Below are 56,830 nucleotides of genomic sequence, written 5' to 3'. Positions count from 1 at the left end.
TCTTTCACCTGTTGCACATACGAAGGAGGCCACTGCCGGTGGGGTGTACGACGCATCCCATGCGGCAATGGCCTCCTCGTCAGATCTGCTGTCGTCCGGCACGCGAGCGTGCGTGACGGCGTGTCCGAACGACTGCTGACGACCCTATAGGGGTCGCGCGTCCGTCGCGGTACGGACTCAGATGCCGACCTTGATGCGCGTGAAGCGCTTCAGGGTGACACCGGCCTCGTCGAGAACCTTCTGGACGGACTTCTTGTTGTCCAGCGCGTAGGGCTGGCCCAGCAGCGTGGCGTCCTTGAAGAAGCCGTTGAGGCGACCCTCGACGATCTTCGGCAGGGCGGCCTCGGGCTTGCCCTCCGCGCGGGTGGTCTCCTCGGCGACGCGGCGCTCGGTCTCGACGACCTCGGCCGGCACGTCCTCCTTGGAGAGGTACTTCGGCGCGAAGGCGGCGATGTGCTGGGCGACGCCCTTGGCGACCGCGGCGCTCTCGTCGGTCTGCTTGTCGAGCTCGACGAGAACACCGATCTGCGGGGGCAGGTCGGGCATCGTGCGGTGCATGTACGCCGTCACGTAGCCGTCGGTGAACTGGGCGAAGCGGTCCAGGACGATCTTCTCGCCCAGGTTGGCGTTGGCCTCGTCGACGTACGCCTGAACGGTCTTGCCGGCCTCGATCTCGGAGGCGAGGAGCGCCTCGATGTCGGCCGGGGAGGACTTGGTGACGTGCTCGGCGATGGCGGTGGCCACGGCCTGGAACTTCTCGCCCTTGGCGACGAAGTCCGTCTCGCACTTCAGCTCGACGAGGACGCCGGAGGAGTTGTCGTCGGCGATGATCGAGACCACGGCGCCGTTCTCGGCGGAGCGGCCCTCGCGCTTGGCGACGCCCTTCTGGCCCTTGATACGGAGCGCCTCGACGGCCTTCTCGACGTTGCCCTCGGCCTCGTCCAGCGCCTTCTTGCAGTCCATCATGCCGGCGCCGGTGAGCTCCCGGAGCTTCTTGACGTCGGCGGCGGTGTAGTTCGCCATGAGTCTGTGAGTCTTCCTCGAAGTCTGGAGAATCGGAGATCTGCGGGGTCTTCGGTGCTCAGTGAGCGGGAGGACCGTGACGCGCCGCGCACCTAAGGGTGGACGGCGGGAGCGGACTTCATGTCACCCGCTCCCGCCGTCATCAGCCCGGACGGGCAGGTCAGGCCTGGTCGGCCTCGGCGGCCGGAGCGGCGTCGGCCGCGGGGGCCTCCTCGGCCGGCTTCTCGGCCTCGGCGGCGGCCGGAGCCTCGGCGGCCGGAGCGTCGGCCGCGGGGGCCTCCGCCTCGGCGGCCTCGGCCGGCTTCTCGGCCTCGGCGGCGGCCGGGGTCTCGTCGGCCTTCTTCTCACCCTCGAGCAGGTCGCGCTCCCACTCGGCGAGGGGCTCGTTGGCGGCCTTCTCGCCCTTGCCCTCGGTGGCGACACCGGAGCGGGAGATGAGGCCCTCGGCGACCGCGTCGGCGATCACACGGGTGAGCAGGGTGACGGAGCGGATCGCGTCGTCGTTGCCCGGGATCTTGTAGTCGACCTCGTCGGGGTCGCAGTTGGTGTCGAGGATGGCGACGACCGGGATGTTGAGCTTCCGGGCCTCGCCGACCGCGATGTGCTCCTTCTTGGTGTCCACGATCCAGACGGCGCTGGGCACCTTCTGCATCTCGCGGATACCGCCGAGGGTCTTCTCCAGCTTGGCCTTCTCGCGGGAGAGGACCAGCAGCTCCTTCTTGGTGAGGCCGGAGGCGGCCACGTCCTCGAAGTCGATCTGCTCGAGCTCCTTGAGGCGCTGCAGACGCTTGTAGACGGTCGAGAAGTTGGTGAGCATGCCGCCGAGCCAGCGCTGGTTGACGTACGGCATGCCGACGCGGGTGGCCTGCTCCGCGATGGCCTCCTGCGCCTGCTTCTTCGTGCCGACGAACATGACCGTGCCGCCGTGGGCGACGGTCTCCTTGACGAACTCGTAGGCGCGGTCGATGTACGACAGCGACTGGAGCAGGTCGATGATGTAGATGCCGTTGCGCTCCGTGAAGATGAAGCGCTTCATCTTCGGGTTCCAACGACGGGTCTGGTGACCGAAGTGGACGCCGCTTTCCAGCAGCTCCCGCATCGTGACGACGGCCATGGCCGTATCTCCTTGATTTTCTCGGTTGTGCCGCGGAAGCCGGCGGCTCCCGCGCCTGACGCCCACGACGCGCCGTTGCCACGAAGGACCGAGGGGCGCTGACACCGGGAGCGGTCGTGACCGGTCCTGATGTCGGGGCGTGCGAAGTCGACCCGGTGACCCGGGTCGCCACCAGAAGTGTACGGGACCCGCGGGGCACCGGGTGACGCCGTTGTCCACAACCGGGTGACGGTCCACAGGTCCGGGCCGTGATCACGGATTCCGTGGAGGCTTTCCGGCATGCGAGTGAGCCGATGCGTGAGCCAGTCCGTGCGGCGGTCCGTGAACCGGTCCGTGCGCCGCTCTCCGAGGGCGTGGGCGCGTCCGATCGTCCTGCTGGTCCTGACACCGACGGTCCTGTTGCCCCCGCCGCCGTCATCGCTGCCGACGGCCTTGCCGTCATCGCCGCCACTGCAGCTCGCGGCTCTGGCCGGGGACACCGCTCGGGCCGGTGCCGGGGTGCCGGCCGTCGGACGGGTCTGGCCCGTGGGGGTCCGGCCCCGGGTGCTGCGGGGCTGGGAACCACCGGAGACTCCGTACGGGCGCGGGCACCGGGGAGCGGACCTGGCGGCGGTGCCGGGGACACCGGTGCGGGCGGTGGCGGCGGGCCGGGTCTCCTTCGCCGGCCAGGTGGCCGGACGGGGCGTCGTCTCGGTGGAGCTGTCGGACACGGGGACGCCGCCGCTGCGTACCACCTACGAGCCGGTCCACCCGTCGGTGGAGAAGGGGGCCCGGGTGGCACCGGGTGAGGTGGTCGGGGCGGTGGCGGCGACGGACCCGGCGAGGAGCCCGCACTGCACGGCTCCCTGCCTGCACTGGGGCCTGCTCAGAGCGGACGTCTACCTCGATCCGCTCGCCCTGCTCCCGCCCTGGCTCCTGCGCGCCGGCCCGCCGAGACTCCTCCCGGTCCTCGGCCTGCCGGTACCGGAGTGACCGGCAGGCGGGGGAGGACGAAAGAGCAGGGCTGAACGGGAGAGCAGGGCTGAACGGGGCAGGGAGACGGGGTTCCCGCCGGACCGGAAAACGCCGGGGAGGGGCCGGGACCTGCGCGGCCGGACGGCAGCCGGCACACGCCGGAGCACCGCACGTCCGGCGTCGGAGTGTCCGGGCTCCGGGAGGCCGGGGCTCCGGGCCGTCAGGGCTGGATACCGCGCAGGGTCATGGCGACCGCGGCTTCCGTGATCGTCTCCGGGTGTTCGGCGGCGCCGAGTTCGATGCGGCGCACCGCCGCGTCGACCACACCCTGGAGCAGCATCGCGGCGAGCCGGGGCTGGTCGTGGCCCAGTTCGCCCAGGGCCTCGACGATCATCGCGACGAGGCCGCCGTGGGCCGCGCGGATCTTCTCCCGGGCGCCCGCGTCGAGCTCGCTCGCGGAGATCGCCACCACGGCCCGGTGACGCCGGTCCCCGACCAGTTCCAACTGCTTGCGGACGTACGCCTCGGTCTTGGCCTCGGCGCCGTCGGCCGCTGCCATGGCCGTCTCGACCTCGGCCGCCCAGACCGGGAAGTCGACCTCGCACAGTTCCTCGACGACGGCCGCCCGGGACCGGAAGTACTCGTACACGGAGGAGCGCGCCAGGCCCGTGCGCTCGGCGAGGGCGGGGAAGGTGAGTGCCTCCGTACCGCCCTCGGACAGCAGGGAACGTGCCGCGTCCAGCAGGGCGGCGCGTTGCATCGACCGGTGCTCGGCCACGGAGGCCGCTCGAATCCTTGGCACGCCACCACTTTACGGACGCGCCGCGCGAGGTGGGAGCCCCCGGCCGAAACCGCAGGCCGGACGGGCGTACCCCGGCGGCCGGCTCGGCCGGCGGGTCGAGCGGGGGCCCGGCGGCCCGCTCAGCCCCGGAAACCTGCCAGCTTCGCCCTGAGCTGGAGGACGGACTTGGTGTGGATCTGGCTGACCCTGCTCTCGGTGACCCCCAGCACATGGCCGATCTCGGCCAGGGTGAGCCCTTCGTAGTAGTAGAGCGTGACCACGGTCTTCTCCCGCTCCGGAAGTGTGTTGATCGCCCGGGCCAAAAACCTCCGCAGCTCCCGGTCCTCGACCACTTCCACCGGGTTGTCGGCGGCGGTGTCCTCCAGGGTGTCCATCAGGCTGAGCCGGTCGCCGCCGTCGCCCCCGGCATGCAGCAGCTCCTCCAGGGCGACGACGTTGGCGAGCGACAGTTGGCTGAAAACCGCGTGCAGTTCGTCCACGGCGATGCCCATCTCGCCGGCGACCTCGCTCTCCGTCGGCGTACGCCTGAGCCGTGCCTCCAGCGTCGCGTACGCCCGCTCGACATTGCGCGCCTTCTGCCGCACCGAGCGCGGAATCCAGTCCAGGGCCCGCAGTTCGTCGATCATCGCGCCCCTGATGCGGGTGATCGCGTAGGTCTCGAACTTGATCTCCCGGTCGACGTCGAACTTCTCGATCGCGTCGATCAGCCCGAACACCCCGGAGGAGACGAAGTCCGCCTGGTCGACATTGGGCGGCAGCCCCACGCTGACCCGGCCCGCGACATACTTCACCAACGGCGAGTAGTGCAGGATCAACTGCTCCCGCAGCCGCTCGTCGCCCGTCGCCTTGTACGACCGCCACAGCTCGTCGAGCGTCGAGGGGGCGGGCGGCCGCACGCTGCCACCGTCACGGGCGGCTGGGGGGATCGCCGCCCGGTCGGACCCGGAGGTGTGCTGGGGCATTCGTCGCCTTGTGCCGTTCTGCAGTGGACTGGTGCTGCCTGGGTGAGCCGTCTGTCTGATGCCGGGCCGTCTGCCTGTGCTGCCTGCCCGTACCGCCTGCGGTGATCGCCTGCCGGGCTTCCTTCCGTGCTGTCGCTCCGTGCGGGGACGCTTGTGAGCGTAGCGTGACTGCGGGGTCGCGGTGTGCGAAGAAGTGAGGTCGGGGCGGGTGCGGGCGTGTCCCGCACCCCACCTCGCCGGGTGAGCCTCGTCGCTCTACGTGATCACCCGGGTGTCCCAACTGACGTATTTTCCAAGGGGTGTAGCCGTTCCCCCGGACGGCCGAACACCCTCCGTCAGGGAACACCGGAACCGTCGTCGACCGGGATGACCGCCTGGCGTGTCAACTTCCAGCCGTCGCCGTGTCGTTCGACGTACCCGAGTGCACGCAGTTCGTACAGTCTCGCGATCGCGTCGTCCTGGGTGGTCCGTGCGTCGCGCGCGATGCCGTCGGCGGGGGCCGCCCCGCGCACGGGCAGCGCGTCGAGGACCTGGTGGGCTGCGGGTTCCAGCAGGTCCCGGGGCAGCACCGGCCCGCGCCGCTCCGGGGCCAGTTCGCCCATGTCCCCGACCAGTTCGACGATCTCCGCGGCATCGGTGACCAGTACCGCGCCCTGCCGCAGCAGTTCGTGCACCCCGGCCGAGCGCCCGCTGGTGGCCGGCCCCGGTACCCCCATCGTGTGACGTCCCAGGCGCCCTGCCGCTCTGGCGGTCACCAGGGAGCCGCTGCGGTGCGCGGCCTCGACGACTACGGTGCCCCGGGTGAGTGCGGCGATGACCCGGTTGCGGAGGATGAACCTGCTCGGAGTCGGGTGATCACCGGGGGGCAACTCGCCGACGACCAGTCCTTGTTCCGCGATCCTGGTGATCAGCCCGGTGTGTCCGCGCGGGTAGGGCCGGTCGACGCCGCAGGCGAGTACGGCGACGGTGGCGCCGGCCGAGCCGAGCGCGCCGCGGTGTGCGGCGCCGTCGATCCCGTAGGCGCCGCCGGAGACCACGACCCAGCCGTGCTCGGCGAGCTCGGCGGCGAGGGTGGCGGCCATGTGGGCGCCGTACTCGGTGCAGGCGCGGGCGCCGACGACGGCGACCGAGCGCAGTGCCCACATCCGCAGGTCGGCGGGGCCACGCACCCACAGCCCGAGAGGCCGGCCGTCCCCCAGGTCGTCGAGTTGCCGGGGCCATTCGGCCGTCCCGGGGTACACGAACCGCACCCCGGTGTTCCGCGCGACGGCGAGATCCCGGCCCGGGTCGGCCTGCTCGGCCCGCGCCAGCAGTCCTGTCCAGCGGCGGCCGCTCGCCCCCGGCAACGGTCCGGCCCTCGCCCGCAGCCGCGCCGCCACCTCCCGCGCGCCCAGCTCCCGCACCCACCGCCCACCGGTCTCGTCGCCGGGTTCGAGGACCCGGGTGAGAAGGACCCGGGCAAGGAGTTCACCGTCCGCGGGCCCGGCCGCCCCGGCGGACCGGGCTGCCCCGGCTGCCCCGGCGGACTCGGCTTCCCCGGCTGCCCCGGCGGGCTCGGCGGGCTCGGCGGGCTCGGCGGCGCCGCTCATGTCAGCGCCCCGATCTCCATGGGCACCCCGCGCGGGACGCCGGTACGCAGGTGCAGGGCGAGGGCGACGTCCCTGGCGTCGGGCCGGTCGCGGCCGACCAGGTCGGCGACGGTCCACGCGACCCGCAGCACCCGGTCGAGCCCGCGCGCGCTGAGCACACCGCGCTCCAGGCACCGCTCGGCGTCCTCCATCGCACCGGGTGCCGCATGCCAGCGGTGGCGCAGCTCCCGCCCGGGGATGTCGCTGTTGGTGCGCCACGGGGTGCCCGCGAGCCGCCGCGCGGCGCGTTCCCGGGCCGCGCGCACCCGGTCGGCGACCGTGGCGGTGGACTCGCCACGGGCCCCGTCGGCGGTCAGTTCGGCGCGGGTGACGCGCTCGGCCTCGACCCGCAGGTCGACCCGGTCGAGCAGCGGGCCGGACAGCCGGGCCTGGTAGCGGCGGATCGACGAGGGCGGGCACTCGCACAGGCTGTCCTTCGGCGAGAATCGGCCGCAGGGACAGGGATTGGCGGCGAGCACCATGAGGAACCTCGCCGGGAAGCGCACGACGCCCGAGCTGCGTGCGATGACGACGTGCCCGGCCTCCAGGGGCTGGCGCAGGGCGTCCAGGGCATGGCTGCCGAACTCGGGGGTCTCGTCCAGAAAGAGCACGCCCCGATGGGCGAGCGACACGGCTCCGGGACGGGCGATGCCGGGGCCGCCGCCGACGAGCGCCTGCATGGTGGCCGAGTGGTGCGGGGCGCAATAGGGGGCGGTGTCGATCAGGGGCTTGTCCGGGGGCAGCAGGCCGGCCACCGAGTGCACGGCGGTGACCTCCAGGGACGCCTGGCGGTCGAGCGGCGGCAGGAGTGAGGGCAGCCGTTCCGCGAGCATGGTCTTGCCCGCGCCGGGCGGTCCCTCGAGGAACAGGTGGTGGCCGCCGGCCGCCGCCACCTCCACCCCGGTCCGGGCCGGGAGCTGGCCGACGACGTCCGCGAGGTCGTGGCCGGTGTCGTAGTGTGCCGCGCCGGCGCTGTGCATACCGGTGGCCGCGCCGGTGCCGGGTACCCGCAGTCCGGCCAGGAGCGGGTCGGGCCGCCCCCGGCCGCCGGGTTCCTCCTCGGGCACCGGCTCGTCGGTGAGCAGGGCGATCAGCTGGCGCAGGCTGCGGACACCCAGTACGGACACGCCCGGCACCAGCGAGGCCTCGGCGGCGGCGCACTCGGGCACCACGACCTGTTCGTATCCGGCGTCGGCCGCCGCGACGACCGCGGGCAGCGTGCCCCGGACGGGCCGCACCCTGCCGTCCAGACCCAGTTCGCCGATCATCACGAGGTCGGCGAGCACCCGCGGGTCGATCCGCTCGGCGGCGCCCAGGACGGCGCTGGCGACGGCCAGGTCGAAGCCGCTGCCGGCCTTCGGCACCGACGCCGGGCTGAGCCCCACGGTGAGTTTCTTCTGGGGCCATTCCGCCCCGGAGTTGACGACCGCGGCCCTGACCCGGTCGCGGCTCTCCGTCAGGCTCTTGTCCGGCAGCCCCACCAGCGTGAACGCCGACACTCCCGGTTCGAGGTCGGCCTGGACCTCCACGACCACGCCCTCGACGCCGACCAGCGCCACCGAACACGTACGGGCGAACCCCATCTCAGGCCACCCCCCGGACATGCTCGACCCGGGGCGCGCCGCGATCCGGCAGCAGGACGCCGACCAGGTCGATGCGGACGCCGCCGGGCGGCGCTCCCCCGTGTTCCTGGAGCCAGCGTTGCGCCAGGTTCCGCAGCCGGGCCGCCTTGGCGGGGGTGACCGCCTCCATGGGGTGCTGGAAGGACCCGGCCCTGCGGGTCTTGACCTCGCAGACGACGAGGGCGTCGCCGTCCCTGGCCACGATGTCGATCTCGCCGGTCCTGCCGCAGCGCCAGTTGCGCTCCAGGACCGTCATTCCGGCCTGCGCCAGCCGCCGCGCGGCCAGCGCCTCGCCGTACCTGCCGAGCGCGCTGCGTGCCTGCTGTCGTGGGTTCATGTCGGCACCACCTCCGGCGCCCACCGTCACGCAGCCGGCCGCCCAAAGTAGATCTTGGTGGACAACCCGGCGGTTGTGGAGAACTCCGTCACCCGCCCGGGAGCTCCAGGTCACTCTTGTTGAGCTCCTCGATGTTCACGTCCTTGAATGTCAGGACGCGCACCTGCTTCACGAACCTGGCCGGCCGGTACATGTCCCAGACCCAGGCATCCGCCATGGACACCTCGAAGAACACCTCGCCCTGGACCGAGTGCACCTGCATCTCGTAGTCGTTGGTCAGATAGAAGCGACGCTCGGTCTCGATCACGTATTTGAACAGACCGACGACGTCGCGGTACTCCCGGTAGAGCTTCAGCTCCATCTCGGTCTCGTACTTCTCGAGGTCCTCGGCGCTCATGGCATGTTCCCCTTCACCTGTGCGATCCCACCATTGTGCGCCAGTCCCGGGGGCCCCGTCCCCGAACCGGCCCGACCCGCCGGACGGCCCCGGGACCCGCGTCCAGGTCCTGTCCTAGACGGTCTCGGTGTCCAGGGTGACGGGTCCGGCCGGGGGACCCTCGTCGAGCAGGGTGCGCAGCAGCTCGGCGAGTCTCGTCGGGTACACCGTCTCATGGGCCCGAGCCAGTTCCGGGCACGTCCACCAGCGTGCTCCGGTGACGCTGCGCCGCTCGAGCTCGGTCAGCGCCGTGGCCCCGGTGACCGTCCCGGTGGTGCGGGCGAGGTAGTACCACTCGTCCTGGTTCCAGCGGCGGCCCGCGAACGGGAAGGAGCACGTCCGCCGCCACAGCACGGGCCCGAGCTCCACCTCCGTGATGCCGGTCTCCTCCGCGAGCTCCCGCAGCGCCGCCTGTTCACGGCTCTCGTCGCCCTCCACGCCGCCGCCGGGCGTGAACCACCAGTCGTCGGCGGGGTCGTCCGGCTCATGTCCGTGCAGCAGCAGGATGCGGTCCCTCGGGTCGAGGAGGACGACGCGGGCGACCCTGCGCAGCCCGCCCCCGCCCCCGCCCTCGTAGGAGTCGTCGGCGGCATGGGCCGCCTCAGCGGGCACCGCCCGCCTCCGCTCCCGCGTCCGCACGACGGGCCCGGGAGGCGCCGGCCCGCGCGGCGAGCGGGCCGTACGCGGCGCCTCCGAGGATGAGCACGGCACCGCCCATCACCAGGGCGACGACCGTCGGCAGCGGCCCCGGTGAGGAGAGTCCGCCGAGCTCCTCGAAGCCGGTCGGAGCCTGCAGCATGCCGTCCATCGGCCAGACCACCGCGTCGACCCGGGCCTCGACCGCCCCGCGGGAGACGGTGCCGTTCGCGGTGTCGGTGAGATGGGAGGTCGAGTCCAGGGACCCGCTGCGCTCGTCACCGAGCAGGAACAGGCGGCCCTTCGGCACGGTCACCTGCGGGAAGGCATTGAGCCCGGTCACCTCGTCCGCGGAGAGATACGGCTCGTCGATCTCCGTGTCGTTGACCTTCAGCCTGCCGTCCTGCCCGGTGGAGACGGTGTCCCCGCCGACGGCGACCACCCGCTTGACGACCGGTACGTCCGCCCAGCTCTCGTCCCTGAAGACCACGACGTCGCCGCGGCGGACCTCGCCGCCGTCGACGCGCTGGGCCAGCACCCGGTCCCCGGCACCGATCGTCGGCGCCATCGAGGGGGTGGGCACGGCGTACGGCAGGTACACCAGCGCTCCCCAGACGAACCCGCCGAGGAACAGCACCAGACCCAGTACCACGGCCAGTGAGGACAGTCGCCGCCCGGTCCGGCTGCCCGCCGGGCCCGGGCCCGCACCGCCGCCGCGCGAAGCCGTACGTGTCGTGCTCTGCCCAGTCATGGGCGGCACCCTACCCGGCAAGTACCGGACCGGGTCAGCCCCTCCCTCGGGCGACCGCCCCGGCAGCCGCCCGCAGCGCTCAGGCCTTGGGCCCGTTCTCGCGGCGGCGGTCCCACCCGCGCCGCCACAGCACCAGCGGCACCGCGCCCACGAGCGCGACCCCCTGGGGTGCCACCGTCAGCGCCGCGGACGCCGATGCCTGCGTGCCCAGCGCCGGCTGGTCGAAGGTGTCCGGGACCTCGAGCATGTCCCAGCGGCCGACCGGCCAGGCGATGACGACGGCACGGCCGACGACCTCATTCACCGGAACCATGCCGTTGTTCTTGTCGGCCCGGTTGTAGCGCGAGTCCCGGGAATTCTGCCGGTGGTCGCCCATGACCCAGATCTTGCCGTCGGGAACCTCGACCTTGAACTGGCCGCCCTGGTCGTCCTGGCTGCACGGGGTGTTGCCCGGATAGACGTAGTCCGCCTCGTTCAGGGCGACGCCGTTGACCGTCAGCGGGCCGGTGCCCTTGCACTCGACGACGTCACCGCCGACCCCGACGACCCGCTTGATCAGGTCCTTCTCCTCGGCGGACGGCATCAGGCCGATCCAGCTGAGGAACGTCTGCAACGCGTTGGGCTCGGGCATGGGCTCGCCCGCCAGCCAGTTGTCCGGATCGTGGAAGACCACGACCTCGCCGCGCTCGGGCTCGGAGCCGAACCAGGGGGTGAGCTTGTCGACCAGGACACGGTCGCCCTGCTGAAGGGTGTTCTGCATCGAGTCCGACGGAATGGAGAACGCCTGCAGCAGGAACGTCTTGATCAGCAGCGCCAGAACCAGGGCGATACCGACCAGGATGGGCAGCTCCTTCCAGAAGGAGCGTGGCTTCTTCTGTTCGCGGGGCGGCTCGTCCGGCCCCCGGCCGCCGCGCTCCGACCGGTCGTCCGCCACTCTTCCCTCTCCTGCCGCCGGGGAGTCACTCCCGGAGGTCGCGGCGCCGTCCTGGACCGGGGCGTAGGGTTCCGCGGGACGTCCGCGGTGCTCCTCGCCGTCGGCTCCGGACCGTGCGCCAACCGCCACATCCCCCACGCCAGCTCCTCACTCTGTGCCGCCGCCTGCCCCATACGCGGCGCAGGCCCACCACTCCCATAACGAGCGGGAGTTCCGCAGGGCTCGGGAGCTGAATCATTCCGTTCGAATCATCCGGGGCAACCCTATGCGACAGCTGGGCGGCAGCGGTCGACCCGGTCGTCGAGTCCGACACGGAGGCGTAGGTCGTCGGTTCGTCCAGCGTGTTCCAGTGACCGAACGGCCAGGCGATGACCACGGCCCGGCCCACCACCTGTTCCTCGGAGACGGTGCCACCGTAGTCGGTGTCCTGGTGGGCTCGGGAGTCGGCGGAGTTGGACCGGTGGTCGCCCATCACCCACAGGCGCCCCTGGGGCACGGTGACGTCGAACGGCGTGGTGGACGGGGCGTTCCCGGGGAAGAGGTAGTCGTTCTCCTCCAGGGGCACACCGTTGACGGTGACCCGTCCCTGCGTGTCGCAGCACTGGACCTGGTCGCCGCCGACCCCCACGACCCGTTTGATGAGGTCCTTCTCGTTCTCCGAGGGCAGCAGGCCGATGAAGGTGAGCCCGGTCTTGACCTGCTTGATGCCGACCGGGTCCTCCTTCTGGGGGGTGGGCTGCTCGTCCTGCAGCCAGCCGCCGGGGTCCTTGAACACGACGACGTCCCCGCGCTGCGGCTTGGAGCCGAACCACGGGGTCAGCTTGTCCACCAGGACGCGGTCGCCGACCTGGATGGTCTGCTCCATGGAGCCGGACGGGATGACGAAGGCCTGGACGAGGAACGTCTTCAGCACCAGCGCTATCAGGAGGGCGACTCCGATGAGCAGCGGTATCTCCTTGACCGCGCCCTGCCGGCGGCGCCGCTTGACCTTCCGCTGGAGCTTGCGCCGGTCGGCCCGGCTGCGGCCGCTCGCCGCGCTCGCCGCGCGGCGCGCGCCGGTGGGCAGCAGATTGTCCGCGGCGCTCGCCGGGACGCCGCGGGGTCTGCCGCGGTTACCCATGGGCCCCCTCCCCCGGGTACGCTGCGTCCGCCCGTGCCGTCGGCACCGGGGCCGGCACGCGCGTGTAGGCGTCGGGGCGGTGCAGCCGGGTGGCGCGGCCGAAGGGCTGGACGATCCAGTCTGCGCGGCCGATCACCCTGCTCACCGGGATCATGCCGCCGCCGGGCGAACCGAGACGGTCACGGGAGTCGCTGGAGGCTTCGCGGTGATCGCCGAGGACGAACAGACGCTCCTCGGGGACGACGACGTCGAAGGGCACCGTGGAGGCGCTCTCACCGGGGAACAGGAAACCCGACTCGTCGACCGACCGGCCGTTCACCCGGATCCTCCCCTCCTTGTCGCAGCAGACCACGTGGTCCCCGGCCACACCGGCAACGCGCTTGATGTAGTCGGCGTCCCCGAAATACCCGGTGCCGTCGAACACAACCACGTCGCCGCGCTGCGGTCCGGCACCGAAACGGTATGCCAACTTGAGTACGAGAACGCGGTCTCCGGCCCTCAACAAGGGCTCCATCGATCCGCTGGGGATCTGGAACGGCCGGGCCACGAAGGTGCTGAGCGCCAGCAGGAGCAGCAGCACGAGGAACAGGGCCGCGGTGAGCCGTCCCCCGGGAAGCCGTCCCACGAGGTGCCCTGCCAACGAGGAACGCGACCGTCCCTCCGGGCCCGGGGCCCCCGAGGTGTCCTCGGGTCCGGCCGGGTGGGAGGAGCGGTCGCGCTCCGTCGGCTGTGCTTCGGTGTCCATCGGGGCCAGATGTTATCCGGCCCCGCGCCCACCTCGGAAAAGCGCTCAGTTCTCGCGCTTCTCCTTGATCTTCGCCGCCTTGCCGCGCAGCTCACGCAGGTAGTACAGCTTGGCGCGGCGGACATCGCCCTTGGTGACGAGCTCGATCTTCTCGACGATCGGGGTGTGCACCGGGAAGGTGCGCTCGACGCCGACGGAGAAGGAGACCTTGCGGACCGTGAAGGTCTCGCGCACGCCGGCACCCTGTCGGCGGATCACGACGCCCTTGAACTGCTGCACACGGGAGCGGCTGCCCTCGATGACGCGCACGTGGACGTTGACGGTGTCGCCGGGGCGGAAGCCCGGGACGTCGTCGCGCAGCGACGCGGAGTCGACGGAGTCGAGCAGGTGGGACATTTCGTCTGCTTTCTTCGCTGATGCCGCAGGTCATCAACGGCGATAGGAATTCGGATCGGGGTGTGCGGCTCGGAGCGGGCGTCATGTCCCCCTGCGGCAGGGGCGCACGCCGGACGACGCACAACAGGGGCCTATTGTTCCACGCCGCCGGTCCTGCGCCAAAATCGGCCGTACGGCTCCCCGGCCGGGTCCGGCTCCCAGCCCAGGATGGAGAGCATCTCGCGGTCCTTCTTGTCGAAGACCTCGGGCTCGCAGCGCTCGATGAGGTCGGGCCGGTTGGCCGTGGTGCGCCTCAGTGCCTCGTCGCGCCGCCAGCGGGCGATCTTCCCGTGGTGGCCGCTGAGCAGCACGTCGGGGATTCCCCGGCCGCGCCAGACCGGTGGCTTGGTGTGGACGGGGCCTTCCAGGAGGTTGGCCATGGCGCCCGGGGCGAAGGAGTCGTCCCGGTGGGACTCGGCGTTGCCCAGGACGCCGGGCAGCAGCCGGGCCACGGCCTCGGTGACGACGAGGACGGCCGCCTCGCCGCCGGCCAGGACGTAGTCGCCGATCGACACCTCGTACACCGGCATGCGGGTCGCGTACTCGTCGACGACGCGCCGGTCGATCCCCTCGTAGCGGGCCGGTGTGAAGATCAGCCAGGGGCGCTCGGAGAGATGGACGGCGAGTTCCTGGGTGAAGGGGCGGCCGCTGGGGGTGGGGACGATCAGGGCGGGCGCGTGTGCGCCGGTCCCGTAGCCGTCCGCCAGGATCTCGTCGAGCGCCTCGCCCCACGGCTCGGTCTTCATGACCATGCCGGGGCCGCCGCCGTACGGGGTGTCGTCGACGGTGTTGTGCCGGTCACGGGTCCAGGAGCGGAGGTCGTGCACCTGGACGTCCAGCTGTCCACGCGCGCGCGCCTTGCCGACGAGGGAGACGTTCAGCGGTTCGAGGTACTCGGGGAAGATGGTGACGACGTCGAGCCGCATCACGCCTCGTCCCGCGGGGCAGTGGTCTCGTCCCGCGGGAAGTCGCCGTGTCCGTCGGCGACTTCGTCGTGGGCGTCCCGGTCGTCGATGAGACCCGGCGGCGGGTCGATGACCGCGCGCTGCTCCTCGAGGTCGATCTCGGTGACGATCTGCTCCACGAACGGCACGAGCACCTCGCCGCCGTCGGGGCGCTCCACCACGAAGAGGTCCTGCGTCGGCAGGTGGGCGATCTCGGTGATCCGGCCCACCGGCTGCCCGTCCCGGGTGACGACGTCGAGGTCGATCAGCTGGTGGTCGTAGTACTCGTCCTCGTCCTCGGGCTGTTCGTCCGGGTCGACCTCGGCGATGAGGAGGGTGTTGCGCAGCGCCTCGGCGCCGCTGCGGTCACGGACGCCCTCGAAGCGCAGCAGGAGGCGGCCGCTGTGCACCCGGCCGGTCTCGATGGTGAGCGGTCCGACGGATGCGGGATCGGTGGCCAGGACGGCACCCGGCCCGAGCCTCAGCTCCGGCTCGTCGGTGCGGACCTCCACGGTGACCTCGCCCTTGATGCCGTGGGCGCGGCCGATGCGAGCGACTACCAGCTGCACTGTGCTTGTTCTCCTGTCGTACGACGACGGGCCGGGGACGGCCCTGAGGCCCTCCCCGGCCCGAGCCGGTTGCGCTGAGCGTCAGCGGACGTGGTCCACGTCGACGAGGTCGACCCGGACACCGCGGCCGCCGATGGCGCCCACGACGGTGCGCAGGGCGCGTGCGGTGCGGCCGTTGCGGCCGATCACCTTGCCGAGGTCGTCCGGGTGGACCCGGACCTCGAGCACACGCCCGCGGCGCAGGTCGCGCGAGGCGACCTGCACATCGTCAGGATGGTCGACGATGCCCTTCACGAGGTGCTCGAGAGCGTCCTCGAGCATACTCAGGCCTCGGTCGACGCAGACGAAGCGGATTCGGCCGGGGCCTCGTCCTTCTTCTCAGCCTTCTTCTTCTGGGTGATGGCCTCACCCTTGCCCTCGTCCTCGCCGCCGAGCGCCTCGAACGACGGGCGGGCGGACTTCTCGGCCTGCTGCAGCAGCGGAGCCGGGGCGGGCTCGCCCTTGAACTTCTGCCAGTCGCCGGTCTTCTTCAGGATGGCGAGCACGGGCTCGGTCGGCTGGGCGCCGACACCGAGCCAGTACGCCACACGCTCACCGTCGACCTCGATCACCGAGGGGTGATACGTGGGGTGGTACTTGCCGATCTCCTCGATGGCCCGGCCGTCACGGCGGGTACGGGAGTCGGCGACGACGATGCGGTAGTGAGGCGAACGGATCTTGCCCAGACGCTTCAGCTTGATCTTGACTGCCACGGGAGTTGGTTCTCCTGGTTTTTGACGTGGTTGGGCACGGCGAGACGGCCGCGTGGGGTTGCGGTACCCGAGTGCCCGATGGACGCGTCAGCCGGAGGAGAGAGGGTTCCTGTGCGACTGTCGAGTACAGCTAGTCATTGTGCCACACCCCACGGGACGCCCGGGACCGCGAGGATGCGGCAGACCGCACCGGGACACGCCCCGCCGGCACCCGGCGCGACGGAGGCCGTGCCGCCGCACCGGGTGCCTGCGGGGCGGCACGGCTGCCACGGATGCGCGCGCGGACGGCATCCGCGTCTCTGACGTGCGTCCGGCACCCACGAGATGCCGGGTTGCTGTCAGCCCGCGGCCGCGGCCACCCCCTCGGGGATCCGGAACGGCTTGCCGCAGCCGCCGCAGACGATGGGGGCCTGCGCCAGGACCGACGGGACGACGCGCACATTGCGGCCGCAGTCGCAGACGGCCTTGACGCGCACACCACCGCCGGACGAGCCGTGCCGTGCCGCCGGACCGCGGAAGCTGCGGGCGGTGTCGCCCGCGGTCGCGGCGGAGTGCGCCTTCAGGGCTCGCTGGAGGCGCTCGGTCGTCGGACGGTAGCGCCGCTTCGCCTCCGGGGTGAGGGAGACCAGCGAGAAGCCGCTGCTGGGATGCGGCTCGTCGGGGTGGTCCAGACCCAGTTCCTCTGCGATCGCGAGGAATCTGCGGTTGTGGTAGCGGCCGGCGCGGGAAGTGTCGCGTACGCCGCGGGCGGCGGCGACGCCATGGACTGCCTCGTGCAGCAGTCGCTCGAAGGAGAGCTCGTGACCGCACGCGGACGACGACTCCCCGATCAGGGACTCGGGCGCGGCAAGATCGGGCAGCTCGGGGTGGTACCGCTGAATATCGGCCCACGCCTGCGCCAGTTCTGCGGCGAGTACAGGTGGTGTCTGTGTCGTGCTCACGTAATGACAACGAGCCTGGGTGCCCCTGTGTTCCGATTCCGGGGCATCCCAAATAATTTGCCCTTACCCGTCAGTATGCGCTCATGCGTCCCGACGAGGGCGGGTGCGCTGATCTGCGGAGAAGCCTCGCAGCTCACCTCAAGGTGGTGCGTAGGCTGACGTACACGACCCCCCGGCCCGGCGCGTACAAGGCGTCCGCGCGCCGGTGCTCCCGTGGCCCACGGATGCGCAAGGGACGTTTCGGCCGCCCTCGCGAGGGAGCGGTCCCGCACCGGCCCCGGCCCTTCGGGCGAGTGCCACGGTCGCGACGTTACCCCCTCCGCCACCGGCGTCCGCCACCGGCCCACCCCATCGCCGTCACCTGCTCCGGGGCCGTCCGTGATCACCGGTTTGCGGACCTTGGCCGGAACCGTCCGCTCTCCCCCGGATTACCGGAATGTGAATTCTTGCCACTGGCACGAGCGACTCCCAAGCCGCCGCCCCGTTCCACTGGACGCCGGGTCGAGGGCGGAGTTTCCTGGCATGACGGGGGTAGTGCGAGCGCGCCGCACGGGGGGCGAGGCGATCGGGCGGCGCGGGAACTCTCGGCTGATTGGGGCGCTTACCTATGACACCTACGCTCGTGCGGCAGCACCTTCCTCGCACCGGGCACGGCCCTCGCGTGGACCGGCGGGCACGCGCGCGTGACTGGTCCGAGATACAGGAGAGGATGCTCGTACCGCTCTACGAGGCCGTCTACGAACGATTGGACGTGGGGCCCGGGACGCGGTTGCTCGGTCTCGGCTGCGGTTCGGGGCTCGCCCTGCTGATGGCGGCCTCCCGGGGCGCCGCGGTCACCGGCGTCGACACCTCGTCGGACCGGCTGGCCCTGGCGCGCGAGCGGCTGCTGCCCGCCGGGCGGGACACCCGTACGCGCGCGGACGCCCGGATCGTGGACGGGTCCCCCGGGGACACGGCCGGCACGGACACACCGGACGGGGACGACCCCGCGTACACCGTGGTGACCGCCTTCGAACCGATCGGATGCCTGGCGGGCGACGCGGACGGGCTGGGCGAACAGCTCACCGGGGCGATTCCGCTCGCCGGTCACGGAGCGGCCGTGGTGCTCGCCGGCTGGGGCCCGCCGGAGCGCTGCGCCACGGCGTCCGTGCTCCGGGTGGCCACCCGGCTGGCGGAGCCGCTGCGCGGTACGGGCACCTGGCGCCCCGCGCACCGCGACGACCTGGAAGAAGTCGCCCGGCGGGCGGGGCTCAGGCCGGACGGCTCGGGGCGGGTGGCCTGCCCCTTCGGATACGCCGACGTGGACAGCGCCGTACGGGGCCTGCTGTCGACGGGACTGTTCGACCCGGCGATCACGGCGACGGACCAGGTACAGGTGGACAAGGAACTCGCCGAGGCACTGCACCCGTACGAGCGGCGGGACGGGACCGTGTGGATGCCGAACGTCTTCCGGTACCTGATCGCCCGCACACCCTGACCTCACGAGGCCCGCGCACCCGACGCCGACACGGGAGGGGGCGCCCCGGGCAGGGGGCGCCCCCGTGACACAGCTGACCGAACGGATCGAACCGCTCGTCAGCCCATGAACTTCTTGAACTCGTCCGGCAGCTCGAAGTCCTTGCCGCCCTGCTGCGGCAGCCCGAAGGCGCTGCCCCCCTCGGCCGCGGCGGCGCGGCGCTGGGCCTCCTCTTCCTCCTGCTGCTTGCGCTTCATCGGGTTGCCGGAGCGCTGCTTGCCCTTGGCCTGCTTCTGCTTCTTCTTCGTCCGGCCGGGGCCACCGCCCATGCCCGGCATCCCGGGCATCCCCGGCATGCCGCCGCCCTGGGCCATGCGGGACATCATCTTGCGGGCCTCGAAGAAGCGCTCGACGAGGTTCTTCACGGCGCTGACCTCGACGCCGGAGCCCTTGGCGATACGGGCACGGCGGGAGCCGTTGATGATCGACGCGTCCTGGCGCTCGGCCGGGGTCATCGACTTGATGATCGCGGCCGTGCGGTCGACGTCCCGCTCGTCGAGGTTGTTGATCTGGTCCTTGATCTGTCCCATACCGGGCAGCATGCCGAGCAGCTTGGAGATGCTGCCCATCTTCCTGACCTGCTCCATCTGGGCCAGGAAGTCGTCCAGGGTGAAGTCCTGGCCCTTCTTCGACGCCAGCTTGGAGGCCATCTTCTCGGCCTCGTCCTGGCTGAACGTCTTCTCCGCCTGCTCGATCAGGGTGAGCAGGTCACCCATGTCGAGGATGCGGGAGGCCATCCGGTCGGGGTGGAAGGCGTCGAACTCGTCGAGCTTCTCACCGTTCGACGCGAACATGATCGGCTTGCCGGTCACCGAGGCGATCGACAGGGCCGCACCACCGCGGGCGTCGCCGTCGAGCTTGGAGAGCACCACACCGTCGAAGCCGACGCCGTCGCGGAAGGCCTCGGCGGTGTTGACGGCGTCCTGGCCGATCATCGCGTCGACGACGAAGAGGATCTCGTCGGGCGAGACCGCGTCCCTGATGTCCGCGGCCTGCCGCATCAGCTCCTGGTCGATGCCCAGGCGGCCGGCGGTGTCCACGATGACGATGTCGTGGACCTTGGACCTGGCGAACTCGATGGAGTCCTTGGCGACCTCGACCGGGTCGCCCACGCCGTTGCCCGGCTCGGGCGCGTAGACGGCCACGCCGGCGCGCTCGGCGACGACGCTGAGCTGGTTGACGGCGTTGGGGCGCTGGAGGTCACAGGCCACCAGGAGCGGCGAGTGTCCCTGCTCCTTGAGCCAGCGGCCGAGCTTGCCCGCGAGGGTGGTCTTACCGGCACCCTGCAGACCGGCCAGCATGATCACGGTCGGCGGCTGCTTGGCGAACCGCAGGCGACGGGTCTCGCCGCCGAGGATGCCCACCAGCTCGTCGTTGACGATCTTGATGAACTGTTGTGCCGGGTTCAGGGCCTTGGAGACCTCGGCGCCGAGCGCCCGTTCCTTGACGTTCTTGATGAACGCCCGGACGACCGGCAGGGCCACGTCCGCTTCGAGGAGGGCGATACGGATCTCGCGGGCCGTGGCGTCGATGTCCGCCTCGGACAACCTGCCTTTGCCGCGGAGGTTTTTGAAAGTCGCGCTGAGGCGGTCGGAGAGGGTATCGAACACGGTGGCGTCGGTCCTCGGGGTCGGGGGCGGAACTGGGCTGCCCTCCAGGGTATCCGGCCCGGCGAGCAAATCGCCCCCGCCCGCTGCGGTCAGTGGACGGGGGCGGGCCCCCGCGTCGGAGGGGAGCGGTTGGACACTCTCTCCGAATGGTTGTCGGTCGCCGGATCACCCCCGCATCAGCGGGGAGCACATCCGGTAAACGCATGACATGACTGAAAGATCACGCCCGCAAGGTCTCCTCCAGCTTCCCCGCGAGCGCCGCCGCCTCTTCACCCGGCAACGGCGTGCCCTCCGGACCGGTGACGTAAAAGGCGTCGACAGCGTTCGCGCCCAGGGTGCTCACGTGCGCGCTGCGCACCCGCACCTCCGCGTCCTCCAGCGCCCGCCCGATCCGGAACAGCAGCCCCGGCGCGTCCTGCGCCCGGACCTCGATCACCGTGGCCAGGCGGGACGCGGCCGGGGCGACCGCCACCCGGGCCGGGGGCGGGACCACGCCCCGGCGGCGCGGGTAGGCGGCGTCGCGCTCGGCGAGGCGGTCGGCGATGTTCAGGGTGCCGTCCAGGGCGCGGACGAGGTCGGCGCGCAGGCGGGCGGCCTGGGGCAGCGAGCCGTACTCTGCGGCGACCCGCCAGTCGAGCAGCAGGACGGAGCCCTCGACGCCCTCCGGCAGGTCGAGGGTGCGCAGCTCGGCGGTGCGGACGGTCAGGCGGTGCAGGGCCAGCACACCGGCGACCGCCGGAAGCACGCCCGCCTGGTCGGGTACGGCGATCAGCAGCTCCACGCCGAGGGGTTCCGGCCCGCCTGCCTGCTCCGGTCCGGCCGGTGTTTCCGTCTGCGGCCCGGTCGGCGGTGCGGTCTGGGCGCGCAGGGACAGCACCGGGCCGCCGGTGGCGATCGCCTCGAGGGCGAGCCGTTCCTGCTCTGCGGTGGCAGCGGTGGCCTCGGGTTCCTCCAGCGGGTCCCCGGCGAGGACCGCCGAGACGCGTTCGACGAGGTCGGTGACGAGCGAGGCACGCCAGGACGACCAGGCCGCCGGTCCGGTGGCCAGTGCGTCCGCCTCGGTCAGGGCGTGCAGCAGTTCCAGTGTCCCCTGGGTGCCGACCGCGTCGGCGACCGCGCGCACCGTGGCCGGGTCGTCGAGGTCGCGGCGGGTGGCCGTCTCGACGAGCAGCAGGTGGTGGCGTACGAGGGTGGCGAGGACGCCCGCGTCGGCGCGGTCGAAGCCGATCCGCGCGGCCATGTCCCGGACGATGGTCTCGCCGGCCACGGAGTGGTCGCCGGGCCAGCCCTTGCCGATGTCGTGCAGCAGCGCGGCGACCAGGAGCAGGTCGGGGCGGTGCACGCGCCGGGTGAAGGCGGAGGCCCGGACGGCGGTCTCGATGAGGTGCCGGTCGACGGTCCACAGGTGCACGGCGTTGCGCTGCGGGCGGCAGCGGACCCGCTCCCAGTCCGGCAGCAGCCGCGTGATCAGGCCCTCTGCCTCCAGTGCTTCCCAGACGTCGACGGTGGGGCGGCCGGATCCCAGGAGGGTCACCAGCTGTTCGCGTGCCTCGGCGGGCCAGGGTGTGGGCAGCGGGCGCACGGTGGCCGCGAGGCGCCGGACGGCGTGGAGGGAGAGCGGGAGTCCTGCCTGTGCGGCGGCCGCCGCGGCCCGCAGGGGGAGCACGGGGTCGCGTTCGGGACGGGCGGCGCGGGCGAGGACCGCCTCGCCGTCCTGCTCGACCACGCCCTCGGCGAGCGGCGAGCGCTCGGCGCCCGGCTTTCCGCCGCCGAGCGCCCTCCCGTCGCCCGCCACCGCCCTTCTGAGGAAGCCGCTCCGCTCCCTTGCCAGTGTGCGCAGCCGCGGCCGCACGGCCCGGGAGCGCAGCACGCGGCCGACTTCGCGCCAGGTGACGTCGCCGGCGTACGCGATGCCCCGGGCGGCCTCGTACACCTGGCGCAGCAGGGTGTCGGCGTCGAGCAGGCCGAGTTCGGCGGCTACCTGGTCCTGTTCCTGGAGCGCGAGCCGGTCGGTGGCGCGGCCGGTCGTCAGGTGCAGCGCGTCCCGTACGTCGAGGAGCCGGCGGCGGGCGTCGGCGAGGCCTTCGCGCGGGGCGTCGGCGAGCCAGGAGGCGGCGACGGCGCGGAGCACGGTGGCGTCGCGCAGCCCGCCGCGGGCCTCCTTGAGGTCGGGTTCCAGGAGGTACTGCAGCTCGCCGTGGCGTTCGGCGCGTTCGGCGCAGAGTTCCCGGAGTTCGGGAAGGCGTTTGGGTGCCTGGTTGCGCCAGTCGGCCAGGACGGTGGTGCGCAGGGCGGCGGTGAGGCCGAGGTCTCCGGCGATGTGCCGGGCGTCCAGGAGGCCCAGCTGGACCTTGAGGTCCTCGCCGGCGGTGCGGCGGGCCTCGGCCGGGGTGCGTACGGAGTGGTCGAGGGCGATGCCGAGGTCCCAGACGGGGTACCAGAGCCGGTCGGCGAGGGCGGCGACGGCCTTGGGGTCACTGCCGTCGTGCAGCAGGAGCAGGTCGAGGTCGCTGCGCGGGGACAGTTCGCCGCGCCCGTAGCCGCCGACCGCGATCAGGGAGGCACCGCGCAGCTGTTCGGTGCCCGCGGTGAACAGTGCGGTGAGCCAGTCGTCCGTGAGCCGGGCGAGGGCGGCACGGCGCGGCGGCCCGGACCGCGCCTCCTCGGTGAGGAGGCGCAGCCGGGCCGCCGCGTAGCCGCTGGGTCCCGAGTCCTGTGTCTCGTCGTGCGTGTCCGTGCTCGTCACCCGGAGGCTCCTGTTCCGTCGGTCTTCCTCAGAGCGCTTCCGGGCCGCGCTCGCCGGTCCGGACCCGTACGGCCGTGTCGACCGGAATCGACCAGACCTTGCCGTCACCGATCTTGCCGGTGCGGGCCGCCTTGACGACGACGTCGATGAGCTGTTCGGCGTCGTCGTCCTCGACCAGCACCTCGATGCGGATCTTGGGGACCAGGTCGACGGTGTACTCGGCACCGCGGTAGACCTCGGTGTGGCCGCGCTGGCGGCCGTAGCCGCTGGCCTCGGTGACCGTCAGGCCGTGCACCCCGAAGGCCTGCAGGGCCTCCTTGATCTCGTCGAGCCGGTGCGGCTTGACGACGGCGGTGATGAGCTTCATGCGTCCACCTTCTTGCTCTCGGCCTGGGCTGCGGACGGGGTGGCGGTGCTGCGGGCGCCACCACCGGCACCGCTGTAGTCGTATGCGGTCTCGGCGTGCTCGACCTGGTCGATGCCGGCCACCTCGTCGTCCTCGGAGACTCGCATACCGATCGTCTTGTCGAGGAGGAAGGCGAGGATCGCGGAGACGACCAGGGAGTAGGCGAGGACGCCGAAGACACCGGCGCACTGCTTCCAGAACTGGTCGAGGCCGCCGCCGTAGAAGAGGCCCTCGACCTCGGACTGGCCCTTGCCGCTGGCGAAGAAGCCGACGAGGAGGGAGCCGATGATGCCGCCGACGAGGTGGACGCCGACGACGTCCAGGGAGTCGTCGTAGCCGAACTTGTACTTCAGGCCGACGGCCATGGCGCACAGCACACCGGCGATGGCGCCGACGGCGATCGCGCCGAGCGGGGTGACCGCTCCACCGGCCGGGGTGATGGCGACGAGGCCCGCGACCGCGCCGGAGGCGGCGCCGAGCGTGGTGAAGGCACCGTGGCGGATCTTCTCGTAGGCGAGCCAGCCGAGGACGGCGGCGGCGGTGGCGATCTGGGTGTTGACGAACATCAGCGCGCCGACGCCGTCGTCGTTGCCGAGCCAGGAACCGGCGTTGAAGCCGAACCAGCCGAACCACAGCAGACCGGCGCCGAGCATGACCAGCGGCAGGCTGTGCGGGCGCATCGGGTCCTTCTTGAAACCGACCCGCTTGCCGATCACCAGGATGACACCGAGTGCGGCGGCACCCGCGTTGATGTGGACGGCCGTACCGCCGGCGAAGTCGATGACGCCCAGTTCGAAGGCCCAGCCGCCGGAGCCCCAGACCCAGTGCGCGACCGGGAAGTAGACGATGGTGGCCCACAGGGCGACGAACAGCGCCCACGCGGTGAACTTCACGCGGTCCGCGAGCGCGCCGCTGATCAGGGCGGGCGTGAGGACGGCGAACATCAGCTGGAAGACCAGGAAGACGAAGACGGGGATGGTGTAGCCGTCCCACAGTTCGGTCAGGCCGATGTCGCTGAGGCCGACCCAGCCGGAGTTCCAGCCGACGAGGCCCGCGGAGTCGGTGCCGAACGCCATGGAGAAGCCGTACAGCACCCACAGGATGGTGACGATTCCCAGACTGATGAAGCTCATCATCAGCATGTTCAGGGTGCTCTTGACCCGGACCATGCCTCCGTAGAAGAAGGCAAGGCCTGGCGTCATGAGCATCACCAGAGCGGAACAGATGAGCATGAACCCTGTGTTGGCGGCAGAAAGCGTGGGCGCTTCTGCGGCAAGGGTGATGGCTGGTGCCATCGGCGTCTCCTCGTCGTTGGTACGGCCCCGTGCGGGCGAAGCCTGAGCGGGTCGTGAGGGGTGGGCCGGTTCTGCGCCAAGAGATTCGCGCAGCGCCGTTTCGGTGGAAGCCCCTCGCTGTTTCGCCGCCGTGACGAAGGCACCCGGCGTGTTACGCGTCGATGAACTGCCGGATGCGAGCAGCGCCGATCGTTATCGTGACGCAATCTTCGCCACATGGCACCGCAACCATCGATTGAGGAGCCACGACGGCGAGCACCATGTCCGCGGGAGCGGCGCCGACCTGGGCGCAGAAAGGTGCCGGCCGCGGCGGGCCTTCCGGTGACCTGGCACGGGGGGAGCCGAGTCGGGCGGTTCGGGAGGGCCGGCCGCGGCCGGGGCTCTGGGTTTTCCCGGAGAGCTCCGGGATTCCCGGGTGTCAGACCGCTTCGGCGGTCTCCGGCAGTTCGATGGCGAGCCGCTCGGTCAGGTCGACGACTTCGGCCCGGTCGCCGAAGTCGCGGACGGCCGTGTCGACCGTCTTTCGGATACGAGTGTTGACGCGCTCGGAGCGGACCTTCTTGGCCGCCTTGATGGCGTCGGTGGCGAGAACCGCTCCCTGCTCGGGCTCGCGCTGGAGCAGGTGGACGGTGGCCATGCCGATCAGGTTGAGGGCGTACGACCGCTGGTGCCGGTCGGCCTCCGCGGCGAACAGCTCGACGGCCCGTCGCATCAGCGGCTCGGCGAGCGAGGCGTACGTGGGACTGCGGCCCGCCACGTAGGCGAGGTCGCGGAAGGAGTGGGAGTTCTCCCCGTACAGCTCGGCCTCGGAGAAGAAGCGGATCCAGTCGGGGTCCGGCTCGTCCCACTCGTCGGCCTCGGCGAAGGTGTCCTCGGCCATCCTGACCGCGCGCTTGCACCGGCCGGGCTGGCCCATGTTGGCGAAGGCGCGGGCCTCCATCGCGTACAGCATCGACTGGGTGCGGGGGCTCGCGCAGTCACGGCTGCCGTACTGCGCGAGATGGATGAGCTCGAGGGCGTCCTCGGGCCGGCCGAGGTGGATCATCTGACGGCTCAGATTCGACAGGATGTACGAGCCGAGCGGCCGGTCCCCGGCCTCCTTCGCCGCGTGCAGGGCGAGGACGTGGTACTTCTGCGCGGTGGGCTGCAGCCCGACGTCGTACGACATCCAGCCGGCCAGTTCGGCGAGCTCGGCGGCGACCTTGAACAGACGCCGTCTGATCGGACCGGGCTGGGGTTCCTGGAGCAGCTCCGTCACCTCGTGGAGCTGCCCGACGACCGCCTTGCGGCGCAGGCCGCCGCCGCACTGGGCGTCCCACTGCCGGAACATCACGGTGGTGGTCTCCAACAGGTCCAGTTCCGGCTGGGACAGCCGGCCGCGCGCGCGGCCGGCGGAGGCCGGCTCGGGCTCCGGGCGGGACTGCGCCGGGGACGGCGAGGGGACGAGCCAGCGCTGCATGGGCTCGATGAGGGACGGGCCCGCGGAGAGTGCCAGCGAACTCCCGAGGAAACCGCGCCGCGCGAGCATCAGGTCGCTGCGCGAGAACTCGCTGAGCAGGGCCACGGTCTGCGGGCCCGTCCAGGGCAGGTCGACGCCGGTCACGGAGGGTGAGGTCCGGGCGGTGCGCAGGCCCAGGTCCTCGACGGACACGACGAGGCCGAAACGCTCGGAGAACAGCTCGGAGAGGATCCGGGGGATGGGCTCGCGCGGATTCTCGCCGTCCAGCCAGCGGCGCACGCGCGAGGTGTCGGTGGAGATGTGGTGGGCGCCCAGTCGGCGGGCCCTGCGGTTGACCTGGCGGGCGAGCTCGCCCTTGGACCAGCCGCTGCGGACGAACCACGAGGCGAGCAGCTCGTTCGGACGCTTCTGATTGCTCGCAGCGTTCGTCCCGCCACCGCCGTTGCCGCTCACTGGAACGCCCCCATCCCTGAAAACCACTTGCCGCTGAGTGCGCCAAGCCCTATCAGAATGCCGGTCGCCGGGACCGCCGTCCGGCGGTTCCCACCCTTCGAACGGGAGGCCGCGTTGCCTCCGGCATACCCGTCGGCGCATGTGCCCCGAGGGACCGTGCACACAACGTAGCCCCACGATCACTCGCCCAGCCATGGCGAAACCGGAATCGCCACCATTCGCCACCCCATCGAATGAACTCACGGTGACCGACTCGCGCTTCACTTGACACGGGACAGCCACGAGTGGTGCGGCGACGCACTTGGGGGCGCGCGGCACTGTGCGCACCACCCCGAGCGCTTCGAAGCGCCGTGCGAGCAGGGCCGCACCGGGAAGTCGAGAACAGAGGGTCACGCAATGCACCCATTGCGTAACCACCGGTGCGTCGGACCCGTTGGAGGGGGCATGGGCTTCACGATCGGTATCAGCCGGGGCATCCGTGACATCCGGTCCGGCTCGCGCCGCCGGGGCCGCGGGTCCGGGGGCACCGCCGTGGCGGAGTACACCGGGCTGTGGGGCTGGGACGTGGTGCCGGGCGCCCGCGCCGCCGCCGGTGCCTGCTCCTGCGGCCGGGCGGGGTGCCGGGCACCGGGCGCGCATCCGCTGGATTTCGCGCCGGAGATCCCCGCCGGGGCGCCGTTGGACGACGTGTCGGAGATCTGGGCCGAGTACCCGGGCGCCGCGATGATGCTGCCGGTCGGGCGGGCGTTCGACGTGATCGAGGTGGCGGAGCCCGCCGGGCGCCGCGCCCTGGCCCGGCTCGAGCGTATGGGCCTGCCCGTCGGCCCCGTCGCCGCCACCCCGGACCACCGCGCCCAGTTCTTCGTCTCCCCCGGTGCCGCCGCCGCGCTGCCCGAGCTGCTCTACCGCATGGGCTGGGACGACCCGGCCGCCCTCGACCTGCACGGCCTCGGCCCCGGTACGCACATCACGGCGCCGTCGTCCGACCGGGGCGGCCTCGGCCCGGTGCGCTGGCTGCGCTCCCCCGCCCTCGATTCGGCACTCCGGCCGCCGGAGGCCCGTCTGGTACTGGGCACGCTGGCCTACGTGGTGCACCGGTCACAGGCGTAGGCGTACGTGCCTGCACGGCGAAGCGCCCGTTTCCGGATTCCGGAAGCGGGCGCTTCTTCGCGTTTCCACGGCGGTCCGGTCCGGCCGGCCGCCCCGGGGTCTCACTCCCCGATGAGCGCGTCCACGAACGCGTCGGGCTCGAACGGCGCCAGGTCGTCCGGGCCCTCGCCGAGACCGATCAGCTTGACCGGGACGCCCAGTTCGCGCTGGACGGCGATCACGATGCCGCCCTTGGCCGTGCCGTCGAGCTTGGTGAGCACGATGCCGGTGATGTCGACGACCTCGGCGAAGACCCGCGCCTGGACCAGGCCGTTCTGGCCGGTGGTGGCATCGAGCACGAGCAGCACCTCGTCCAGCGGGGCGTGCTTCTCCACGACCCGCTTGACCTTGCCGAGCTCGTCCATGAGGCCGGTCTTGGTGTGCAGCCGGCCGGCGGTGTCGATGAGCACGACGTCCGCGGCCATCTCCTTGCCCTCCTTGACCGCGTCGAACGCGACGGAGGCCGGGTCGCCGGCCTCCGGACCGCGCACGGTGTGGGCGCCGACCCGCTCGCCCCAGGTCGCCAGCTGGTCGGCGGCGGCGGCCCGGAAGGTGTCGGCGGCGCCGAGGACGACGGTGTTGCCGTCGGCGATCAGGACCCGGGCGAGCTTGCCGGTGGTGGTGGTCTTGCCGGTGCCGTTGACCCCGACGACCATCACGATGCCCGGACCGCCGGTCTCCTTCTCGGTGTGCACGGTGCGGTCCATGCTGGGGTCGACCAGGGCGACCAGTTCCTCGCGGAGCAGTCCGCGCAGCTCCGCGGGGGTGCGCGTGCCGAGCACCTTCACGCGCTCGCGCAGCCGCTCGACCAGTTCCAGGGTGGGCTGTACGCCGACGTCGGCGGTGAGCAGCGTGTCCTCGACCTCCTCCCAGGTGTCCTCGTCGAGGTGCTCTCGGGACAGCAGAGTGAGCAGGCCCTTGCCGAGCGCGTTCTGCGAACGGGAGAGACGGGCGCGCAGCCGGACGAGCCGGCCGGCGGTGGGCTCCGGGATCTCGATCGCGGGCGCCTCGGCGGGCGGCTCCTCGACGATGACCGGGACGGAGCCGTCCGGAAGATCAACCTCCTCTACGGTGCGCCGCGGTTCCTCCCGCGGCGTCTCGGCCTCGTCGCCGACGTGCGGCTCGGCCGGTGGGGCGGTGATGTCGGGGGCAGCGGGCGGCGGCGGGGGCAGCTGCTTCTTGCGGCGGCTGCCGACGATGAGCCCGCCGAGCGCGCCGACCACGACCACGGCGATGACTACAGCAAGGATGACGATGTCCATAACAGCCCCAGTATCAGCCATGGGCACCCCGGCCGTGCCGATGGCTGCCCGTGCGACGCGCCCCGTTCCGTCGGGCGCCCGCGGCCCGACGATCTGATGCCCCGCCGGTCACGGTCCGCCCCCACGGCCCGCCCGGTGCACGGTGAAGGGCGACGAGGCCGGGCCCGGCACGGTCGTACGTTTCCTTCCGGACGCGTTGCCGGAGGCGGTGCGGCACACCGCCGCCCCGGACCGGACGGGGTCCGGAGCGGGGCGGCGGGGGGACGAGGAGAGGGGCAGCGGGGACTTGAACCCTTCTCCTCGGTTCGGGGGACGGGCCCGCCCGGAGGGGGACCCGTCGGCATCGGCCCTGCGGCCGTGGTCAGCCCATTTCCTCCAGGGCCTTGCCCTTCGTCTCCTTGACGAACTTGAGGACGAACGGGATGGAGAGCGCGGCGAACACGGTGTAGATCACGTAGGTCACCGACAGGTTCCACTCGGCCAGTGACGGGAAGCTCGCGGTGATGGCCCAGTTGGCGATCCACTGCGCGGCCGCGGCCACGCCCAGGGCGGCGGCGCGGATCCGGTTGGGGAACATCTCACCGAGCATGACCCAGACGACCACACCCCACGACAGGGCGAAGAAGAGGACGAACACGTGGGCGGCGCCCAGCGCGACCCAGCCCTGGGTGGCGGGGAGTTTGCCGTCGACGAGGTCGAAGGAGAACGCCCAGGCCTCCAGGGCGAGGCCGATCACCATGCCGACGGAGCCGATGATCGCGAGCGGCCTGCGGCCGATGCGGTCGACGAAGATCATCGCGATGACGGTGCCGACGATGTTGATGATCGACGTGGTGAAGGAGTAGAGGAACGAGTCCGTCGGGTCGACACCGACCGACTGCCACAGCGTCGAGGAGTAGTAGAACGCGACGTTGATGCCGACGAACTGCTGGAAGACCGAGAGGCCGATACCGACCCAGACGATGGGCCTGAAGAAGAAGCTGCCGCCGAGCAGGTCCTTGAAGCGTGACTTCTCCTCGCTGTGCATCGCCGACTCGATCTCGGTGACGCGCGCGTCCAGGTCGACGCCCTGGCCCTCGACCTCACCGAGGATCTTCCGGGCGCGCTCGTGCTTGCCGACGGAGATCAGGTAGCGCGGGGACTCGGGGATGACGAAGGAGAGCAGTCCGTAGAGGACGGCAGGGACGACCATGACGCCGAGCATGAGCTGCCAGGCCTCCAGGCCCAGCAGTTCGCCGCGCTGGTCGCCGCCGGCGGCGTTCAGGATGCCCCAGTTGACCAGCTGCGACACGGCGATGCCGATGACGATCGCGGCCTGCTGGAAGGAGCCGAGCCGGCCGCGGTAGGCGGGCGGGGCGACCTCGGCGATGTAGGCCGGGCCGATGACGGAGGCCATACCGATGGCTATGCCGCCGACGACCCGCCAGAAGGCGAGGTCGTAGAGGGAGAAGGGGAGGGCGGAGCCGACGGCGCTGATGGTGAACAGGACCGCGGCGATCTGCATGCACCGGATGCGGCCGATGCGGTCGGCCACGCGGCCGGCGGTGGCGGCGCCGATGGCGCAGCCGATCAACGCGATGGCGATGACCTGGGCGAGAGCGGCCGAACCGATGTCGTAGCGGTCGCGGATGGCCTCGACGGCGCCGTTGATCACGGAACTGTCGTAGCCGAAGAGGAAACCGCCCATGGCGGCCGACGCCGCGATGAAGACGACGTGCCCGAGATGATCGGGGTGAGCCGTACCGGGTCCTGACTTCTGTGCCTGCGTTGAGCTGGTCACGTGTAACTCCTCGGGCCACCGGCAGCATCGCCGGGTGGGGGTTCAGCCCTTCGAGGTCCACCTGAAGGTACCTGAAGGTAAATGCGACGCCGATGAGACTATGCCTTCAAGTCCTGAAGTCAATAGAGGGGGTGAGTGGCGAATCAGACACGGATTTCACACAATGCCTGCACACGCGCAACAGGTTTGAGTTCAAAATGTGAAGCCAGCGAGTTCGAGAGTCCGTCAGGATGCCTGGCGGAGACGCTGGCTGATGACCTTGGACACACCGTCGCCCTGCATGGAGACGCCGTAGAGCGCGTCGGCGACCTCCATGGTGCGCTTCTGGTGCGTGATCACGATCAGCTGCGAGGCCTCCTGCAGCTCCTGCATGATCCGGATGAGCCGCTGGAGGTTGGTGTCGTCGAGCGCGGCCTCGACCTCGTCCATGACGTAGAACGGGCTCGGCCGCGCCTTGAAGATCGACACCAGCAGCGCCACGGCGGTCAGTGACCGCTCTCCGCCCGAGAGCAGCGACAGCCGCTTGACCTTCTTGCCCGGCGGACGTGCCTCGACGTCCACGCCCGTGGTGAGCATGTTGTCGGGATCGGTCAGCACCAGCCGCCCCTCTCCGCCGGGGAACAGCCGCGAGAAGACTCCTTCGAACTCCCTGGCCGTGTCCCGGTAGGCCTCGCTGAAGACCTGCTCGACGCGCTCGTCGACCTCCTTGACGACCTGGAGCAGATCCGCGCGGGTCTTCTTCAGGTCCTCCAGCTGCTCGCCGAGGAACTGGTGGCGTTCCTCCAGCGCGGCGAACTCCTCCAGGGCGAGCGGGTTCACCTTGCCGAGCTGCTGGTAGGCCCGCTCGGCGGCCTTCAGCCGCTTCTCCTGCTCAGCGCGGACGAAGGGGCGGGTGGCCCCGTCCTGCGGCTGACGTCCCTCCGCGGTGCCGTCGCCGGCCCCGCCGCCGGAGCCGTCGACGCCACGGGGCTGTCCGTCGTCCGGACCGCCCGGACCGCCCGTGTCCGGGAGCTGTCCACCCGGTCCGCCCTCGGCGGGCGGTGCCGCCGGTACCGGCTGGTGCGGGCCGTACTCGGCCATGAGGTGGGCGGGTTCGACGCCCAGCTCCTCCAGGGCCCTGGTCTCCAGCTGTTCCATCCGCAGCCGCTTCTCGGCGCCGAGCACTTCGCCCCGGTGCACCGAGTCCGTCAGCTTGTCGAGGTCCGCCTTCAGGTCGCGGCCCTCGGTCCGCGCGCGGGCGAGCCCCTGCTCGCTGCGGGCCTTCGCCGCCCCGGCGGCGGTGCGTTCCTCCTCGGCACGCGCGAGGGACACCTCGACGTGCGCGAGCAGGTTCCGGGCACCGGCGGCGACGGACCCGGCGACGGCCGCCTCGTGCCGCAGCCGGGCCCGCCGCTGCTCGGCACGCGCGCGTGCCTCGCGTTCCGTGCGGGCGGCCCGGTCCAGGGAGTCGGCCCGTCCGGCGAGCCCCTTGACCCGCTCCTCGTGCGTGCGCACCTGGAGGCGGGCCTCCATCTCGGTCTGGCGGGCGTTGGCCCCGTCGGCGGCGAGCCGGTCGCGCACGGAGGTGTCGGGCTCCTCGTCGAACGGCGCCTCCTCGGCGACGGCGAGCCGTTCGGCGAGTTCCTCCACGTCGTCGAGCGCCTTGTCGAGTGCCTCCTGCGACCGGGCCGCCGCGGCGGCGGACCGCTCCGCCTCCCCGGCGGCCCCGCGGGCCTGCCCGGCGAGCCGGCCGAGCTGCTGGGCGACGGAGGACTTCTCCCGGTCGGCCGTCCGGCGCCGCTCCCCCAGTTCCTCGACGAGGGCGGCGCACCGTCCGCGTTCCTCGGTCGCCGTGCGCTGTGCCCGGGTCAGCTCCTCGCACCGCACGGCGAGCTCGTCCAGCTCGGCGGCGGCCTCGTCCACGGAGGCCTGCACCTCCAGCAGGCTCGGAGCGCCCGCCGAGCCGCCGTGCGCGAAGTGCGTGCCCAGCAGGTCGCCCTCGGCGGTCACGGCGGTCAGCTCGGGCCGCTCGCACACCAGTTCCTCGGCGTCCTCCAGGGTGCCGACGACGACGATTCCGCGCAGCAGCCTGCGTACGGCGGGCAGCAGTTCGGCGGGCCCGCGCACCAGATCGGCTGCGTACTGCGGCCCGTCGGACACTCCGGTGAGCGGCCCGTGCGGGCCGTCGGGTGCCTCGGTGCGCACCGCGTCCGGGCCAGTGGTGAGGAGGAGGGCGGCGCGGCCCGCGTCCTGTGTGCGCAGCAGGCGGATCGCCTCGGCGGCGGCGGAGGGACTGGTCACGGCGAGGGCGTCGGCGGCGGCCCCGAAGGCGGCGGCGAGGGCGGTCTCGTGGCCCGGGGCGACGGTGAGCAGTTCGGCGGCGGGGCCGAGCAGTCCGGCCGGCCGGTCCTGGGCCGCGAGCAGCGCGCCGGTGCCGTCCTTGCGGCGCAGGCCCAGGGCGAGGGCCTCGTGGCGGGCCCGGGTCGCCGCGCGCTCGCGTTCGGCGGCGGTGGCCGCCTCGCGGGCGGCGGTGAGGGCGGCCTCGGCCTCGGCGAGCCGCTGCCTGGCCGCGTCGTGCTGTCCGGCGAGGTCCGCGTCGCCGGCGTCGAGGCCGTCGACCTCGGCCTGCAGGGTCTCGTACTCCTCCTGGGCGGCGGCGGCCCGTTCCCGGGCCTCGTCCCGGGCGGCCGCCAGCCGCTCGATCTCGGCCTGGGCCGCCGCGGCGCGCGAGCGGGCGGCGCCCACCTTTCCGGTGAGGCGGGCGAGTTCCTCGCGCCGGTCGGCGATGGCGCGGGCGGCGTCCTTCAGTCGCCGTTCCTCCTGGGCGAGGTCGCGTTCCAGCTCGGCGCGGTGGGCGACCGTGTCCTCCAGGGCGCGTTCGGCGGCTTCGAGGGCGGCCTCCAGCTCGGCCTCCTGTTCGCGGACGCGGGCGGCCTCGCGTTCCAGGTCCTCGGGGTCGCGTCCGCGGCGCTCCTCGGGAGGTGCGGAGGTGGCGCTCTTCACACGCGCGTCGGCGAGCGAGATGGTGCCGCGCACCCGCTCGCCGAGCTGGGAGAGCTCGTACCAGGTCTGCTGGGCGTTCTGCAGGCTCGGGGTGAGGCGCCGGACCTCGTCCTCGAGGACCGCCTCGCGTTGGAGGGCCTTGCGCAGTTCCTGCTCGGCGGTGTCCTTGCGCTCCTTGAGGGCGGCCTCGTCGGCGATCTCCGCCGTGAGGGCCTCGCGCAGACGTACCAGGTCGTCGGCGAGGAGGCGCAGGCGGACGTCGCGCAGGTCGGCCTGGATGACGGCGGCCCGCCGGGCGACCGCCGCCTGGCGGCCGAGGGGTTTGAGCTGGCGCCGCAGTTCGTCGGTGAGGTCCTGCACGCGGGCGAGGTTGGCCTGCATCGCGTCCAGCTTGCGCAGCGCCTTCTCCTTGCGCTTGCGGTGCTTGAGGACACCCGCGGCCTCCTCGATGAAGGCGCGGCGGCCCATCGGGTCGGCGTGCAGGACGGAGTCCAGCTGGCCCTGGCCGACGATGACGTGCATCTCACGGCCGATGCCGGAGTCGGAGAGCAGTTCCTGGATGTCGAGGAGGCGGCAGGTGTCTCCGTTGATCTGGTACTCGCTGCCGCCGTTGCGGAACATGATCCGCGTGATGGTGACCTCGGCGTACTCGATGGGCAGGGCCCCGTCGGAGTTGTCGATGGTCAGGGACACCTCGGCCCGGCCGAGCGGAGGGCGGCCGGTGGTGCCGGCGAAGATGACGTCCTCCATCTTGCCGCCGCGCAGCGACTTGGCGCCCTGCTCGCCCATGACCCAGCTGAGCGCGTCCACGACGTTGGACTTGCCCGAGCCGTTCGGTCCGACGACGCACGTGATCCCCGGTTCGAACCGGAGCGTGGTCGCCGAGGCGAACGACTTGAAGCCACGGAGGGTCAGGGCCTTGAGGTGCACGCCGCCGGACTCTACCCGCCCGGGATGTCCCCCTCCGTGAACCGGCGGTTTCACGGGTGAACACGCAGGGCACACCACACGTTAAAGACGGTGAAAGGATGCGCGGAGCAAGGAACTTGGGGATCCGGGCGGCGCGGGGGGGTACGGAGGCAGGCGGAGGCGGGAAAGAAAGAAGGGACGCCGGGGCGTCCCTTGCACTTCTGACAGCGTGGCGGTGGTGACGGGCGAGCCGACCGACCACTGCGTGCCGTGGTGGAGCGGTGCAGTGATCAGGTCAGCGCAGGCTCCGCCTGGTGTGCGTCAACGCTCTCCATGATCCTGTCGTGAGAAGCGGCAGCCGCAAGCTCGTCGTTCTCCGCCTGGATCCGTACGAGTTCGGATTCCAGGTCCTGGACGCGCTGCTGGAGCCGTCGCATCTCGGCGAGGAGTCGCGGGTCGGAGCCGCCGACGTAACCGAGAAGCGCCTTTGCCATGATGAATGGTCCTCCACAATGCGTGACCGACCTGTGCGGTGTGGGTCGTGAGGGATGAGCACCCGCGATGCCTGGCAGACCTGCGGTTGTGCTGCCGTTCAGCCATGCCAAACAGCTAAGGTGCGCGGGGACTTTCAGCGTCTCACCAAAAAGTTTGACGGTCAACACGATCACACGCGGTATCGGCCGATGACCCGGCGCACACGGTCCCCGGGCGGCCTCACGGCGGTTCCGGCGGGCCCTCTCGAAGTGGCGGCCGTCGCTGCCGGGGAGCCTCCCACGGCACCCCGGGCCTTGGCAATCACCAGGACTTTTCCGCGCCGAGGCGCCGGCCGCGGCGGACGGCCGGCATCCCGGAGGCCCTCCGGGCGCGGGGGCTCAGCGGATGGCGAAGCCGTCGTATCCGCCGCGGGGTGTGTCCCAGATCTCGGTGACGCCGTTCACGTGCCCGGGCGTGTCGCCGTCCTGGAGCCAGTCGAGCAGTCCGTCGCAGCGCTCGCGGGAGCCCTCCGCGACCACTTGGACGCGTCCGTCCGCCAGATTGAGAGCAAAGCCACTCAGGCCGCCGATCTCCAGGGCCTTGGCCCGGGTGAACCAGCGGAAACCCACACCTTGGACACGCCCCCGCACCCAGGCGACCAGTCGCACATCCTCGCTCATGACTGCAACCTAACCGGACAATGTCACTCGGGGCACTCCCTCCTCCGGCGGCATGCGGTACCGTCCCGATCGAATGAATCTCATACGAAACTCACTCGATGGTGTGAGTTTTGTGTTGAACGTGAGGACCAGTCGACCGACCGCCAGGACGAGGAAGGCCAGAACATGGGACGCCACCGACGCTCCGCCGCCGGCCGCGCCGCCACGGGCCGCGCCACCACGGGGGTCACTCAGCACGACGACCTGCACGACGGAGGCCACGGCCCGCTGGGTGCTCACGCCGAAAACGCTCCGACCATGGGCATCGCCCCTTATCTGAACCCTGAGGCGTACGCCGAGACGGCCGCGAGGAGCGAGGCCTACCTCTTCGCGACGGAGGACGCCCCCGGGGACGGCTACGCGGGAACCTTCGCACAGGGCGGCTTCCCCGGAGGCGCCCACCGGGAGGACCACCAGGGGTACAGCCACCAGAGGTACAGCCACCAGGACGACCGCTTCTCCGCGGGCCCGGACCGCTCCAGGTCCGCCGACACGGCCGTGTCCGCGAGTGACGGCCTCCGGCGCGGGGGCTTCCCGCAGAGCGGTTCCCCGGACGACGGTTTCACGCCCGGCGAGAGCGACCGGCAGGCGGGGGGACTGCGCCGGAAGAAGAAGGCCGCGACCCCGGTGCGCACCGGCCTGCTCGGGGTGTCCGCCGCGGTGGCCCTCGGTACGGTCGCGGTGGCCACGGGTGCGGTGCCCGGCCTCGAGAACTACAAGCTGGGCGGCGACCGCGCCCCCGGAGACAGCGTGGAGGCCGCGGGCACCCCGACCAACACGCCCGGCGAGCTGGGTGGCACCTCGGGCAGCCTCGAGAGCTCGGGCCGCGATGCGGGCAACCCCGCGAGCCGCGACTCCGACCGCGCCGCCTCCCCCAAGCCCTCGCCGTCGGACTCGTCGGACGAGAAGGCGACGAAGGCTCCGGAGAAGAAGGCGCCTGCGGAAGCGGAAGCGACGGAGGAGAAGGAGAAGCCTTCGGCGACACCGGGCGAGGAGGTGTCCGAGGAGACGACGGCTCCGGAGCGCAAGACCGCTCCGCAGCCGGAGAAGGAGAAGCCCAGCAGCCCGGTGACCGTCTCCGAGGAGGCCGCCGCCGGAGCCCAGGTTCTCCGGTTGGTCAACCAGGAGCGGGCCAAGGTGGGCTGCAGCCCGGTGGCCGCGAACAGCGCGCTGAGCGATCTGGCCACGGCGTTCAGCAAGGACATGGCCGGCCGCGGTTTCTTCGACCACACCGACCCCGACGGCGACACACCGTGGGACCGGGCGTCGGCGGCCGGGATATCCGACCTCGGCGGGGAGAACATCGCCCGCGGCCAGGCCACCGCCGCGGCCGTCATGGAGGCCTGGATGAACAGCCCCGGTCACAAGGCGAACATCCTGAACTGCGACTTCAAGACCCTGGGCGTGGGCGTGCACTTCGGCTCCGGCGGCCCGTGGTGGACCCAGAACTTCGGCTACTGAGATAACCGCAGGTCAGAGACTTAGACCGGGCCCTGGCCCGTCTCCGGGCCGTCTTCCGTGGGGTCATCGCCCTGGAACGCGTTGTCGACGGCGGCCCGGGTCCGGGTCTCACTGGACGGATCAGGTGCGTGTGCGGGCGCAGCGTGAAGCCGGGGTCACGATGGCCCAGGTACTCATTGAGAGCCTTGGTGCTCTCCCCCGCGTCCAGGAGCACCGAAGCGTAGAAGTGCCTCAGCGCGTGCAGTCATCAGGGCGATGCCTCCGGCGGGGATCGGCCGGCACCGGGATGGAGGGGGCGCCGTTCCCGACCGCGGGCACGTAGTGGCGTGCGCGGGTGCTCCCCTCCCGTCCACCGTCGACCCGGGCAGGAGCCGAGCAGGCGTGTGGGTCGACGGCGTACGGAACGGGACCTGGGGCGAGTGATGGGTTGTGGCCTTCGGATTGGGTTCGATCACCTGCGCGCGGAGGAGCGGTCGCCGGACGACTGATCCACCGGGCGGGCGGCTGCGGCTGCCATGAGGGCCAGCATCAGGGCGACCAGGCCGACGATGATGTTGTTGACTATGGTCCTGGTGGTGCTGACGTCACCTGCCACGACCCACGGCGCAAAGATCGTCCACACGCTCAGCGCGCAAGCGCCCCACGCCATGCTGTGCGAACGCTCGTATGCCCGGCCGAAGCCACCGCTCATGAGGAGGGCGTAGGCGATACCGGTGATCAGGTTGTTGACCGCCAGGGTGGAGAAGTCGTTGAATCCCGCGATCCACGGTGAGGCTGCGAGGTAGAGCCCTGTGATCAGGGCCATGGCCTCGACGGCTTGCGCCCTCGGGGTAGTCGCGAAGCGTTCGGCCATCTCGTGTCGATTGCGCATTGCGACGATGTCGGGATGGGTTTCCATGTCCGGCCGGGGTTGAGTTGCCATTGCACTTCCTCCGGATTGTCCTTTATGTGCCCTGTCTGAGGATGAGTACCCCACAGGAATGGGATAACCGTCCTGATTCGCCGAGTCCGAGGGCACCGCTGCAAGAGGTGGCCCGTCGGGCCGGGCGAGCCGCCGGGCCCTGACCTGAGCGCAGCAGCCGCGGCACCGCAACCGCGGTAAGCCCTGGCGCCCGGCAGCGCATCCCACCGGCGCCCTGAGTGCCTCGTTGCGGTGCGGGCGCCGGCGAGATCACTTGCCAGGATCACGTGCAGCGACCGACACCGGCGGCCGACACCGGCAAGCACGACCAGGGACGGTCGGCGCCGGACCTCATCCGGGCCGTCGGAGGGTGCTCGACGACGACCCACGCTGACAACCGTCGACGGTTAAGCCGCGGGTCACGGCGTTGATCGATTACCCGGCCGCAGGTCGAAGACCTGCACCGTCACTTCTTCGGCCAGCAGAGGTTCACGCACCAGAGGACCACAGCAGTACGCGCGCGGCCTTTCCGGCACTGTGGCGCGGTGAGTGCGACCTGCTGGTAAGCGCTGCACCGAAGTACGCTGAAGGCATGACCACCACGCGGCCGCACCCGGAGGACTCGGCGGAGCAGCGGCTCCCCTACGACGTGTTCGCCAGGGGGTGTCCGTCGCGCGGCACGCTGGAGCATGTGACGGGACGCTGGGGCGCGCTGACGCTCGGGGCGCTGTGCGGGGGATCGCTGCGCTTCAACGAGTTGCGCCGCCGTGTCGACGGCGTGAGCGAGAAGATGCTCTCCCAGACGCTGCACGCGCTGGAACGTGACGGCCTGGTGCACCGCGAGGCGCAGCCGACCAATCCGCCCCGGGTGGACTACGAACTCACCCCGCTGGGCCACGAGGTGGCGCGACGCGTGCTGTCCTTCATCCATTTCCTGGAGGGCAGCATGGACGAGGTGCTCCAGGCCCGCGAGCGCTACGACGAGACGCGCGGAGCCCGCTGACATTTCGGGCAGAAGTAGCTGGACCGGTTCATCCAGGGCTGCCGACGCATCGGTGTACCGCAGCGGCGGCAGGGCAGGCCCTCCCGGCCGTAGGCGTCCAGGGAGCGGTCGAAGTAGCCCGATTCGCCGTTGACGTTGACGTACAGGCTGTCGAAGCTGGTGCCGCCCACCGCGAGGGCGGCGTTCATCACGTCCCGGGCATGGTCCAGGAGGAGCTGGGAGCGCGGGCGGGTGAAGGTCTCCGTGGGGCGCTCGTAGTGGATGCGGGCCCGCCACAGGGCCTCGTCCGCGTAGATGTTTCCCACGCCGCTGATCAGGGACTGGTCGAGCAGGGCCCGCTTGATCGTGGTGCGCTTGCGGCGCAGCGCCCGGTGGAAGACCTCGTCGTCGAAGAGCGGGTCGAGCGGGTCGCGGGCGATGTGTGCGATGACGTCGGGCAGCCCGTCGGGGGTGTTGTCGTGCAGCGAGAGGCCGCCGAAGGTGCGCTGGTCGACGAAGCGGAGCTCGGTGTCCAGATCGTCGGCGAACCGGACGCGGACACGCAGGTGCTTCTCGTCAGCGGCGCTGTGCGGCTGGACCAGCAGCTGGCCGCTCATGCCGAGGTGGGCCAGGACCGACTGGTCCGCGTCCTCGAGGGGCAGCCACAGGTACTTGCCGCGGCGGCTGGGGACGCCGACGCGGTGGCCCTTCAGCCGGTGCGCGAAGTCGTCGGCGCCGGCGAGGTGGCGGCGCACCGCACGCGGGTGCAGCACCTCGGTCTCGGCGACGGTCCGGTGGGCGACCCACCGCTCCAGGCCGCGCCGTACGACCTCGACCTCGGGCAGCTCGGGCATGGTTCCTCTCCCCTTCCGAGGACCGGTCTCCACGACCGCGACCCGAGTGCCCGTCCCCTTCCGGGGGGGCACTCGGGTCGCGCTCTGCGTGTGTCGCGAGCACCCCGGCGCTCGCGGGTGCCGCGTGATCCGTGCACGTATACGCGGGTGCGCGGGTGTACGGATCGTCAGGCGGAGGCCGACGACGTGTCGGCGACGGGCTCGGCGTTCATGCTTGTCTCCGCACTCGCCTCGACGGCCGGGCCGGCCACTTCGGCGGAGGCAGCCGCTTCGCCGGAGGCAGCCGCTTCGGCGGAGGCAGCCGCTTCGGCACGCTCGTCCGACGCGGCCCGGATGGACCGCCAGGCGGACTCGGCGGCCTGCTGCTCCGCCTCCTTCTTGCTGCGGCCGGTGCCGGTGCCGTACGAGACGCCTCCGACGCGGGCGGCAGCAGTGAAGGTCTTCTCGTGGTCGGGGCCGGTCTCCGTGACCAGGTACTCGGGCACGCCGAGCCCTTCGGTCGCGGTGAGCTCCTGGAGACTGGTCTTCCAGTCCAGGCCGGCACCGAGGTTGGAGGACTTCTCGATCAGCGGGTCGAACAGGCGGTGCACCAGCTCCGCCGCCGAGTCGAGTCCCTGGTCGAGATAGACCGCGCCGATCACCGCTTCGAGGGTGTCGGCGAGGATGGACGCCTTGTCCCGGCCACCTGTGCCCTCTTCACCGCGGCCGAGCCGGATGAAGGAACCGAGGTCGAGCCCGCGGCCCACCTCCGCCAGCGCACGCGAGTTGACCACCGCGGCCCGCAGCTTGGCCAGCTGGCCTTCGGGCAGGTCGGGGTGGGTGCGGTACAGCGTGTCCGTGACGACGAGGCCGAGCACGGAGTCCCCGAGGAACTCCAGCCGCTCGTTCGTCGGCAGACCGCCGTTCTCGTACGCGTAGGAACGGTGGGTCAGCGCGCGCACCAGAAGGGCGGACTCGAGCCGGTAGCCGAGCCGCCCTTCCAGAAGCGTGTGGGACGAGGCCTGGTTGTTGTCCGCCGATCCGCTCCCGCTCACACGGGGCGACTGCTTCTTGGGCGTGGACACAGTGCCTCTCACCAGCCGCTCAGACCTCGAGGACCTGGCGCTTGTTGTAGGTGCCGCAAGACGGGCACGCGATGTGCTGCTGCTTGGGCTCGTGGCAGCGCTCGCACGCAACCAGGGTGGGGACCGCAGCCTTCCACTGCGACCGGCGGTGGCGCGTGTTGCTGCGCGACATCTTCCGCTTCGGAACAGCCACGGCTACTTCTCCTGCTTCTCGTCGACGCCCGGTTCGGCGCCGCTCATCTCGTCCTTCTCGCCATCTTCGAGTGAACCGGCGAGTCCCTGCAGTGCCGCCCAACGGATGTCGACGGCGTCGTGGTGGTGGTCCGGGTCGTCCGCGAGCCGGGCTCCGCATTCGGAGCACAGACCGGGGCAGTCGTCCTGGCACACCGGCTGCATCGGCAGTGCGAGCACCACCGCATCGCGCAGCACGGACTCGAGGTCGAACATGCCGTCCTCGAGGCGAAGCCTGTCCTCGTCGTCCTCGGCGTCGTCGCCCGGTTCCGCTTTCACGCGGCCCCGGTCGTCGGCGTCAGGGTACGAGAACATCTCCTGGTATTCCGCGACGAGCTCCTGCTCGAGCGGCTCCAGACACCTTACGCACTCCCCCTCGGCCGTCGCACGGGCGGTGCCGGTGACGAGCACACCTTCCATGACCGACTCGAGCCGGAGTTCGAGCTCCACCGGGGCGCCTTCCGGCACTCCGATGACTCCCTTGATCCCGAGGTCCCTGGGCGCCTCGATCGAGCGGGTCAGGCGCTGCAGCGCGCCCGGCCTCCGTCCCAGCTCGTGTGTGTCGAACACGAGGGGATTGCGGTGGTCGAGACGGGCGTTCAGAACCATTCCTGCTTTCGATCTTCGAGCTCGGGGATACGCTGCCCCCTTGTGTCCCGGGCAGCGTGGATCGTGGACGTCTGCGAAGTCAGCGCAGCGCACACACGACCGATGAGCCAGGATACTGGACCTTCGGCTCTCGTCCCAATCCGGGCCGGTGACAGCCGTGGGGCCGGAAGCCGGGCGGCGCCGGCCGGGCCGTGGCCGGGCGGTCAGCCGTGGCCGCGGCCCTGTTCGTAGGCGCGCAGCTGCTCGGCGCTGATCATGCTGGTGTCGAAGAGGCTGGTCTCGTCGAGGGCGGCCGGGTTCTGCTGCTGCGGGGCGTAGCCCTGCCGGTCCTGGCCGGGGTCGTAGGCCGGCTGCTGCGGCGTCTCGTAGCCCTGGTAGTCGGCGTACGGGTCGGCCTGCTGCGGGTAGCCGTACGGGTCCTGCCCGCCGCCGTACTGCTGCTGGTAGCCGCCGTACGGATCGGGCTGCTGGTTCTGCTGCTCGTAGCCGTACGGCTGTTGCTGCTGGGCATAGTCCTGCTGCGCGACCTGCGGGGCGTGCGGGGGCTGGTCGGGCACGGTCGGCCGGGGCCGGGCGGGCCGCTGGGCCGGGGCGTCCGACATGGCCGCGAGGTCGGCGAGGTAGTCGGCGTCGCTGGAGTGCTGGACCGTCGTCATGTCCTCCGCGAGGGCGCCGAGGTCGTCGCTGGCGAGCCGGCCGTGCAGGGTCTGGCGGCCCCGGCCGACCGCCTCCAGGGTCTTGGCGAGGACCGCCTCGAAGGCGCCGAGCTTGACGTCGACGTATGCGTCGGCACTGCGGCGCAGGGTCTCCGGGTCGTGGCTGCGCTCGGGTGCGTCCTCGTCCTCGAAGCCCTGCTCGTCGAGCCCGGGGCCGGTACCGAGCAGCTTCTCGCGGCCGCGGCCGACGGAGCCGAGGGTCTTGGTGAGGACGACCTCGAAGTTGGCGAGCTTGGAGTCGACGTAGTCGTCGGCCTCGGCGCGGACCTCTTCGGCCTCCTTGCGGGCCTCGGTGAGAATCCGGTCGGCCTCGGACTGGGAGCGGCGGGCGACCTCGGTGCCGGAGATCAGGGAGCCGCGCTCGGCGTGCGCGCCCTCGATGATCCGTTCGGCCTCCTGGCGGGCCTGCTCGACCATCTGCTCACGACCGCCGATGAGTTCCTGGGCCTGGGCGAGGGAGTCGGGCAGCGCCGCGCGCACCTCTTCGAGCATCGAGAGCAGTTCGGCGCGATTGACCACGCACGAGGCCGACATGGGCATCGACCGGGCTCCGGAGACCAGGTCGACGATCTCGTCCAGCTTCTTCTGCACGTCCACCGTGTGCTCGCCACTCTCTACAGCTGTGTTGGAGACGGACGCAACGACTGTACGGCCCTGGGGCGGATGGGGAACACCGCCCGGCGAATTGCCCGGAGGCCGGCCCGCCCCCGGGCCTCGGGCCTGCCCGGCACCGTCGCGCGCTCGGATTCCGCGCGGGCGGCACGCGGGCGGCTCTCAGTCCTTGCGGAGGCGTTCGGAGAGGACGGAGAGGACCTCCGGGGGCACCAGGTGGGAGACGTCGCCGCCCCAGGCGGCGACCTCCTTGACCAGGGAGGACGACAGGAAGCTGTAGGTGGGGTTGGTGGGGATGAAGAGGGTCTCCACGCCCGAGAGGCCGTTGTTCATCTGGGCCATCTGCAGCTCGTAGTCGAAGTCGCTGACCGCGCGCAGGCCCTTGACGATCGCGGGGATGTCGCGCTGCTTGCAGAAGTCGACGAGCAGGCCGTGGAAGGCCTCGACCCGGACGTTCCCGTACTCGGCGGTGACCCGTCCGATCAGGTCGATCCGCTCCTCGACCTCGAAGAGGCCCTTCTTGGACTGGTTGATCATCACCGCGACGTAGACCTCGTCGTAGAGGCTCGAGGCTCGGGCGATGATGTCGAGATGTCCGTTGGTGATCGGGTCGAACGACCCGGGACAGACGGCGCGGCGCACTGGTGATCCCTCGCTCTCCGGTCCGGTCATCGTGCGTCTTCGCACGGAGCGGCGGCGCGACCGTACCAAAACGTTCCCTCGCCGTATCGACGGGACCGGAGCGCTTCGAAGCCGGGCGGCCACGCGAACTCCCCTCCTCTGGTGCTGCGCTCCACGGTGACGAGGGCTTCGTCGGCGAGCCAGCCCCCGGTGCGGAGTGTGAGCAGGATCTCGCGGAGATCGTCGTCGGAGACGGCGTACGGGGGGTCGAGGAAGACGATGCCGTACGGTTCGGCCGGCGCGGACGTGCGGATGATCTGTTCCGCTTTGCCCGGCCTGACCTCGGCGCCGGGCAGCCCGAGTGCCCTGACGTTGTCCCGGACGGTGCGGACGGCCCGGGCGTCGGCCTCGACGAGGAGGGTGTGCCCCGCTCCCCGGGACAGGGCCTCCAGGCCGACGGCGCCGGAACCGGCGTACAGGTCGAGGACGCGCTCGCCGTGCAGCGAACCTCCGAGGAGGGCCTGCCAGGTGGAGAACAGGCCTTCGCGCGCCCGGTCGGAGGTGGGGCGGGTGCCGTTGCCCGGCGGTACGCCCAGGCGGCGTCCGCCGGCCCGGCCGGCGATCACGCGGGTCATGTCCTCGTCCTTGTCCTTGGTCGTCCTTGGTTCCTGCCGGTGTGCCCGCCGGTGGTGTGCCGGCCGGTGCCCGGAGGCCGGCCGTCCCAGTCTGTCAGCCCTTCTCCAGGTACTGCTCCCTCTCCTCGTCCAGCAGAGCCGCGAGCGCGGTGCGCAGTCCCGGCAGACGCTCCAGTTCGGGGTCGGCGGCGACGACCGCGGTGGCCTCCTCGCGGGCCTCGGCGATGATCTCCTCGTCGTCGATGACGGCGAGCATGCGCAGGCTGGAACGGGTGCCGGACTGGGCCTGGCCCAGGACGTCGCCCTCACGGCGCTGTTCGAGGTCGAGGCGGGACAGCTCGAAGCCGTCGAGGGTGCCGGCGACCGCGCCGAGCCGCTGCCGGGCGGGGCTGGCCTCGGGCATCTCGGTGACGAGCAGGCACAGGCCGGGGGCCGAGCCGCGGCCGACCCGGCCGCGCAGCTGGTGGAGCTGGGAGACACCGAAGCGGTCCGCGTCCGTGATCACCATGACGGTGGCGTTGGGAACGTTGACACCGACCTCGATGACGGTGGTGGCGACCAGGACGTCGGTCTCGCCGGCGGCGAAGCGGCGCATGACGGCGTCCTTGTCGTCGGGCTGCATCCTGCCGTGCAGGACCTCCACGCCCAGGCCGCTCAGCGGGCCCTTCGCCAGGTGGTCGGCGACGTCGAGGACGGCGAGCGGCGGACGCTTCTCCGCGTCGTCCTCGGGCGGCGCGGGCTTCTTCTTCCCGGCCTTCTTCGGGTCGTCCTCCTCGTCCCCGATGCGCGGGCAGACCACGTACGCCTGGTGGCCGTTGCCGACCTCCTCGCGGACCCGTTCCCAGGCGCGGGCCAGGAAGTGGGGTTTGTCGGCGGCCGGGACGACATGGCTGGCGATGGGTGAGCGGCCGGCCGGGAGCTGGTCGAGGACGGAGGTCTCCAGGTCGCCGAAGACCGTCATCGCGACGGTGCGCGGAATGGGCGTGGCGGTCATGACGAGCAGGTGCGGGGGCTGTTTGCCCTTGCCGCGCAGGGCGTCGCGCTGTTCGACGCCGAACCGGTGCTGCTCGTCGACGACGACCAGGCCCAGGTCGTGGAACTGGACCTTGTCCTCGATCAGCGCGTGCGTGCCGATGACCAGGCCGGCCTCGCCGGTGACCAGGTCGAGCAGGGCCTGACGGCGGGCGGCCGCGCCCATGGAGCCGGTGAGCAGCACCACCTTGGTGGCGTTCTCCGCCCCGCCCAGCATGCCGCCCTCGGCGAGCTCTCCCATCATCTCGGTGACCGAGCGGTGGTGCTGCTGGGCGAGCACCTCGGTGGGCGCCAGCATGGCCGCCTGCCCCCCGGCGTCGACGACGGCGAGCATGGCGCGCAGGGCGACCAGGGTCTTTCCACTGCCGACCTCGCCCTGGAGCAGCCGGTGCATCGGGTGTTCGGTGCCGAGGTCGTCGAAGATCTCCTCGGAGACCTTCCGCTGGCCGTCGGTGAGCGTGAAGGGAAGCCGGTCGTCGAAGGCGGCGAGCAGGCCGTCGGGCCGCGGTCGGCGGGCGACGGCGGGGAGCAGGCCGTCGGCGTGGCGGCGTCGGGCGAGGGCGACCTGGAGGACGAAGGCCTCGTCCCATTTGAGGCGGGCGCGGGCGTCCTCGATGTCGGCCCTGGTGTGCGGGCGGTGGATCTTCAGCAGGGCCTCGGGGAGCGGGACCAGGCCGCGTCCCTCGCGCAGCGGTCCGGGGAGGGGGTCCACGGCGTCCTGGGCACGGGGCAGGACGGTCTGGAGCGCCTTGCCGATCTTCCAGGACTCCAGTTTGGCGGTGGCGGGGTAGATCGGGATGAGTGAGCCGGCCCAGGTCTCGACGCTCTCCTCCGGGTCGCCCCGCAGCAGCTCGTACGCGGGATGGGCGAGTTGGAGGCGGCGGTTGAAGACGGAGACCTTGCCGGCGAACATCGCGCGGGTGCCCGGCAGGAGTTCCTTGTGCGGCTTGTGGACACCGTGGCCGAAGAAGACCAGTTGGAGCCTGCCGCTGCCGTCCGTGATGGTGACCTCGAGGCGCTGGCCCTTGCCGCGCGGGGCCTTGGCGGAGGCGAAGGTGTGCAGGCGCGCGTCGGCGACCTGGGCGACCACGGTGACGTGCTCGTCCATGGGGAGGTCGGCGAGGTGGGTGAGCTGGCCGCGCTCCTCGTAGCGACGGGGATAGTGGTGGAGGAGGTCACCGACCGTGTGCAGGCCGAGGTGCTCGGCCATCACCTTCGCGGTGGGCGGACCGAGCACCGACTTCAGCGGCTGTTGCAGTGGTTCTCGCGACGGTTCTTGCAGCGGTTCTTGCAGTGCGGGCACGGGATCCATTGCACACCACCGCACTGACAAAGCGGGAACACCGGTGCCGCGACGCCTTCCAGCAGATCGGGAATTTCCTGGTCAGCGGAGTCTTCCGGGCTCTAGGATGACGCGCCAACGCCCCGGCCATCCCCGCGGTCACCGCCTCACCGGGACCGCCCGACCCCGCGCCGTCAAGAGCCCCCCACCGGCGCTGTGACGATGGACTCCCAGATCTCTCAGGCATCCCAGGCACCTCAGGCATCCGGCTCACCTCAGCCGCCTCACACGTTCCAGGTCGATCTCCGCGGCCTGGTGGACCTGCTCTCCCACCACCTCTACTCCAGTCCCAAGGTCTATCTGCGCGAGCTGCTGCAGAACGCGGTGGACGCCATCACCGCCCGCCGTGCCGAGGACCCGGACGCCCCGGCACACGTGCGGCTGTCCGTGGAGGCGGGCGGGCTGCGGGTGGAGGACACCGGCGTCGGCCTCACCGAGGCGGACGTGCACAACCTGCTCGCCACCATCGGGCGCAGTTCCAAGCGCGCCGAGGGCCTGCAGGAGGCCCGCTCCGACTTCCTCGGGCAGTTCGGCATCGGGCTGCTCGCCTGCTTCGTGGTGGCCGAGCGGATCCGCGTCGTCAGCCGCAGTGCGCGGACGCCGGACACGCCGCCCGTGGAGTGGACCGCGCGCGACGACGGTTCGTACACCGTGCGCACGCTGCCCGACGAGGCGCGGCCCGAGCCGGGCACCACCGTGCACCTGGTGGCGCGGACCGGGTCCGCCGAGTGGCTGGCCGAGGAGCGGGTGCTGTCGCTGGCCCGGGACTTCGGCTCGCTGCTGCCGTACGACGTACGGGTGGGCAAGGAGGCGGTCACCGAGCTGCCCGCGCCCTGGGACCGCGCGTATCCGAGCCCCGCCGCCCGCAGGGTGGCGCTGGCCCGGCACTGTCACGACCTGTTCGGCTTCACCCCGCTGGACTCCGTCGACCTGGACGTGCCGCTGGCCGGGGTGCGCGGAGTGGCGTACGTGCTGCCGTCGGCGGTCAGCCCGGCCCAGCGCGCGGGGCACCGCGTGCACCTGAAGGGCATGCTGCTGACCGAGCGGGCCGAACAGCTGCTGCCCGACTGGGCGTTCTTCGTGCGCTGCGTCCTGGACACGGACAGTCTGCGCCCCACGGCCTCGCGCGAGTCGCTGTACGAGGACGAGACGCTGGCCGGGGTCCGCGAGGCGCTGGGCGAGCGGATCCGCGGCTGGCTGACCGGGCTGGCCGCCGGTGATCCGGAGCGCCTTGCGGCGTTCCTGTCGGTGCACCACCTGGGTGTGAAGGCGCTCGCGCGGCACGACCGGGAGATGCTGCGCACGATGCTGCCCTGGCTGCCGTTCGAGACGACGGACGGGCGGCTGTCCCTGGAGGAGTTCGCGCAGCGGCACCCGGTGGTGCACTTCACGCGCACGGTCGAGGAGTACCGGCAGGTCGCGCCGATCGCGTCCGCGCAGGGCATCGGCGTGGTCAACGGCGGTTACACGTACGACAGCGAGCTGGTCGAGGCGCTGCCGGCGGTGCGGCCGGGCACCGTGGTCGCCGAGCTGGACGCGGACACGGTCACCGCCCATCTGGACGCGGTGGACCCGGCCGAGGAGCTGGCCCTGTCGGGCTTCCTGGCCGCCGCGCGGGCCAGGCTGGATCCGCTGGGCTGCGACGTGGTCCTGCGCGCGTTCCACCCGCTGTCGGTACCCGCGCTGCACCTGGACGACCGGGAGTCCCGGCACGAACAGGCGCGCGCCGAGGCGGAGTCGGGGGCCGACGACCTGTGGGCGGGCATTCTCGGCTCGCTGCGCGGCAGTGCCCCGCGGGCGCGTCTGGTGCTCAACCATCTCAACCCGCTGGTGCGGCGCATCGGTTCGCTGGGCGAGACCGAACTCATCGGCACCGCCGTCGAGTCCCTGTACGGACAGGCGCTGCTCATGGCGCAGCGGCAGCTGCGGCCGGCCGACTCGGCGCTGCTCAACCGGGCGTTCCTCGGCCTGCTGGAGTGGGCCACCCACGACGACTCCACGGAGGGCTCCGGCCGATGAGCTCGATCACCGATTTCGATTCCCTGCGCCGCGCGATGGGCGAGAACTCCGAGCAGCCGGAGGGGCCGGCCCGCAACGCGCGCGCGGAGCACCTGCTGCTCGAGGCCGAGAAGCTGAACATCCCGCTCGCCGTGATCGAGGCGCTCGGGCACCAGCTGAAGGTCTACAACTACAGCTCGGAGAAGGGGAAGATGTTCGTCCCCTTCGCACGGCTGCTGCGCATGTGGGACGAACGCCCCGAGGACTTCGACGCGTACGAGACGCATTCGCTGCACTGGGTCTTCAAGTGGATGTCGGCCGGCATGCTCGACCAGCCGCACATCCCGCTCGCCTCGGTCGAGAAGTGGCTCGGCGAGATGGAGCACCGCTACCGGCTGGCCGGTCACTCCGAACGGGCGGTGCGCAGCGCCGAGTTCAGTGTGGCCGCGCATGTCGGGGACATGCCGCGGGCCGAGCGGGCGTACGCCGCGTGGCTGGCCTCCGACCGGGACACCATGGCCGACTGCCATGCGTGCGAGCTGCACGGGCAGGGCTGGTGGCAGGCGCAGAACGGGCGGGACGCGGAGGCTCTCGAGCTGTGGCGGCCGGTCCTGGAGGGCGAGTTCACCTGCGCCCACGAACCGCACACGGTCCTGGCGTCCTCCTTGCTGTCGCTGCTGCGGCTGGGCCGCGTGGACGAGGCGCGCGCCCACCATCTGCGCGGTTTCCGGCTGGTCCGGCCCATGGAGAGCATGCGCGGCGCGTACGCGGACCATGTGGAGTTCTGCGCGCTGAGCGGCAACGAGGCGCGCGCCCTCGAACTGCTCGCGGAGCGGCCCGCCTACTTCACCGACGAGGGGCATCCACGCAGCAAGCTGGAATTCCTGAGCGTGGTGACGCTGCTCATGGACCGGCTGACCGGGCTCGGCCTGGGCGGCAGCCAGGTCCCCGGGCCGGCCGGGCGGACCTGGACCGCCGCGGAACTGGCCCCGCACGCGCGGACCCGGGCGCTGGCTCTGGCGGCCCGTTTCGACGAGCGCAACGGCACGGAGTACGTCAGCGAGCGGGCCCGCGCGCGGATGGCGCGCCGCCCACTGGTGGACCGGCTGCCGCTCGGCGTACGGCCCTCGGGCGCGTCCCCGATACGGCCGCCCGAGCGCCCGGCACGGCCCGTGGCGCCGGGTGCCGGGGTGCCGGCGGCACCGGACACGGAGTCCTTCGGCGATGGTGCGCTGCCCGCGCTGCTGGTCGAGGCGCGGCGGATGTCGGACACCCTGCGGCCGCGCGCCGTGGAGGCGTGGGCGGCGGTGGCGCGCGCCGCGCAGGAGGCCGAGGCGGCGGGGGACGACGTCACCCTGGAGCCCCGCGACCGCGCGGAGATCGCCGACCACGAGGCGATGGTCCTCGGCCCCGGGGCCACCGGCCTCTTCGAACGGGCCGCCGAGCTGTACGCGGAGGCGGGCGACCCCGGGGAGGCCCTGGCGGCACGCGCGCGTGCGGCGTACGTCCACGCGCTGGCGGGCCGGGGGGAGGAGGCGCTCGCGGCGGTGGCCGGACCGCACGAGGAGATCCTCGCGCTGTACGCCGCCGGCGGCACGGGCCTGCGGCAGACGGCGTCGGTACTGATGGCGCGGGCGCGGATCCTGACCCGGCGGGTGCACGCCGCCGGTGAGGACCGTGAGGACGCCGTCCTGGAGGAGGCCGTGACCGCCGTACGCGCGGTACTGGCGTTCGTGGAGGGGCACACCGGCGAGGACGTACGGCTCGCCGCGCGGGCCGCCGAGGCGCAGGCGATGCTCGGCGAGCTGGCGGGGCACTCCGGGGACGTGGAGGGTGCCGCGGAGCTGTCCGCGCGGGCCGCCGAGGCGTTCGTCGCGGCGGGGCTGCCGTGGTTCGCGGTGGAGTACGAGGCCCGGCTGGCGCAGCTCGCCCACCATCTCGGTGACGTCGACGGCGCCGAACGGGCACTGCGGGCGGCTCTGGAACACGGCGGGCCGGATCTGGAGCCGGCCGGGCGGGCGCAGCTTCATCTGCAGCTCGCCGAGGTGACCGGCGGGCTGGGGCGGGTGGCGGAGGCCGCGGACCACGCCCTGGAGGCGGCGCACTGGGCCGACGAGGCGGGTGAGGGAGCGACGCTGGGGGCCTGGGCGCGGCATCAGCTCGGCGGGTTCCTGCTGCGGCGCGGACGGTGGGCCGAGGCGGCCGAGGTGCTGGAGTCCGTTTTGCCCGACGTGACGGCCGGTGCGCACGGGGACGGGGCGGTCGTCCAGACGCTGTGGTGGCTCGGGGACTGCCTCGGTGAGCTGGGCGAGCACCGGGCCGCCGCCGAGCGGCGGTTGCAGGCCGCCGAGATCGCCCGGCACTGGCCGGAGCAGCAGGACCACGCGACGCTGGCCCATCTGGCAGCGGCCAGCCTGGAGCAGGCGGGCCTGTCCGAGGAGGCGGAGCGGGCCTTCGCCCGTGCGGGCGAGCTGTGGCGCACGGTCGGCGACGTCCCCGGCCTGGTGCGCTCGTTGCGCGCCCGCGCGTGGCTCCTGCTGCGTGCGAAGGCCGATCCCGACGGGGCGCGCGCGCTGATGACGGACGCGGTCGAGGAATGCGGGGCGGCGGTGGCCGCGGCCCCGGACGACGAGACCCGCGTGCATCTCACCGCCGAACTCGGCCACACCCACTGGCAGTTCGCGAACCTGCTGGTGCGGGCGGGCGACGGGGCCACTGACGACGACAAGAAGGACCTGCTCGAGGAGGCGGTGACCGCGCTGGACCGGGCGATCGCCACGTTCGCCCCGCTGGGCCCGGACACCCTTGAGGACCGTTCCCGGGCCGAACTGGCCGCGGCCCGGCTGGAGGCCGACCTGGGCCGCCCCGCCGCCGCGACGGCACGCGCGCGTGCCGTCCTGACCGCCCACGGGAACGCCCCCGAGGAGGACGGGACGGCCCAGGCCCTGCGCGCCCGGGCGGAACACCTCCTGAGCACCGTCACGCAGGAGAAGCGGGAACCGGCGGAGAACTGAGCCCGCCGAACGACGGCCGCGGAGCAGAAGTCGGCAACCGGCAACGACACGGCGTGCGCCGCCCGCTGGGGAACCGTCCTCACTCCACCCCGATGAGGAGCAGGGCGCCCTGTCTGCCGCCCTGGTAGAGGACCGTGTCGACGGCCAGGTAGCCCTCGCGGACGTGGGTCTCCAGGTGGGTGGCGACGGTGTGGGGGGTCCCGTCGCCGAGGACCAGGGTGACCATCTCGCCGCCGGCGGAGAGCATGCGGTCCAGGACGGCGGTGGCGGTGGCGGTGACGTCGTCGCCGATCACGGCCACGTCGCCGTCGATGAGGCCGAGGACGTCGCCGGCCTGGCAGATGCCCGCCATGGTCCAGGACTGCCGTTCGGCGACGGCGATCTCGGCGTACCGGGTCGCGCCCGCCGCCGAGGTCATCGCCACCACGTCCTCGTCGAAGCGGCGCTCCGGCTCGTGCACCGCGAGCGCCGCGATGCCCTGGACCGCGGAACGGGTGGGGATGAGGGCCACCCTGAGCCCGTCGGCGCGGGCCTGTTCGGCCGCCGCCGCGGCGGTGTGGCGCAGCTCGGCGTCGTTGGGCAGCAGCACCACCTCGTGCGCGTGGGCCCGCCGTACGGCGTCGACCAGCTCACCGCTCGCGGGCGGCTCGCCGGGGCGGGCCAGCACCGTGGTCGCCCCGGCCCCGGTGTACAGGCCGGCCAGCCCTTCGCCGGGCACCACGGCCACCACGGCCCGCGCGACGCGCTCCACGGGCGGGCGGCCGGCACCGGGGGCGTGGGCGTCACCGGCGCCGAAGTGCGTGATCCGGATACGGTGCGGGCGCCCTGCCTCGACCCCCGCCTCCACGGCGGCTCCGGCGTCGTCGACATGGACGTGGACGTTCCACAGTCCGTCGCCGCCGACCACGACGAGTGAGTCCCCGAGGACGTCGAGCCGCTGCCGCAACCGCTCCACGGCCGCGTCCTCGGCCTCCAGGAGGTAGATCACCTCGAACGCGGGCCCGGTGGCCGTGACCTCCACCGCTCCCCCGCCGTCGGCGCACCCGGCGGGAGGCGTGGTTCCGGCGGGACGTGCGGCCCCGGCGGGTTCGTCGTGCTCCACGCGCGCGTGCGTCCCGGCCCCGCTGCCGTACGCCCCGGGCCCGGTCCCTCTCGGCGTCTCTCCCGTGAACGTCTCCACCAGGGCCGCCAGCACCGCCACCAGCCCCTTGCCGCCCGCGTCCACCACGCCCGCCCGCTGGAGCACGGCCAGCTGGCCGGGCGTCGCGGCGAGGGCCGTGCGGGCGCCGTCGTAGGCCGCCCGCGCCACCTCCCCGCAGTCGCCCTGCGCACCGCCGGCCGCGTCGGCCGCGTCGGCGGCGGCCGTGGCGACGGTGAGCACGGTGCCTTCGACGGGGTGGGCCACGGCCCGGCGCGCGGAGTCGGCCGCGGTCCGCAGGGCACGCCGCAGGCCCTGACCGTCGGCGTGGGCCGCCGCCTCCCCGGCCAGCACCTGTGCCATTCCGCGCAGCAGCTGCGCCAGGATCGTCCCGGAGTTGCCGCGGGCGCCGATCAGCGCCCCGTGCGCCATCGCGCGCGCCGCGTCCGCCAGCGTGGGCCCCTCGGGCCCGTCCGCCTCGTACCCCGCGAACACCGCCTCGACGGCCGTGGCCGCGGACTCGACCGTCAGATAGAGATTCGTCCCGGTGTCCCCGTCCGCCACGGGGTAGACGTTGATCGCGTCGATCTCCTCGCGCGCGCGCCCCAGGGCGTCGAGCGCGAGTCCGCACCAGGCGCGCACCGCGAGAGCATCGAAGAATGTCTGCGGCACCTGCGCCACCTGCGCCTCCTTAGAGCTGCTGGACGTGGCACGCAGCGTAGACCTTGGGGGGCCGGCCGGCGGAAGCGGGCCGGGCGGGCCCCTGAGCTGCCAGGCCGGTTTCGTTCTCCTGGTTCACCCGTTGTATGCTGCTCCGGTTGCCCGATCCGAATCGGGCCTCTCCCTGGCAGAGCCACTCAGATTCCCAAGAGCTCCTCGAGTTCCGACGTTCCTGATCCCGGCATGCCGGGATCAACCGTAAGTGCATCTGAAGTCTTTGGAGTGACCCGTGGCTGCCAACTGCGACGTCTGTGGCAAGGGGCCGGGCTTCGGCAACAACATCTCGCACTCTCACCGCCGTACGCCCCGTCGCTGGAACCCGAACATCCAGCGTGTGCGTACCGTGGTGGGCGGGACGCCGAAGCGCGTGAACGCTTGCACCTCGTGCATCAAGGCCGGCAAGGTCTCGCGCTGACGCTCTCGCTGAGCGCGCGGCCACAGCTGGTTCACCGCACTGAGCCGGTCCACCCGAGGTGGACCGGCTTTTTGCCGTGCCCGCTCGGGCGTTTTCGGCCCTGAGTCCGGCCTCAGCCCCCGTCGGACGCAGGACCGGTCCCGGACTTGACGCCGGCCCCCCGCCCGGCCCCCCGCCCGAGCGCCCACCCGTGGTCCACCGGTCCGATCCCGGCGCCCAGCCCGAACCCGGCCGCGATCGCCCCCGTGACGTACTCCTTGGCGGCAGTCACCGCCTGAGGCACCGACTGCCCCTTCGCCAGTTGCGCGGCGATCGCCGAGGCGAGGGTGCAGCCCGTGCCGTGGGTATGCCGGTTGTCGTACCTCGGGGCGCGCAGCCAGTGCTCCCGCGAACCGTCCGTGAGCAGGTCGACGGCGTCGCCCGAGTCGCCGGCGAGATGGCCGCCCTTGATCACTACCCACCGCGGCCCGAACGCCAGCACCGCTTCCGCGGCCCGGCGGAAGTCCCGTTCCGACCGTGCCCGCACACCGGTGAGCTGGGTCACTTCGTCCAGGTTCGGCGTGGCCACGGTCGCGAGCGGCAGCAGCTTCGTCCGTACGGAGTCGAGCGCGGAGGACGCCAGCAGCGTGTCCCCGTGCTTGGAGACCCCCACCGGGTCGACGACCACCGGCGCCCGGCTCCCGGCGAGCAGGCCGGCCACCGCCTCCACGAGTTCGGCGGAGGCGAGCATGCCGGTCTTGACGGCCTGGACCCCGATGTCGTCGACGACGCTGCGGTACTGGGCCCGTACCGCCTCCACCGGCAGCGGCCAGGCGCCCTGCACGCCGAGGGAGTTCTGCGCGGTGACCGCGGTGATCACGCTCATGCCATGGGTACCCAGCGCGAGCATCGTCTTCAGGTCGGCCTGGATGCCCGCGCCCCCGCCGGAGTCCGAGCCGGCGACCGTCAGCACCCGCGGCGGCACGGCCCCGGCGCCTCCGGCTCCTTCCACGCTCCCGGCGCTCATGACTCGAGGTCCGCGAAGTGGTCCCAGCCGCCCTGGGCGGTCCAGGGCGCCCCGTCGACCGTCACCTGGGGCAGCGCCGAGAGGTTGAGGACCTCGCCTATCACCTTCCAGCGGGCGGGCAGCTTCACGTCCGGCGGGAAGGTGGCCACGATCGCGTGGTCCTCTCCCCCGGTCAGCACCCACTGCATGGGGTCGACGCCGACGGCCTGCCCGATGTCGTTCATCTGCGAGGGGATGTCGACCGCCCCGGAGCGGATGTCGATGCGGACCTTGCTGGCCTCGGCGATGTGCCCGAGGTCGGCGATCAGTCCGTCGCTCACGTCGCACATCGCGGTCGCGCCCAGCCCGGCCGCGGCGGGACCCGCGTGGTACGGCGGTTCGGGCCGGCGGTGTGCCTCGACGAAGGCGCGCGGCGAGCGGAAGCCGCGCGAGAGCACCGCGTACCCGGCCGCGGACCAGCCGAGCCAGCCGGTCACCGCGACGAGGTCGCCGGGCTGTGCGCCGCCCCGGGTCACCGGCTCCTGGTTGCGCAGGTCACCGAGCGCGGTGATCGCGACCATGATCGTGTCGCCGCGTACGACGTCTCCACCGACCACCGCGGCGCCCGCCACCTGGCACTCGTCGCGCAGGCCGTCCATCAGCTCGGAGGGCCAGGTCACCGGCAGTTCGGCCGGGACGACCAGCGCGAGCAGCAGCGCGGTCGGCACGGCCCCCATGGCGGCGATGTCCGCGAGGTTCTGCGCGGCGGCCTTGCGGCCGACGTCGTAGGCGGTGGACCAGTCGCGGCGGAAGTGCCTGCCCTCGAGCAGGACGTCACTACTGGCCACGACCCTGCGGTCGGGTGCGGCGACCACGGCGGCGTCGTCGCCCGGGCCGATCCGGACCGCCGGGGTGGTGGTGAGACGGGAGGTGAGCTCCCTGATGAGCCCGAACTCCCCGAGCTCACCAACCGTGCCCTTCATGTCCCCAGCTCCCCTTCTGTCCCGGTTCGTTCCCGGTTCCGTTCCCGGTCGCGAGTCGTTTCTGCCCTCGCTACGGTCGAAGTGACCGTCACCTTGTGTCCAGTCCGTGCTCCGGCGCGCGAGGCCCGGTTCCCGCAGGTCTCCCCGCGACGAGCGGCAACGCGATACCGTGGCGTTCCTTTTCCCCACATGATCCTCGTGGCCGCTCTGGAGGTTCCGTGGTACAGGCGTACATCCTGATCCAGACAGAGGTCGGCAAGGCGTCGACCGTCGCCGATCTGATCGGCAAGATTCCTGGAGTCGTCCAGGCCGAGGACGTGACCGGACCCTATGACGTCATCGTGCGCGCTCAAGCCGACACCGTCGACGACCTGGGTCGCATGGTGGTCGCGAAGGTGCAGCAGGTGGACGGCATCACCCGCACCCTGACCTGCCCGGTCGTCCATCTGTAGCCCCCGTCTACCCTGTGGCGGTGAGCTCCTTCCGTCACCGCCACGCCGTCCTGCCCGCCCTCGCCCTGCTGATCACCGCCGCGGGTTGCTCCTCAGCAGACGACAGCGCGTCGGCGGCGGTTCCCAGCCCGGACGCGAAGGTCACCACGCTGTGCCAGGACCTGGACGAGGTCCTGCCGGCGAGGGTGGACGGCGAGAATCGCGACGATCCCGAACCCGCGTCCGCACTGACCGCGGGCTGGGGCGGCGAGGCGATCATACTGCGGTGCGGTGTGGGGCAACCGCCGAAGATGGTGGATCCCAAAGTGGCGGGAGGCAACGACCCGGAGGCGATGGCGGGGGGCGTCGACGGCGTCAACTGGCTCATGGAACAGCAGGACGACGGGACGCACCGCTTCACGACCGCGAGCCGTGAGGCCTATGTCGAGGTCAGGGTGACCGACGGACGCGACAGCACGGGCGTGCTGATCGACCTCGCCCCCGCCGTCAAGGAGGCGATCCCCGAGGGGATCGCCTCCTAGGGCCTGTCCGGCGGATCGGGTCGGGAGGCGGTCGGCGGTGTCCGTCCGGCCGGGGCGAGTGGGGTCCGGTGCGTTCGGC

General features: G+C 72.0%; 51 protein-coding genes and 1 pseudogene. 10 read left to right on the top strand and 42 right to left on the bottom strand.

What is annotated here, in order from left to right; genetic code table 11:
- Positions 1-177 precede the first annotated feature (177 nt).
- Both tsf and rpsB read right to left on the bottom strand, forming a co-directional pair.
- The gene (gene tsf / locus ACFWVE_RS05420; protein ID WP_257848000.1) at positions 178-1,023 is read right to left on the bottom strand and encodes a translation elongation factor Ts; all 846 of its coding nucleotides are present in this window, start codon (positions 1,021-1,023) and stop codon (positions 178-180) included.
- Between the two features lie 160 nt (positions 1,024-1,183).
- Entirely contained in the window at positions 1,184-2,137 is a 954-nt protein-coding gene (gene rpsB / locus ACFWVE_RS05415; RefSeq protein ID WP_384008445.1) for a 30S ribosomal protein S2, read from the bottom strand.
- 366 nt (positions 2,138-2,503) lie between these two features.
- On the opposite strand from rpsB, the gene ACFWVE_RS05410 reads away from it, so the two are divergent.
- Positions 2,504-3,109 (top strand): M23 family metallopeptidase, encoded by a 606-nt coding sequence (locus tag ACFWVE_RS05410; RefSeq protein WP_384008521.1) that lies wholly within the window; start codon positions 2,504-2,506, stop codon positions 3,107-3,109.
- 202 nt (positions 3,110-3,311) lie between these two features.
- Here ACFWVE_RS05410 and ACFWVE_RS05405 read toward each other — a convergent pair whose 3' ends face one another.
- The 17 genes from ACFWVE_RS05405 to ACFWVE_RS05325 form a co-directional block, all read right to left on the bottom strand.
- A complete protein-coding gene (locus ACFWVE_RS05405; protein ID WP_384008519.1) occupies positions 3,312-3,869 on the bottom strand; it encodes a TetR/AcrR family transcriptional regulator in 558 nt (185 codons plus the stop codon).
- 143 nt (positions 3,870-4,012) lie between these two features.
- Positions 4,013-4,855 carry an RNA polymerase sigma factor WhiG gene (gene whiG, locus ACFWVE_RS05400; RefSeq protein ID WP_384008443.1) on the bottom strand — a complete coding sequence of 281 codons (843 nt, stop codon included), beginning with the start codon at positions 4,853-4,855 and terminating at the stop codon, positions 4,013-4,015.
- Between the two features lie 335 nt (positions 4,856-5,190).
- Positions 5,191-6,444, bottom strand: a complete 1,254-nt coding sequence (dprA, locus tag ACFWVE_RS05395) for a DNA-processing protein DprA (RefSeq protein ID WP_384008441.1) — start codon at positions 6,442-6,444, stop codon at positions 5,191-5,193.
- Positions 6,441-8,066: a YifB family Mg chelatase-like AAA ATPase gene (locus tag ACFWVE_RS05390; RefSeq protein WP_384008439.1), complete on the bottom strand. Its 1,626-nt coding sequence runs from the start codon at positions 8,064-8,066 to the stop codon at positions 6,441-6,443. The genes dprA and ACFWVE_RS05390 overlap by 4 nt, the downstream gene beginning before the upstream one ends.
- Position 8,067: 1 nt before the next feature.
- Positions 8,068-8,472: a YraN family protein gene (locus ACFWVE_RS05385; RefSeq protein WP_384008437.1), complete on the bottom strand. Its 405-nt coding sequence runs from the start codon at positions 8,470-8,472 to the stop codon at positions 8,068-8,070.
- Positions 8,473-8,530: 58 nt separating this feature from the next.
- Positions 8,531-8,839, bottom strand: coding sequence for a DUF2469 domain-containing protein (locus ACFWVE_RS05380; protein ID WP_003965949.1), 309 nt, complete (start codon positions 8,837-8,839; stop codon positions 8,531-8,533).
- 114 nt (positions 8,840-8,953) lie between these two features.
- On the bottom strand, positions 8,954-9,490 hold the full coding sequence (locus ACFWVE_RS05375; RefSeq protein WP_384008435.1) for an NUDIX hydrolase: 537 nt from the start codon (positions 9,488-9,490) through the stop codon (positions 8,954-8,956).
- Positions 9,480-10,265 (bottom strand): signal peptidase I, encoded by a 786-nt coding sequence (gene lepB / locus ACFWVE_RS05370; RefSeq protein WP_384008433.1) that lies wholly within the window; start codon positions 10,263-10,265, stop codon positions 9,480-9,482. Before lepB (ACFWVE_RS05370) ends, ACFWVE_RS05375 begins: the two co-directional genes overlap by 11 nt.
- A gap of 79 nt (positions 10,266-10,344) precedes the next feature.
- Entirely contained in the window at positions 10,345-11,337 is a 993-nt protein-coding gene (gene lepB / locus ACFWVE_RS05365; RefSeq protein WP_384008431.1) for a signal peptidase I, read from the bottom strand.
- On the bottom strand, positions 11,225-12,319 hold the full coding sequence (lepB, locus tag ACFWVE_RS05360; protein ID WP_384008429.1) for a signal peptidase I: 1,095 nt from the start codon (positions 12,317-12,319) through the stop codon (positions 11,225-11,227). The genes lepB (ACFWVE_RS05365) and lepB (ACFWVE_RS05360) overlap by 113 nt, the downstream gene beginning before the upstream one ends.
- Positions 12,312-13,064, bottom strand: coding sequence for a signal peptidase I (gene lepB / locus ACFWVE_RS05355; protein WP_384008427.1), 753 nt, complete (start codon positions 13,062-13,064; stop codon positions 12,312-12,314). The genes lepB (ACFWVE_RS05360) and lepB (ACFWVE_RS05355) overlap by 8 nt, the downstream gene beginning before the upstream one ends.
- Positions 13,065-13,109: 45 nt before the next feature.
- On the bottom strand, positions 13,110-13,460 hold the full coding sequence (rplS, locus tag ACFWVE_RS05350; protein ID WP_384008425.1) for a 50S ribosomal protein L19: 351 nt from the start codon (positions 13,458-13,460) through the stop codon (positions 13,110-13,112).
- A 131-nt stretch (positions 13,461-13,591) separates the two neighbouring features.
- Positions 13,592-14,425 (bottom strand): tRNA (guanosine(37)-N1)-methyltransferase TrmD, encoded by an 834-nt coding sequence (gene trmD / locus ACFWVE_RS05345; RefSeq protein WP_384008423.1) that lies wholly within the window; start codon positions 14,423-14,425, stop codon positions 13,592-13,594.
- Positions 14,425-15,012, bottom strand: a complete 588-nt coding sequence (gene rimM / locus ACFWVE_RS05340; protein ID WP_384008421.1) for a ribosome maturation factor RimM — start codon at positions 15,010-15,012, stop codon at positions 14,425-14,427. The genes trmD and rimM overlap by 1 nt, the downstream gene beginning before the upstream one ends.
- Positions 15,013-15,093: 81 nt before the next feature.
- Positions 15,094-15,333: an RNA-binding protein gene (locus ACFWVE_RS05335; RefSeq protein ID WP_042168092.1), complete on the bottom strand. Its 240-nt coding sequence runs from the start codon at positions 15,331-15,333 to the stop codon at positions 15,094-15,096.
- A 2-nt stretch (positions 15,334-15,335) separates the two neighbouring features.
- Positions 15,336-15,764: a 30S ribosomal protein S16 gene (gene rpsP, locus ACFWVE_RS05330; protein ID WP_384008419.1), complete on the bottom strand. Its 429-nt coding sequence runs from the start codon at positions 15,762-15,764 to the stop codon at positions 15,336-15,338.
- Between the two features lie 338 nt (positions 15,765-16,102).
- A complete protein-coding gene (locus tag ACFWVE_RS05325; protein WP_384008417.1) occupies positions 16,103-16,705 on the bottom strand; it encodes a hypothetical protein in 603 nt (200 codons plus the stop codon).
- A 607-nt stretch (positions 16,706-17,312) separates the two neighbouring features.
- Here ACFWVE_RS05325 and ACFWVE_RS05320 point away from each other — a divergent pair.
- Complete coding sequence (locus ACFWVE_RS05320; protein ID WP_384008415.1) at positions 17,313-18,182, top strand: methyltransferase domain-containing protein; 870 nt, start codon at positions 17,313-17,315, stop codon at positions 18,180-18,182.
- 98 nt (positions 18,183-18,280) lie between these two features.
- On the opposite strand, the gene ffh is transcribed toward ACFWVE_RS05320, so the two are convergent.
- The 5 genes from ffh to ACFWVE_RS05295 all read right to left on the bottom strand — a co-directional run bounded on the left by ffh (position 18,281) and on the right by ACFWVE_RS05295 (position 26,190).
- Positions 18,281-19,831 (bottom strand): signal recognition particle protein, encoded by a 1,551-nt coding sequence (gene ffh, locus ACFWVE_RS05315; RefSeq protein WP_384008413.1) that lies wholly within the window; start codon positions 19,829-19,831, stop codon positions 18,281-18,283.
- A 220-nt stretch (positions 19,832-20,051) separates the two neighbouring features.
- Entirely contained in the window at positions 20,052-22,577 is a 2,526-nt protein-coding gene (locus ACFWVE_RS05310; protein WP_384008411.1) for a [protein-PII] uridylyltransferase, read from the bottom strand.
- Positions 22,578-22,605: 28 nt separating this feature from the next.
- Positions 22,606-22,944: a P-II family nitrogen regulator gene (locus ACFWVE_RS05305; protein WP_042168077.1), complete on the bottom strand. Its 339-nt coding sequence runs from the start codon at positions 22,942-22,944 to the stop codon at positions 22,606-22,608.
- Positions 22,941-24,278: an ammonium transporter gene (locus ACFWVE_RS05300; RefSeq protein WP_384008409.1), complete on the bottom strand. Its 1,338-nt coding sequence runs from the start codon at positions 24,276-24,278 to the stop codon at positions 22,941-22,943. Before ACFWVE_RS05300 ends, ACFWVE_RS05305 begins: the two co-directional genes overlap by 4 nt.
- Positions 24,279-24,696: 418 nt before the next feature.
- Positions 24,697-26,190, bottom strand: coding sequence for a hypothetical protein (locus tag ACFWVE_RS05295; protein ID WP_384008407.1), 1,494 nt, complete (start codon positions 26,188-26,190; stop codon positions 24,697-24,699).
- A 444-nt stretch (positions 26,191-26,634) separates the two neighbouring features.
- Between ACFWVE_RS05295 and ACFWVE_RS05290 the strand changes: the two genes are divergently transcribed.
- Positions 26,635-27,300, top strand: coding sequence for a bifunctional DNA primase/polymerase (locus ACFWVE_RS05290; RefSeq protein ID WP_384008405.1), 666 nt, complete (start codon positions 26,635-26,637; stop codon positions 27,298-27,300).
- Between the two features lie 101 nt (positions 27,301-27,401).
- Here ACFWVE_RS05290 and ftsY read toward each other — a convergent pair whose 3' ends face one another.
- From ftsY to ACFWVE_RS05265, 5 genes are all read right to left on the bottom strand, one after another.
- Positions 27,402-28,601, bottom strand: a complete 1,200-nt coding sequence (ftsY, locus tag ACFWVE_RS05285) for a signal recognition particle-docking protein FtsY (protein WP_384008403.1) — start codon at positions 28,599-28,601, stop codon at positions 27,402-27,404.
- A gap of 361 nt (positions 28,602-28,962) precedes the next feature.
- Entirely contained in the window at positions 28,963-30,381 is a 1,419-nt protein-coding gene (locus ACFWVE_RS05280; RefSeq protein ID WP_384008401.1) for a sugar porter family MFS transporter, read from the bottom strand.
- Positions 30,382-30,606: 225 nt separating this feature from the next.
- Positions 30,607-34,293 carry a chromosome segregation protein SMC gene (gene smc / locus ACFWVE_RS05275; protein ID WP_384008399.1) on the bottom strand — a complete coding sequence of 1,229 codons (3,687 nt, stop codon included), beginning with the start codon at positions 34,291-34,293 and terminating at the stop codon, positions 30,607-30,609.
- A 269-nt stretch (positions 34,294-34,562) separates the two neighbouring features.
- Positions 34,563-34,766: a hypothetical protein gene (locus ACFWVE_RS05270; protein WP_004924871.1), complete on the bottom strand. Its 204-nt coding sequence runs from the start codon at positions 34,764-34,766 to the stop codon at positions 34,563-34,565.
- 378 nt (positions 34,767-35,144) lie between these two features.
- Positions 35,145-35,426 (bottom strand): acylphosphatase, encoded by a 282-nt coding sequence (locus ACFWVE_RS05265; protein WP_384008397.1) that lies wholly within the window; start codon positions 35,424-35,426, stop codon positions 35,145-35,147.
- A gap of 165 nt (positions 35,427-35,591) precedes the next feature.
- On the opposite strand from ACFWVE_RS05265, the gene ACFWVE_RS05260 reads away from it, so the two are divergent.
- Positions 35,592-36,926: a CAP domain-containing protein gene (locus ACFWVE_RS05260; protein ID WP_384008395.1), complete on the top strand. Its 1,335-nt coding sequence runs from the start codon at positions 35,592-35,594 to the stop codon at positions 36,924-36,926.
- Positions 36,927-36,946: 20 nt separating this feature from the next.
- Here ACFWVE_RS05260 and ACFWVE_RS05255 read toward each other — a convergent pair.
- Positions 36,947-37,170 (bottom strand): annotated as a pseudogene (locus ACFWVE_RS05255) (site-specific integrase); the annotation flags it as partial.
- 207 nt (positions 37,171-37,377) lie between these two features.
- Positions 37,378-37,848 carry an SPW repeat protein gene (locus ACFWVE_RS05250; RefSeq protein ID WP_384008393.1) on the bottom strand — a complete coding sequence of 157 codons (471 nt, stop codon included), beginning with the start codon at positions 37,846-37,848 and terminating at the stop codon, positions 37,378-37,380.
- A gap of 571 nt (positions 37,849-38,419) precedes the next feature.
- Here ACFWVE_RS05250 and ACFWVE_RS05245 point away from each other — a divergent pair.
- Entirely contained in the window at positions 38,420-38,830 is a 411-nt protein-coding gene (locus ACFWVE_RS05245) for a winged helix-turn-helix transcriptional regulator (RefSeq protein ID WP_384008391.1), read from the top strand.
- Here the strand turns inward: ACFWVE_RS05245 and mutM are convergent.
- The 8 genes from mutM to recG form a co-directional block, all read right to left on the bottom strand.
- Positions 38,803-39,663 (bottom strand): bifunctional DNA-formamidopyrimidine glycosylase/DNA-(apurinic or apyrimidinic site) lyase, encoded by an 861-nt coding sequence (mutM, locus tag ACFWVE_RS05240; protein WP_384008389.1) that lies wholly within the window; start codon positions 39,661-39,663, stop codon positions 38,803-38,805. The genes ACFWVE_RS05245 and mutM overlap by 28 nt on opposite strands.
- Positions 39,664-39,830: 167 nt before the next feature.
- Positions 39,831-40,739: a ribonuclease III gene (gene rnc / locus ACFWVE_RS05235; protein WP_384008387.1), complete on the bottom strand. Its 909-nt coding sequence runs from the start codon at positions 40,737-40,739 to the stop codon at positions 39,831-39,833.
- Between the two features lie 7 nt (positions 40,740-40,746).
- Positions 40,747-40,920: a 50S ribosomal protein L32 gene (gene rpmF / locus ACFWVE_RS05230; RefSeq protein WP_003951102.1), complete on the bottom strand. Its 174-nt coding sequence runs from the start codon at positions 40,918-40,920 to the stop codon at positions 40,747-40,749.
- Between the two features lie 2 nt (positions 40,921-40,922).
- Positions 40,923-41,567, bottom strand: coding sequence for a YceD family protein (locus ACFWVE_RS05225; protein WP_384008385.1), 645 nt, complete (start codon positions 41,565-41,567; stop codon positions 40,923-40,925).
- A gap of 203 nt (positions 41,568-41,770) precedes the next feature.
- Positions 41,771-42,880 (bottom strand): cell division initiation protein, encoded by a 1,110-nt coding sequence (locus ACFWVE_RS05220; RefSeq protein WP_384008383.1) that lies wholly within the window; start codon positions 42,878-42,880, stop codon positions 41,771-41,773.
- A 177-nt stretch (positions 42,881-43,057) separates the two neighbouring features.
- Complete coding sequence (gene coaD / locus ACFWVE_RS05215; RefSeq protein ID WP_384008518.1) at positions 43,058-43,537, bottom strand: pantetheine-phosphate adenylyltransferase; 480 nt, start codon at positions 43,535-43,537, stop codon at positions 43,058-43,060.
- Positions 43,538-43,563: 26 nt separating this feature from the next.
- Positions 43,564-44,151 (bottom strand): 16S rRNA (guanine(966)-N(2))-methyltransferase RsmD, encoded by a 588-nt coding sequence (gene rsmD / locus ACFWVE_RS05210; RefSeq protein WP_384008381.1) that lies wholly within the window; start codon positions 44,149-44,151, stop codon positions 43,564-43,566.
- A 94-nt stretch (positions 44,152-44,245) separates the two neighbouring features.
- Entirely contained in the window at positions 44,246-46,495 is a 2,250-nt protein-coding gene (recG, locus tag ACFWVE_RS05205) for an ATP-dependent DNA helicase RecG (protein WP_384008379.1), read from the bottom strand.
- A 192-nt stretch (positions 46,496-46,687) separates the two neighbouring features.
- Here recG and ACFWVE_RS05200 point away from each other — a divergent pair, with 192 nt between their 5' ends.
- Both ACFWVE_RS05200 and ACFWVE_RS05195 read left to right on the top strand, forming a co-directional pair.
- Complete coding sequence (locus ACFWVE_RS05200; RefSeq protein WP_384008377.1) at positions 46,688-48,544, top strand: HSP90 family protein; 1,857 nt, start codon at positions 46,688-46,690, stop codon at positions 48,542-48,544.
- A complete protein-coding gene (locus ACFWVE_RS05195) occupies positions 48,541-51,537 on the top strand; it encodes a tetratricopeptide repeat protein (protein ID WP_384008375.1) in 2,997 nt (998 codons plus the stop codon). Before ACFWVE_RS05200 ends, ACFWVE_RS05195 begins: the two co-directional genes overlap by 4 nt.
- Before the next feature lie 79 nt (positions 51,538-51,616).
- Here ACFWVE_RS05195 and ACFWVE_RS05190 read toward each other — a convergent pair whose 3' ends face one another.
- Complete coding sequence (locus ACFWVE_RS05190) at positions 51,617-53,356, bottom strand: DAK2 domain-containing protein (RefSeq protein WP_384008373.1); 1,740 nt, start codon at positions 53,354-53,356, stop codon at positions 51,617-51,619.
- 268 nt (positions 53,357-53,624) lie between these two features.
- Between ACFWVE_RS05190 and rpmB the strand changes: the two genes are divergently transcribed.
- Complete coding sequence (rpmB, locus tag ACFWVE_RS05185) at positions 53,625-53,810, top strand: 50S ribosomal protein L28 (protein ID WP_004924906.1); 186 nt, start codon at positions 53,625-53,627, stop codon at positions 53,808-53,810.
- Between the two features lie 112 nt (positions 53,811-53,922).
- Here rpmB and thiD read toward each other — a convergent pair whose 3' ends face one another.
- Positions 53,923-54,816, bottom strand: a complete 894-nt coding sequence (gene thiD, locus ACFWVE_RS05180; protein WP_384008371.1) for a bifunctional hydroxymethylpyrimidine kinase/phosphomethylpyrimidine kinase — start codon at positions 54,814-54,816, stop codon at positions 53,923-53,925.
- The gene (locus ACFWVE_RS05175) at positions 54,813-55,778 is read right to left on the bottom strand and encodes a thiamine-phosphate kinase (RefSeq protein ID WP_384008369.1); all 966 of its coding nucleotides are present in this window, start codon (positions 55,776-55,778) and stop codon (positions 54,813-54,815) included. Before ACFWVE_RS05175 ends, thiD begins: the two co-directional genes overlap by 4 nt.
- Before the next feature lie 218 nt (positions 55,779-55,996).
- Here ACFWVE_RS05175 and ACFWVE_RS05170 point away from each other — a divergent pair, with 218 nt between their 5' ends.
- Positions 55,997-56,230 carry an Lrp/AsnC family transcriptional regulator gene (locus ACFWVE_RS05170; protein ID WP_004983019.1) on the top strand — a complete coding sequence of 78 codons (234 nt, stop codon included), beginning with the start codon at positions 55,997-55,999 and terminating at the stop codon, positions 56,228-56,230.
- Positions 56,231-56,250: 20 nt separating this feature from the next.
- Positions 56,251-56,751, top strand: a complete 501-nt coding sequence (locus ACFWVE_RS05165) for a DUF3515 domain-containing protein (RefSeq protein ID WP_384008367.1) — start codon at positions 56,251-56,253, stop codon at positions 56,749-56,751.
- Positions 56,752-56,830: the final 79 nt, after the last annotated feature.

This window comes from Streptomyces sp. NPDC058632, assembly GCF_042717095.1.
Classification (GTDB): domain Bacteria; phylum Actinomycetota; class Actinomycetes; order Streptomycetales; family Streptomycetaceae; genus Streptomyces.
Note: the sequence above shows the minus strand (reverse complement) of the source record. Positions and strands in the feature narration are given on the sequence as shown.

What these genes read in the sequence shown, in the direction of transcription:
- tsf (WP_257848000.1), bottom strand. Translation starts at nt 1,023, where the DNA reads ATGGCGAACTACACCGCCGCCGACGTCAAGAAGCTCCGGGAGCTCACC.
- rpsB (WP_384008445.1), bottom strand. Translation starts at nt 2,137, where the DNA reads ATGGCCGTCGTCACGATGCGGGAGCTGCTGGAAAGCGGCGTCCACTTC.
- whiG (WP_384008443.1), bottom strand. Translation starts at nt 4,855, where the DNA reads ATGCCCCAGCACACCTCCGGGTCCGACCGGGCGGCGATCCCCCCAGCC.
- dprA (WP_384008441.1), bottom strand. Translation starts at nt 6,444, where the DNA reads ATGAGCGGCGCCGCCGAGCCCGCCGAGCCCGCCGAGCCCGCCGGGGCA.
- ACFWVE_RS05390 (WP_384008439.1), bottom strand. Translation starts at nt 8,066, where the DNA reads ATGGGGTTCGCCCGTACGTGTTCGGTGGCGCTGGTCGGCGTCGAGGGC.
- ACFWVE_RS05380 (WP_003965949.1), bottom strand. Translation starts at nt 8,839, where the DNA reads ATGAGCGCCGAGGACCTCGAGAAGTACGAGACCGAGATGGAGCTGAAG.
- lepB (WP_384008433.1), bottom strand. Translation starts at nt 10,265, where the DNA reads ATGACTGGGCAGAGCACGACACGTACGGCTTCGCGCGGCGGCGGTGCG.
- lepB (WP_384008429.1), bottom strand. Translation starts at nt 12,319, where the DNA reads ATGGGTAACCGCGGCAGACCCCGCGGCGTCCCGGCGAGCGCCGCGGAC.
- lepB (WP_384008427.1), bottom strand. Translation starts at nt 13,064, where the DNA reads ATGGACACCGAAGCACAGCCGACGGAGCGCGACCGCTCCTCCCACCCG.
- rplS (WP_384008425.1), bottom strand. Translation starts at nt 13,460, where the DNA reads ATGTCCCACCTGCTCGACTCCGTCGACTCCGCGTCGCTGCGCGACGAC.
- trmD (WP_384008423.1), bottom strand. Translation starts at nt 14,425, where the DNA reads ATGCGGCTCGACGTCGTCACCATCTTCCCCGAGTACCTCGAACCGCTG.
- ACFWVE_RS05335 (WP_042168092.1), bottom strand. Translation starts at nt 15,333, where the DNA reads ATGCTCGAGGACGCTCTCGAGCACCTCGTGAAGGGCATCGTCGACCAT.
- ACFWVE_RS05320 (WP_384008415.1), top strand. Translation starts at nt 17,313, where the DNA reads ATGACACCTACGCTCGTGCGGCAGCACCTTCCTCGCACCGGGCACGGC.
- ACFWVE_RS05305 (WP_042168077.1), bottom strand. Translation starts at nt 22,944, where the DNA reads ATGAAGCTCATCACCGCCGTCGTCAAGCCGCACCGGCTCGACGAGATC.
- ACFWVE_RS05300 (WP_384008409.1), bottom strand. Translation starts at nt 24,278, where the DNA reads ATGGCACCAGCCATCACCCTTGCCGCAGAAGCGCCCACGCTTTCTGCC.
- ACFWVE_RS05290 (WP_384008405.1), top strand. Translation starts at nt 26,635, where the DNA reads ATGGGCTTCACGATCGGTATCAGCCGGGGCATCCGTGACATCCGGTCC.
- ftsY (WP_384008403.1), bottom strand. Translation starts at nt 28,601, where the DNA reads ATGGACATCGTCATCCTTGCTGTAGTCATCGCCGTGGTCGTGGTCGGC.
- ACFWVE_RS05270 (WP_004924871.1), bottom strand. Translation starts at nt 34,766, where the DNA reads ATGGCAAAGGCGCTTCTCGGTTACGTCGGCGGCTCCGACCCGCGACTC.
- ACFWVE_RS05265 (WP_384008397.1), bottom strand. Translation starts at nt 35,426, where the DNA reads ATGAGCGAGGATGTGCGACTGGTCGCCTGGGTGCGGGGGCGTGTCCAA.
- ACFWVE_RS05260 (WP_384008395.1), top strand. Translation starts at nt 35,592, where the DNA reads ATGGGACGCCACCGACGCTCCGCCGCCGGCCGCGCCGCCACGGGCCGC.
- ACFWVE_RS05250 (WP_384008393.1), bottom strand. Translation starts at nt 37,848, where the DNA reads ATGGCAACTCAACCCCGGCCGGACATGGAAACCCATCCCGACATCGTC.
- ACFWVE_RS05245 (WP_384008391.1), top strand. Translation starts at nt 38,420, where the DNA reads ATGACCACCACGCGGCCGCACCCGGAGGACTCGGCGGAGCAGCGGCTC.
- mutM (WP_384008389.1), bottom strand. Translation starts at nt 39,663, where the DNA reads ATGCCCGAGCTGCCCGAGGTCGAGGTCGTACGGCGCGGCCTGGAGCGG.
- ACFWVE_RS05225 (WP_384008385.1), bottom strand. Translation starts at nt 41,567, where the DNA reads ATGGTTCTGAACGCCCGTCTCGACCACCGCAATCCCCTCGTGTTCGAC.
- rsmD (WP_384008381.1), bottom strand. Translation starts at nt 44,151, where the DNA reads ATGACCCGCGTGATCGCCGGCCGGGCCGGCGGACGCCGCCTGGGCGTA.
- recG (WP_384008379.1), bottom strand. Translation starts at nt 46,495, where the DNA reads ATGGATCCCGTGCCCGCACTGCAAGAACCGCTGCAAGAACCGTCGCGA.
- ACFWVE_RS05200 (WP_384008377.1), top strand. Translation starts at nt 46,688, where the DNA reads ATGGACTCCCAGATCTCTCAGGCATCCCAGGCACCTCAGGCATCCGGC.
- ACFWVE_RS05195 (WP_384008375.1), top strand. Translation starts at nt 48,541, where the DNA reads ATGAGCTCGATCACCGATTTCGATTCCCTGCGCCGCGCGATGGGCGAG.
- thiD (WP_384008371.1), bottom strand. Translation starts at nt 54,816, where the DNA reads ATGAGCGCCGGGAGCGTGGAAGGAGCCGGAGGCGCCGGGGCCGTGCCG.
- ACFWVE_RS05175 (WP_384008369.1), bottom strand. Translation starts at nt 55,778, where the DNA reads ATGAAGGGCACGGTTGGTGAGCTCGGGGAGTTCGGGCTCATCAGGGAG.